The organism is Microcoleus sp. CAWBG58 (genome assembly GCF_020883045.1).
GTDB lineage: Bacteria > Cyanobacteriota > Cyanobacteriia > Cyanobacteriales > Microcoleaceae > Microcoleus.
Map to the genome: position 1 here is coordinate 57672 of NZ_JAHRFA010000019.1, position 44644 is coordinate 102315.

The window sequence follows — 44644 nt, forward strand, 5'->3', positions numbered from 1 at the left end:
AACCAACACCGACAAACAGTTCGACAAACTCCGAACCGGAGATGCTAAAAAACGGCACACCAGCTTCACCAGCCACTGCTTTGGCTAACAGCGTTTTGCCAGTTCCCGGCGGCCCGACTAACAGCACACCCTTCGGAATTCGCGCGCCAATTGCCGTAAATCTGTCGGGAGTTTTCAGGAACTCAACAACCTCAACTAATTCTGTTTTAGCCTCTTCTACTCCAGCGACATCAGCAAACGTAATTTTCGCCGAGTCTCCTTCCACGTAGACCTTAGCCTTGCTTTTGCCGATCGACAGCGCACCCTGCGGCCCGCCACCGCCCCGGTTCATGAAAAATTGAAAAATCGCCACAAAAATCAGCGGCGGCACTACCCAGCTTAAAACACTGCCAATCCAGCCATTTTTAGAAGGCGGAGTTGCCGCAAATTCAACGCCTTTTTCTTGCAAAAGTTTAGGCAGTTCCAGGTCAAAAATTGGCGTAGTTGACAAAACTTGTCCTGGTTTGTCGCCTTCGCCTTTGAGTTGGTAGCGAATTTCATTTTGACCTACCGAAGCTCTAACTACATCTTGTTCTTGGACTTGATGGACGAACAAACTGTAAGGCACTTGGGGAATTTGGGGGCCGAACAAATTGGGCAAAAAGATGTTTGCTAGCAGAAACAAGCTTGATAGCAATAACACGATATTGCTGATTTGCCGAAAACGAGGGGGTTGGGGCTGGTCTTTAATTGCCATTGATAACGTTCATCCTTTAATATTAAGCAGTTTAATTCATTTATTTTCTCATCAAATACGCAGGTCGTGTCAATCGGATTTCCTCACTCTGTCGGGTCGGTTAACCGGGTAGCATGGATTTGAGATTTAAAACGAACCGCTTTCGTCGCGAAGGGCGCAAAGGAAGATAAGAATAGAAGAACAGAGCAAGGCGCATCTCATTTTTGCAAATATATTCCTAGGGACTCTAGCATTGTGGCAGTAAATATGTGGTTGTTACTAATAAATTGTCTGCCGGAATGCGAGAACCATTGCAAAATACCAGATGCACTCGCAGAGCGTTATACTTGTGAATGGTTGGTTAATAGTTATTACTTCAACATCCCTTTAAAATTCTCTTCCTCTTTTCTTACTTCGCGCTCTTTGCGTCTTCGCGGTTCGTTATTTCCAAAATTCCCATGTTTCAAACTACTCGCCGCCGCCTTGCTATTTGGTACACTGCCGTTACTGCCGTGTTGTTACTTGTATTCGCCACAGGTTTCTATTTCTACGTTCGCAATACTTTGATCGATCGCATCGACGATACTCTCAATCACGTTGTAGAAATAGTAGAGCGAACTCTCGCGATCGAACCGATAACTTCTTCGAGTAGGGGTGCTAAAACTAAGTTGCAAGTTAATATTCAAAAGAGTTTTCGAGACAGCACGGATGCAGTAGAAGACGACCACATTGATTTAGAATGGTTCAGTCCTACGGGCGAGTTGCTGTGGTCTACTTTGTCGGAACCGCTGAATGTTCCGATTCGCGCTAATCGCACGGGCGAAACGGTTTGGATAATTAATAATAAGTTGCAGGATCAAAACTATTCTCTCAGACAAGTTACGCAGCGGGTGGAAATCGGCCGCCAAGTTTTGGGATATTTGCGAGTCAGCCATCCTTGGTTTGAAGTGACAAAACCGATCCGCCAATTAATTTTTGATTTGATTTTGGGCGCGAGTTTAACTTTAATTTGCGTGGCGGCTATTGGCTGGTTGCTGTCAGGATTGGCGATCGCACCTGTGCGAGAATCTTACAGTCGTCTCAAACAGTTTACCGCCGATGCTTCCCACGAACTCAGAAATCCGATCGCCACTATTCAAACAAATGTCCAAGTAGCCTTGGCCGAACCCGACATCGAACCGCAGCAACACCAACAGCTACAGGTTATCGAACGCCTGACGCGCCGTTTGGGGCGGTTGGTTGACGATTTGCTATTTTTAGCCAGACAAGACAGCGGAATCGTGCAGCAGCAGTGGGTTGATGTTCCTCTCGATGCTTTGTTGATGGAGGTAATTGAAGAACAACTCGCGATCGCCCTTACCCAAAATCTCTCTCTCTGTTTGGAAATAATCGATTCGCCCGACACAGAAAATAACTTTACAGTTTTAGGCGACTGGGATCAACTAGCGCGACTGTTTACCAATATTGTCAGCAACGCCGTACAGTACACGCCCTCTGGCGGGGAAATTGAAGTAGAATTGCAGTTGGCAGCTAAAAACAAAAGAAATTCGTCGCCAATCAATTCTGCACTGCAAATCAAAGTCACAGACACCGGAATGGGGATTTCCCCGGAAGCGCTACCGCATTTGTTCGATCGATTTTACCGCGCAGATCCCGCCCGCACCCACCGCAGCGCCGCCGGTTCCGGTTTAGGATTAGCCATAGCCAAAGCCATTGTCGAAAACCACCGCGGCCAAATCCGGATTGACAGCCAAGTCGATCGGGGAACCGCTGTTACCGTAACCATCCCCGCCCACAAATTAGAAACATCTCGCCCCTAAAACTTCCCCTCTTCCCCTGCGCCCTCTGCGCCCTCTGTGGTTAAAAAATCTCCCCCTCAAACCCTGATTAGAAACATCTCGCCCCTAAAACCTCCCTCTTCCCCTCTTCCTCTGCGCCCTCTGCGCCCTCTGCGGTTAAAAAAATCTCCCCCTCAAACCCTGATTATTTGTACCTCGGGCGCATAACCAGCTATTAAAATTCAATTCGGGCATAGACTAACATAAACTTTGTTGGAAATCTCGATCGAACTTGTGAGGAGTTATTTATGTTTCGCCACAATCAACCGTTGAACAAAATCAGCTTGCTAGCAGCCACCTGCGGCGGTTTACTCGTCAGTCTAGCCACACTTTCCCAAGCAGGCGGCCCCCCGCCCCAACAAGGAAAACCCGTTTCCCAACCGAGTCCCGCAGCCACTCCGGGAACAGGAAAGCCCGTTTCCGAACCGAGTCCCGCTGTAAGTCCCAGCCCCAACGGGATGCCCTCAAAACCTGCAACAACAGACGCGCCACCCCGCTTCCCGATGCCCGCTGCGCGAGTGACGCCGACATCCGGTATGGTAGTAATTAAACTGGTGAATACCACCAATGCAGTCATCAATTATCAAGTAGTGGGCCTTACCCCACCGCGCACTTTGGGCGAACAATCGGAAATTGTACTCACAAACATCAAAGTGCCAATCACCCTCACCTACCAACGTCCAGACGGCGGATTGATGCTGGTTCGCCCGCAAGCCACAGCGACGACAGGAATGTTGCAAGTAAATTTCGGCGCGACAACCGACTTGGGCATCGATACAAAATCGATGGAAATTCAAGAAGACGGGCGAGTATTCTTGAATTAGTCATTAGTTATTGGTTATTGGTTATTGGTTATTAGTTATTAGTGATTAGTCATTAGTCATTAGTGATTAGTCATTAGTTAGGTGCTAACAATAACTAATAACTAATATCAAATTAATTTTAGGGAAACGGCACTGCCGTGCCATGATTTCGGGTCATGGGCAAAATCAACCAAATTGGATGATGAAATTACCGTCGCAAGTGCGACATCTACAATCATCGACAACCTAGCAAGGCCCCAGACGGCAATGCCATTTCCCTACCCCGAAAGTAATCGATTGCACAGCAGCAATTTCAATCGCCGAGTGACAAAGGAGGTAACTTAGTAAATGGTAAATCCTCATTTACTGCATCAATTTCTTCCTGTTCTCTTTCGTTGATTTGACCGATATAAGACTTGAGAATTTGCGCTAGACGGTTGTTATAAAATCGGTGCAAACTATAATTTGGCGTTGCTGGAAAGCCGCGCCGTTTTTTGTGCCGCCCGCCGGCACCCGGATCGAAGGTTTTGATGCCGCGATCGATCGCCCATTCGATCGGTGTATAGTAACAAGCATCGAAGTGCAAGCAGTCAATTTCCTGCAAACTGCCCCAATAACGTCCGTACATTCGATCGCCCTTATACAGACAAAAAGACATTCCCATCGGCTGTCTCTCATCTTCCTTATCGTAGGCGGCGACAAACAAAACGCGATCGCGATAATTGTGGTGCAACTGTTCAAAAAACCGCTTAGTCAGATACTTGCTACCCCACCAACCAAACTTATCGCAAGTATTCTCATAAAAAGCATACATTTGCCCAAACATCGGTTGGGGAATTTCATCACCCGTCAGAGTTTTCAGCAACAAACCAGCTTTGTCAACAGCCTTGCGTTCGCGTTTGATATTGCGGCGCTGGTTGGCATTAAAAGCGCCTAAATAACCGTCAAAATTTTCATAGCCTTGATTTTGCCAAATATAACTGTGGTGCAGCCAAGCGCTGAAACCGTGTTTTTCCATGCGCTGCCGCCATTCTGGATCGACATACAGGAAATTGCAACCAGAGATATTGTGGCGATCGCAAAAATGGTCGATCGCACTTACCATTATCCCAGTTAACTCATCTTCATCTTCCCCATCCGCAATCAAAAATCGATAGCCTTCAGCGGGAGTAAACGGTGTCATTCCCATCAATTTCGGATAGTATTCAATACCCAAACGCTGAGCTAAATCGGCCCACTGATTGTCGAATACAAATTCGCCATAACTGTGACTTTTGACATAAAGCGGCGCGCAAGCAATCAACTGTTTGTCTCGCCAGACTGTCAAGTGATGCGGCAACCAACCATTGTTACCTGTGGCGCTACCGGAAGTTTCGAGATTATTCAGCCAATCCCATTCCATAAAAGGCGTTTTGAGTGGCATCGCCAAGGCATCCCACGATGCTTGGGGGATATCTGCTAGTTTGCTAATCCAGGCTACAGAATATTGAGGTTTCGGCTGTTTCAGCATAGGGAGATTTGAGCGTAGAGCGATCGAACTTTGTCAAGACTTACGCAGAGATCCCCCTAAATCCCCCTTAAGAAGGGGGACTTTGAGAATACTCTTGTCCCCCCCTTAAAAAGGGCGACTTTGAGAATACTCTTGTCTTCCGCTTAAAAAGGGCGACTTTGAATACTCTTGTCCCCCCCTTCTTAAGGGGGGTTAGGGGGGATCGAGTTTTGAGACTCTCAATGCGTAAGTCCTGTTCATTTAAGTTAATACAACTCCCCTATTTATGGGTATTTTGACTCTGCGCTCGATCGCACCGATAATGCAAAAACACCTCACCTCCCACCTGTTTTACCGCCAAAAGCTCTAATTTCGGCGCTAAATGCGCTAAAAAACCCTTTCCCTCCACAGGTGTCGGTGCATCCGCGCCGCCCAAAATTAGCGGGCACACCGTCAGCCAGAGCTCGTCTATCAAGCCCGCAGCCAGCACAGACGCGACGAGTTTTCCGCCTCCCAAAATTGCCAAACGTTTGATTCCGAGGGTTTCTAGCTGTTGAAAAGCATCGTTCCAATCGATTTCGCCATCGATAGTGTTGGCGGTTAAAGTGCGATCGAACAGAGATGTTGCACCACTGTCAAAAACTTGTAGGGGCGGGTTCACCAACAGCTTTAAAGCGTGCAGACAGGCTAAATAAACCCGCCCCCACCCACAAAAAAGCCCCCTGTCTTTTCCAGTTAGCAGCCAGCGGGGAACCGGTTGCTGGAAAAATCGCAAGTTTGGGTCAAATTGGCGCGATCGCGAACACACAATTTGCACGGGTTGTGGGGGCTTTCCTTGCAGTTTCCTTTGTTCTAGCAAATCGGGAGAAATTACTCTCAGAGTGGTTCCATAGGCGCGTAAAGTGCCGTTTCCGAAGAGAACTGCGTCACTGGCTGCGACTTGTTGTTCTAGGTGGGATTTGTCGTTAGCTGAACCGAATCTGGCGGCGGTGAGGGCGGTATCTGTAATTTTGCCATCGGCACTCATGGCGAGTATTACTGTTGTGTGGGGCATTCGATTTGGGATTTAGGGTTCGGGATTTTAGAATACAAAAAACCCAGCGGTTGAAATCGCCGAGTGTTTCTACCTCATTTACCTAATTCCCGAATAAACGATCGATCGCAACTGAAACATTTGGAAAAGCGAGGGGATTAATATTACCGTGAGTCAGAGTTTCTCTGAATTGATAGCCAGCATCGGTAGGATCTCGAAACACGATTAATTCCATAGTTCGCAAATTGACAACCCAATACTCGGCAATCCCGGCGGCGGCGTAAATTTTGTTCTTGATTCCCAAGTCTTTAGTCAGAGTAGAATTTGAGTATTCTATCAGCCAAAAGATATTTTCTGGATAGGGATGATGTTCTCGATAATTTTGTCCCAAACGTTGAATTACAGCGATATCTGGTTCGGGTTCGGAGTTGTTAAGTGGCAAGGTAATGGGCTTACCTTGTCGCACTTTAGCCCGATCGCCTAGCAAGTACATTAGGTACTCTCCAGCCTCATCGCTACAGTAAGCATGAGATTCTCCTTCGGGAGCCATTTCGATTATTTCTCCACCGATTAGTTCAACTTTTCGTCCTTCCAGAATGCCGGCTGCAATGATGCGGTGGTAGTCTGCAACCGTCCATTTTACAGTTGTGACGCTCACGGCGATTACTCCTGTGTTTTTATTGTTATTTTACAGTCGATCGCACATTTCTCCCAAATTCCATACTTTTTATTCCCATGAGGAAAGCGGATTGAAGATTCGATCGCTCTTTTTTAAGGCAAGTAACCCAAGGTAAATAATACGATATTTTCTAATTGTATCAGTATCTCTGGATTGACTTCACCAATTTTATTTCGCAATCTTGTTTTATCCAAAACTCGCAGTTGATGGCACAATGCAACAGAATCTTGAGTCAATCCTCCCTCACCGCCGGGAATCAAAACACAGGAAGGAAGGAAGGAAGAGATGCACGGCGCAGATTTGTGGTGAGAGGAATACTGATGACAGTAGTGGTGTATCTCGAAAGAGTATCGTTTTGAAAAATAATTGTGGGACGCACGCCTGCTTGTTCGGAACCTTGTGTGGGATCTAGGTTGGCAATCCAGATTTCACCTCGTCTGATTGGCATGATAAATCCTCATGTTTGAGGAGTTCTGAATATTCGCTGATTCCAAGTTCTGCAAGTTGTCGGTCTTCTTCGGCAAATTCGCTGTAGAGTGCAGCTAAGTTAGTTTCATCGATCGCAGGAATAGTCACTAATCTGGCACGGAATTTCAGGAAGGTAATAAATTCAAATACTTGTTGGAGTTGTTCTCGATCGAACTTTTCTAATTCTTGTTGGATTAACTCTCTCATGACAGTCATTTTTGTTGTCAAGTTTTCTGTATTATAGCCGATCGCCCATCCACAAAAAACCCGATCGCCCATCCACCCAAAAACCCGATCGCCCCCATCAACCAAAAACCCGATCGCCCCCATCAACCAAAAACCCGATCGCCCCCATCAACCAAAAACCCGATCGCCCATCCACCAAAAACCCGATCGCACATTTCTCTCAAATTCGATCGCTCATCCACAAAAAACCCGATCGCCCATCCACAAAAAACCCGGCCGTTGAAACCCAAAAACCCCGGCGGTTGAAACCGCGGCTACACAGACAAAACCCGCCTCCGCGGGTTGAAGATTTCACCCGATGATTTTGCATCTGGGAATACCCTCTTCGTCCGCGGAGGCGGACATCGTTTGTGTAGACGCGGTTTCTAACCGCCGGGATTTCAACCGCCTCCGATTTCAAATTCGATCGCACATTTCTCTCAAATTCGATCGCCCATCCACCCAAAAATGCGATCGCCCATCCACAAAAATGCGATCGCCCATCCACCCAAAAACCCGAACGCCCATCCACCCAAAAACCATAAACCCCGGCGGTTGAAACCGCGGCTACACAGACAAAACCCGCCTCCGCGGGTTGAAGATTTCACCCGATGATTTTGCATCTGGGAATACCCTCTTCGTCCGCGGAGGCGGACATTGTTTGTGTAGACGCGGTTTCCAACCGCCGGGGTTTCTTCTACAACCCACAGATGTGGACAAAAACCACGCTGTCAACTGTCAACTGTCAACTGTCAACTGTTTAACTCCCTCCAATCGCAGGAAATGCACCCGGCCCGATCGATCGCCCGCTACAACTGTCACTCCATCAGGGGCGATCGCACAGCAATTAAACTCAGCATCTCCGCTGAAACTAGCAACCTCTTTGCCACTAAGCAAATCCCAGATTTTCAGGGTTTTATCCAATGAAGCGGAAACTGCTATTTTGCCGTTAGGGGCGATCGCCACTGCATTTACCTCGCTAGTATGACTGGTCAGGGTTCTCAGTTCCATGCAGGTTTCGGTGTTCCAGATTTTCAGGGTTTTGTCCCCTGAAGCGGAAATCGCGGTTTTGCCGTCTGGTGCGATCGCCACTGCATTTACCTCGCTAGTATGACCGGTGAGGGTTCTCAGTTCCGTGCAAGTTTCTGTGTCCCAGATTTTCACGGTTTTATCCCCTGAGGCGGAAATCGCTGTCTTGCCGTCTGGTGCGATCGCGACTCCATTTATCCAGCCAGTATGAGCGGTGAGAATTCTCAGTTTTATATCACTGTCAGTTTCCCAGATTTTTAGGGTGTTATCCCATGAAGCCGAAATCACTGTGAAACCGTCGAGTGCGATCGCTAGTTCATTTACCGATGTGAAAGTTCTCATGTTGATGCCACTGTCAATGTCCCAAATTTTTATGGTTTTATCCCATGAAGCCGAAATGACTGTTTTGCCATCGGGTGCGATCGCGACTGCCATTACTCTGTCAGTATGACCGGTGAGAGTTTTGAGTTCTTTGCCACTGTCGATGTCCCAGACTTTTAGGGTTTTATCGGTTGAAGCAGAAATTGCTCGTTTGCCGTCAGGTGCGATCGCCACTGCATATACCTCGCCAGTATGACCGGTGAGAGTTTTCAGTTCTTGACCGCTGTCTATGTCCCAGATTTTCAGACTTTTATCATCGGAAGCGGAAATCGCTGTTTTGCCGTCAGGTGCGATCGCCACTCCTGCTACCCCAGAACTAAAATCGGTGAGAGTTTTCAGTTCTCGGCCGCTATCTGGGTCCCAGATTTTCACGGTACCATGCGAGGATGCGGAAATCGGTGTTTTTCCATTGGGTACGATCGCCACTGCATATACCGTGTCAGTATGACCAGTGAGAGTTTTCAGTTCTTGACCGCTGTCTATATCCCAGATTTTCAGGGTTTTATTCAAGGAAGCGGAAATCGCTGTTTTGCCGTCAGGTGCGATCGCCACTCCTGCTACCCCAGAACTAAAATCGGTGAGAGTTTTCAGTTCTCGGCCGCTATCTGGGTCCCAGATTTTCACGGTACCATCCGAGGAAGCGGAAATCGGTGTTTTTCCATCGGGTGCGATCTCCACTGCCCATACCCAGCCAGTATGACCGATAAGAGTTTTCAGTTCTTGACCGCTGTCTGTGTCCCAGATTTTCAGGCTTTTATCATCGGAAGCCGAAATCACTGTCTTGCCGTCAGGTGCGATCGCCACTGCATTTACCCCGCTAGTATGACCGGTGAGGGTTCTCAGTTGGGTACCGCTTTCTGTGTCCCAGATTTTTAGGGTATGATCGTCGGAAGCGGAAATCGCAGTTTTGCCGTCAGGTGCGATCGCCACTGCATATACCTCGTCAGTATGACCGGTAAGAGTTTTCAGTTCCTGACCGCTGTCTGTGTCCCAGATTTTCAGGCTTTTATCATCGGAAGCGGAAATCGCGGTTTTGCCGTCAGGTGCGATCGCCACTGCATTTACCCCGCGAGTATGACCCGTGAGGGTTCTAAGTTCGGCGCCTGTCTCGGTGTCCCAGATTTTCAGGGTTTTATCTTCTGAACCGGAAATCGCTGTTTTTCCGTCGGGTGCGATCGCCACTGCATATACCTCGTCAGTATGATCGATGAGGGTTAAAAGTATCCTGCCTCTGTCCGTATCCCAGATTTTGAGGGTTTTATCAGATGAAGCCGAAATCGCTGTCTTGCCGTCAGGTGCGATCGCCACTGCATTTACATAGCTAGTATGACCGATGAGAGTTCGCAGACATCCTTCACCCGATCTCTCTAAATTAGCCTTCAAAGGCCGCAACCAAACACTATCTTTCCACTGCTTTGCCTGTTCCAACATCCCCTGAATCTCAGGCAATTCAAAATCCAGCAATCTCCCCAATAAATGCCCTGCAAGCTGTGTTTTATCCTCCTCCAAAACGTGCGCCGACTTCCGAAGCGCCCCTTGAATCAACCGCAAAGTTTCAGTTTGCCCCTCCGACAGCAAAACATCAGAAACCCTCGCCAAATCGTAATCCTCAATTAACCCTTGAACTCCCACCGCATCCAACTTCGCCTCAATAAAATCAAAATCCGTCAACAACTGATGCAGCCGTTCCCCTTGAACACTCTCCGCCAAATGCCCCGGCAGAGTTTCCAAAGCATAAAGCCGCTTTTTCGGCGACAATTTCCCCAACCGTTCTTTAAACTTACTCATCGCCGTACAAATCCTCCCACAAATTATCAGAAATCGCCGTTTCAATATCCCGCAGCGAAACCCCAGCCTTCTGCACGACATCTATACGATGCAGAAATCTTTGGAAACTCGCGTGATAGATACTGTAATCGGGAGGACTATCACCGCTACGCCGCAGAAACTGTTCCCAATCATCCAGAACTTCCTGCACATCCAAAGCATCTTCCTCAGCAAAATCCGCCAAAATATCGCAGCAAACCGGCTTGCGAGTTTTCGTCAACAAATAAATCACCTTCAACTTCCGGCGGCGCAATTCCTTATCTTTAACCGCCATTTCCATCCGCGCCCAATGCTTGTCATAATATCCTTCCAACTCCCTCGGCAAATCTTGCAAATTCACATCGCTATACTTGCCGCTATCGATATCATTCAGCACGTAGCGCAGGTACATAAAATTATTCTGGCTTTTTTCCGCCACCGCCGCCACAAACTGTTCGCGCTGCAAATTTTGACGGTTAATCCAACTCTGAATAGACGCGCTGTTCCCCGTGCGTTTGTCAATATAAACCTTGACATCCGCCAAACTTTCTGCACTGTACTGCATCAAATCGAAAACCTGATGATTTGGCAAAGGCAGAGTTTTCGGCTGCTTCGAGACAATAAAATAAACGTTATCGGGCAAAGCATCGGGCAAATACAAAACATTGCTGCCGCGCCCCTGCAAACCCAGATCCACTTCATCCAGGGCATCGACGACAATAATCAACTTTTTGCCGCCCAATTTAGCGCTGACTTCCCCCAACAATCGACTCAGAAAGTTGCCATCTCTGGTTGCATTTTCCGGCAGTTGCGGGTAATTTAGTTGATAGCGTCGAATTAACTGAGTGCAGGCATTTTCCAGAAATTGTTCGGCGCGGACAATGCCTTGAGATTGCGAGTTAAAATGGGCAACGCAGCGCCGCTTCAGCAGCAGCACTAACTTCGCCATAATTGAACTTTTGCCGACACCCGGATCTGCTTCTAAAACAAAATAGCCTTTGCGATTGTTCTGCAAAAATTCGGCAATTGCTGCAAACACAAATCGGCGGCCGGTAAAGTCTTGAGTCCGGTCTTGAATAATCGTTTCGCACTCGTAGGGAAGCGGCAATCGGGGCGTACCAGTATCAACAAATCGTTCCAGCAAATTCTGAATCTGCGCCAAATCGTCCCGAATACCAATTTCGATCGCCTCCAATTTCACCATCACTTGACAAATCTGCTGCTGCGTCGCCACAGCCTCCAATTTGTGCAGAATCTCCCCATTTTGCAGCCCCAAATCTCTCAATTCTGCCAAAGCAATTTGGTGAAGATTCAACAGCATCGCCGCAAACTTTTCTCCTCCCTTCGCCGCATCCAGTTTCAGCACTTCCCGGTACGCTTTCGGGAAAGTTGCATACAGTTTGTCCGCCACAAATTCCACGATTTCCGCATCGAAGGATTTGCCCTCGCTGGCCGCGAATTCCCGCAGGAAACTTGCCCAATCTACTGGTGTCAATCCGGTAACGCGATCGAACTCCTCGACATCCGCAGAAAAAATCTTGGTTAGCTGGTCTTCGGAAATGTTTAAACCCCTTGACAAATCGACCGCTTTCGTGTTAATGTCCAGCCAATATTGGGGAGTTTTTTCGGCTAATTCATCTACAGCCTGTTTTGGGTAAGGCAGTTTTTTGGTTTCGGCGATCGCAATTAATTCATCCGACTTCGCCACCTCTCTCAAAATATAGCCGATCGCCTCCCCCGCCGCCTTAGTCAAATCGTGATTGTCCAGAATATTCGGATTTTTCCCCAGTTTTTCCGCCATCTGGTTTCCCAAGTCATTCGCCGCGATATTCCCCGCGACACCACCGAAGATCGCTGCTAAGATCGAAACTCCCCCAAGTGCGATCGGGCCACCAATCATCCCTGCTGCTGCTTGTGTTCCCGGATTGGCGATCGCATTTGAAATAACTTGCCCAACAGCCATCACCGCACTGCATCCAATTACCCGAACTTTAGTATTAGCTAAATCAACTAACGACATAATTTAAATATTTCCCATACTTTGCAATAGTTTAGCGCGGCCAGATAATTAAATACAACGTTAATTAATCCGATTAACAAAGGAGACTTTGAATACTCTTGTCCCCCCCGACTATCAGGGGGGGCTAGGGGGGATCTCCGGGTTTTCAACTGAAGACTGAAACCCTGTGTATCTCTCGTTTGTATCGAAGTCTAGATCCCCCTAAATCCCCCTTAAAAAGGGGGACTTTGAGAATGCTTCCATTCCCCCTTGTAGGGGCAGTGCCCCCGTGAGAGCCCTCTTGGTTGGGTGGATCTCCGGGTTCTCAACCCCCAGCAGCCCCCACTCTCCGATTTGTAAACTTTTTTATCAACCCGATCGCACAGCTTGCATTTAACGGATAATGTTCGTTTATTTATTTTTACCCTCCAGCGATCGCCCTCAAAACAAGTTTACTTTTCTTTACAAACCAACAACCAAAACACGGCGCCGAACACAATAATTTCGTTACAGACTTTAAATGCGTCGCGCGATCGACTAAAGTAAAAAAAATGGCTTTATCCGTTTATTCATCGCAAAGGAAACAAAGCTCATGGTTCAACGCGGTTCAACAGTCCGGATTCTCCGCAAAGAATCTTACTGGTATCAAGAAGTCGGCACCGTTGCTACGGTAGACCAAAGCGGCATTAAATACCCAGTTATCGTTCGCTTTAACACCGTAAATTATGCAGGCGTCAACACCAACAACTTCGCCCAAGGCGAATTAATCGAAGTCGCTGGCCCCAAAGCCAAAGCAGCAGCACCGGCCGCCGGAAAAGCACCAGCAGCAAAGGCAGCAGCCAAGCCAGCAGCCAAGCCACCAACTGACTCCTAAAGAAGGCTAACCAAATCAAGGAACAGAGCAACGCTAATTGTGCCAGAACTGCCAGAAGTTGAGACTATTTGCCGGGGTTTGAACCAACTTACCCTCGATCGCGAAATATTGGGCGGAGACGTGCTGTTAAATAGCTCGATCGCCCGCTCAATCTCTGCGACCGATTTTTTGACAAAACTCAAAGGAAAGTCGATCGCATCTTGGTACAGGCGCGGCAAATACCTCCTGGCAGAACTATCGCAATCGAAAGTGGGACAGGGAGAGAGTGGGAGAGGGGGAGAGGGGGAGAGTGGGAGAGTGGGAGAATTCTCACCTCAAACTTTCAGTTCTTCTGTTCAATCTTCTTCCTTCTCCCTTCTGCCCTCAAACGCTGGCTGGTTGGGCGTTCACCTGCGGATGACCGGACAATTGTTGTGGGTAAACCAATCCGAACCTTTGCCCAAACACACGCGAGTTAGGTTATTCCTTGAGGGAAACCAAGAATTGCGGTTTGTAGACCAACGCACCTTCGGTCAAATGTGGTACGTCCCCTCACAAACCGAGGTTTCCAGCGTCATCACCGGCCTGAAACTCCTAGGCCCGGAACCGTTTTCCGACGAATTTACCACAGAATATTTAGCCCGCAAGCTGCACCGACGGGCGCGACCAATTAAAACAGCTTTGCTAGACCAGTCACTGGTAGCGGGTTTGGGCAATATTTACGCAGACGAAACTTTGTTTGTGTCGGGAGTGATGCCGACAACTCTGTGCGCGGATTTGACAAGAGAGCAAATCGATCGCATTCATACAGCTATTATTCAAGTTTTACAGCAGGCGATCGCAAACGGCGGCACCACTTTTAGCAATTTTCTCAACGTCCAAGGCGTCAACGGTAACTACGGCGGCGTCGCTTGGGTGTACAATCGCGCCGGTCAAGCCTGCCGCACTTGCTCTACAACCATCGAAAAGATAAAATTAGCAGGGCGATCGACTCATTACTGCCCCGCCTGTCAAATATAGTCAGTAGTCATTAGTCATTAGTCAGTTTGTAGGGGCGGTGCCCCCGTGCCCGCCCTCTTAGCAGTCAGCAGTCAACAGTCAACAGTCAACAGAAAAAAGTCAACAGAAAAAAGTGTTTTCAAGACAAATCTAGATTAAAATTTGTATAGTTTTATAAACTAGATAGAGCAAGTCATGGCAATCAAAAAAGGCAGCATAGTCCGCGCTATCCGCGAAAAATTGGAAAATAGTTTGGAAGCCCAAGCCAGCGACCAACGCTTTTCTTCCTATTTATTTGAAAGCAAAGGCGAAGTGATGGATGTTCGCGGCGACTACGCCTTCGTTAAATTCGGCAAAGTCCCCACCCCGAATATTTGGTTGCGCGTAGACCAACTCGAAGATTTTAAGTAAACTTACGGGCACGGATGTAACTAAAACTATTTCTGATGGTTTTTAACTCTTAGGTACGTTGTTGCGCTTCAGCGCTCTTTCATCAAAAAAAATGGGTTTGAAACCCCGTTCTTTTAGGACGGCTTTACATTTTTTGCTACTACCGCCTTGGAACTGCAAGAGCTCGGTGTACTTTTGTATTGCACTTTCAACGGGACAGTTACCGTTTCAAATCTCGCAGTCCTGTACGCATAGTGTTTTGCTACCGAAGTAGCCTCCCTTGCGGGGTAATGTTAGCTTCGACCTGTTACAAGAGCTTGTTAGGCTAGCAGCACTGTCTCAGTGACCTTAAGACTGTTTAACTACTAGCGACAGAGCAGGGGACTAGCTTCGCATCCACAGGGTGTCGTGACCCAAGTAACGGCTACCTATTGCTAGGTGATCTGGTCAGAATGGCTTGAAGGATTTCTCTTTCAAGCCTCATGCCTTGATAGCTGAGGTTCCTGACATATAAAAGAGTGCTGGGCGTTGCTGCTGCAACGGTATGAACGACTTGATGTGAAAAAATCAAACAAGCCAGTCAGTCAATATAGCTGAATTTTCATGTTATCCAATTTCATGCGCTCATTAAGCAAGGCCTCCAAAGAGCGCTAAAGCGCAACTACGTACCTAATCCAAAGAGCGCTGAAGCGCAACTACGTACCTACTTAAAGGTAACGTAGATTACATACAGTGCACTCGATCGCAATTAAGCTCATTCTTAAAGTCTCAAAGTTAGCATCTAAAATCGCATGAATTCCCCATCAACCCGCGTCTCAATTATTGGTGCAGGCAAAGTTGGTAGCACCTTAGCCCAACGAATTGCCGAGAAAAATCTAGCAGATGTAGTATTGCTAGATATCGTCGAAGGTTGGCCGCAAGGCGTTGCTTTGGACTTGATGCAAGCCAGGGGAGTCGAACGGCACGATCGCCAAATTGTCGGTACAAATGATTATATAGATACAGCCAACTCAAATATCATCGTCATTGCCGCCGGAATTCCGCGCAAACCCGGTATCAATCGCGAAGATTTAATTAAAATCAATGCTCAAATTGTCACAGAAGCTGCCAAACAGGCGATCGCCCATTCCCCGCAAGCAATCTTAATTGTAGTCACAAATCCCCTAGATATTATGACATATCTAGCCTGGGAAGCTTCCGGTTTGCCAAAACACCGAGTTATGGGGATGGGCGGCATTCTCGACTCCGCCCGCTTTCAAACTTTTATTGCCATGGAATTGGGCGTTTCCATTGCAGAAGTGTGCGCCACAGTCATCGGTTCCCACGGCGATTTGATGGTTCCCTTGCCGCGCTATTCCACAGTCAACGGCATTCCCATCGCTCAACTGATGGATGCAGGGGCGATCGATCGCATCGTACAGCGGACTCGCCACGGTGGCGCCGAAATAGTAGGATTGATGAAGAATTCTAGCGCCTATTTTGCACCCGCATCTTCCGCCTGTTTGATGGTAGAATCAATTTTACTCAATCAGTCGCGACTCTTGCCTTGCTCAGTTTATTTGGACGGTCAATACGGCGTGCAAGATATATTTTTAGGCGCTCCCTGCCGCTTGGGATATCAGGGCATCGAACAGATACTGGAACTCGAACTCAGCGATGCAGAAAGAGCCGCTTTTCATGATTCTGGTAAACTTGTTTTGCAAAGTATTCAGGAAGCCAAAACCATACTGAAGAATGCTGGTTAAGCAAATCAGCAGAAAGTATCCACCTTGTGCACCCGAAAAAAATGTACAGCCTCAATATTTCGGGTGAGACAATTTCATCAATAGGACTTACCAGAAAGAATTGGTTGAAAGCCTCAATCCCGATCGGGAGAAATTAAAATCAGACTATTCATTACTCCAATCCTCTTGCTTCTAGGTAGAGGTCGCTCTCCCATGGTCAACTGTCAACTGTCAACTCTCAACTCTCAACTCTCAACTGTTGAAGCAGTCTCGACTCAAGAAGCCCGGTTGATTGTTCTAACCGCTCTTGCTTTCATCACTTAATTATGTTAAGAAACTGGGTTTCTGTCTCAGCACCGATTTAACCTAAAATCCCTTGACTTTAACCGAAAATGTGATATATATAGTTAAGTAAAATATTTTCATCAAAACAGTTAAAAATCACAACAAAAGCGATCGAAAATAAAAAAGTCTTAGATAGTCGGCTTTGTTTGTTTAATTTAAGCAGAGCCTAAAAAGAAAGCCAACTGCTTGACAAAAAAGTCAGCTTGAATGAGGTGGATTTCAATAAGTTTAATAAATAGAAGCGATATCATAAAATAATTTGAAGGCCCGGAAAATAATCGAAATGATTCCATAGCTCAAAAATCTGGATTAAATCGAATTTAAAACAGATAAGTTGAGAATTCGAGAAAACTAGAAAAAACTCAAGAAAAGCCGATCGCCTAAATTAAAATAAATCTTAATAGAGGTACTCCCAACAGGATATTCGATCGCCAAACTCAGGACAACATCGATCGAGTTTGCGATAATCAGAAAAAGGTGATAATTGCAACCACAGGCGATCGGAAAAAAATGTCAAGATTAGTTCAGGACTCTGGGCGCGCTTGCGCCGTGAAACCGGGTTTCTGCTTTTCACTTTCGGAGATTCCCTGATTTAATTACCTTAAGATACCGGGTTGATGAGTATAATTCTCAATTATTGACAATTTATGCACTAGCACATCACCTATCGCCCGTTTTTACAGTAAATATACCGAGTTAAGCTCCTGGTTCGACCTCCCAATCTAGAAAAAATACGGAAATGCAGCGCGAGTAGCTGCTAAGTGCTAGGAGAAGGAGGAGAATTTGCCCTCTGCTTTTAGATTTACAGCAACCGCGCCCGATGGTTAGGACGTTCTCGCATGGCACAAACCCTTGCGTTCGATTGTTTCTTCCTTCTGTTAACTGTTAACTGTCAACTGTCAACTGTCAACTGTCAACTGTCAACTGTTAACTGTCAACTGTCAACTGTCAACTGTCAACTGTCAACTGTCAACTGTCAACTGTCAACTGTCAATTGTCAACTGTCAACTGTCAACTGTCATGGGATGCTATGTACCTCGATACTAAACCGCAAAATAACTAAACAAATAACAATATGTTTCATGAATATTTGTATCAAGAAGTAACCGACTTGCGCCAAAAGCTAGCTCACCTAGAAAGAGAAATGCAGTCTCAAACCTGGTTCAAAAAGCTGCAAGCGCTGATGGGAGTGATTGGCAAAATTCGTCAATCCTTAGACTTAGAAACAATATTTAAAATTACAGCCACCGAAGTTCGGCAACTCCTAAATGCCGATCGAGTCGCCGTCTACCGCTTCATTCCCGAATCTGAGTGGAACGACGGCGAAGTAGTATCAGAAGACGTACTTCCCCAATTCAGCCCATCCCTGGGTGCAAAAGTTCACGATCACTGCTTCGGCGAACAATTTGCAGCCAACTATGCCAAAGGATACGTTCAAGCAGTCAGCGACATCTACAAAGCCCGGTTGAGCCCCTGTCACCTCAGAATCCTCAAGCGATTTCAAATTCGAGCTAACTTAGTCGTACCCCTGCTACAAGGGCAACATTTGTGGGGATTGCTGTGCATTCACTCCTGCGGCCAACCCCGCGATTGGCAAGAAGACGAAATCGAATTTGCCAAACAAGTAGGAGAACATTTAGCAGTTGCAATTTATCAGGCCGAATTGCACTCGCAAACCCAAAGACAATTAGCAGAAATCGAATCGACGCAGCAGAAACTCCGCGACAGCGAGCAAAAATATCACCAAATTCTTGACTCGATCGGCGATATGGTATTGGTCAAAGGCCCAGAATCGAAAATCGTCTGGGCAAATCAAGCATTCCGCAACTATTACGGCATGAGTCAAGAGGAACTCCAAGGCACGATAGACGCACCTTTCTCCAATCCAGACAATACTCTCCAGTACATCAAAGATGACGCTTTCGTATTTGAAACCGGACAGACTCTGCAAATTGCCGAAGAACCGGTGACGCGCTACGACTCAGAAGTGCGACTGTTTAGCACAGTCAAAACACCCATCCGCAACGAAGACGGCCAAATCACAATGACTGTCGGCGTCTCCCGCGACATGACGGAACGCAAAGCAGCAGAAGAAGCCGTCAAAGCCAGCGAAGCCCAATACCGTCGTTTGGTAGAAACCTCCCAAGACATGATTTGGTCGGTGAATGCGGAGGGGCGATACACCTTCGTCAACCCAGCAGTTAGATATATCTACGGTTATGAACCAGCAGAAATGCTCGATCGACCCTTCTCGGACTTTATGACACCAGAACAAAGCCAGAAAGATTTAGCAGTTTTCGCCCGCCTGCTTGCAGGAGAATCAGTTTTTCAGTACGAAACCACCCAAATCGCCAAAGACGGCAGCATCAAACATTTGATGTTCAACGCGATCGCCCTGTACGATGAAACCGGAAACGTCGTGGGCACCACCGGTACAGCCACCGACATTACCGATCGCAAACGGGCAGAAGCAGCATTGCAGCGTGCCAATGCAGAACTAGAAATGAGAGTAGAAGCCCGTACCGCCGAACTGCAACAGACTTTTGCCGCCCTCAGTGTCAGCGAAGGCAAGTTCCGGACGATCGCGGCCACCATCCCCGGAGCTCTGTTTCAATTTTGCAGCCGCGATGGAGTGTGGAGAGTTGACTATATGAGCGATCGCATCGCAGATATAGCCGGCATCACCGCAGCAGAAATGATGGGAAACATCGCCTCTTTCATTTCCTGCGTCCACCCCGAAGACCTCGAAAGCTTCATCGCTTCCATCAACGAAGCCGTTGAAAATACCTACCTGTGGCACTACGAAGGGCGGTTAGTCAAGCCCGGTGGCGAGATTCGCTGGTGGCAAGGCGACTCAATTCCCACCCGCAGCGAAACCGGCGAAATCGTATTTTCCGGTGTATTGCTCGACATCAACGATCGCAAAGTTGCCGAAACCGCCATCCGAGAAAGCCAGCGACAGCTACAAGAAGCCCAAAGACTAGCCCACGTCGGCAATTGGGAACTCGATGCGACAACCGGAACCGTCACTTGGTCAGAGGAACTCTTCCGCATCCACGGACTCGAACCAGCGGCCACAGCACCCAGCCGAGAAGAGCAAATCGCTCTGATCCATCCAGAAGATTTAGAATTTTGGCATACAGAAGTACAGCGGGGAGTTGACTTCGGCATCCCCTTTGATTTTGACTTCCGCATTTGCCGTCCCGACGGCACCCTGCGTCACCTCAACGCCCTGGGCCGCTCCGAAACCGATGCCAGTGGCAAGGTACTAAAATTGTTCGGCACGGCGATCGACATTACCGATCGCTTCCTTGCAGAAGAAGCCCTGAGACAAGCAGCAGCCGAGTTGGAAGACAGAGTGAGCGATCGCACTGCCGAACTTTCCCAAGCAGTCACTCAGTTAGAACAAGAAATTGGCGATCGAAAACTTGCAGAAGCAGCGCTGCAAGTTTCCGAACAAAACCTGCGAACCATCTTTAACAATGTCTACGATGCTATCTTCATTCACGATGTAGAAGGAAACATTCTTGATGTCAACAATCGAATGTTAGAAATGTACGGAGTGAGCCAGGAACAAGCAACCAAATTATCACTTATCAACGACTATTCAAGCGGCGATAATCCCAGAGAACAAACGGCAGAACTTTGGGCTAGAGTATTAGTCGGCGAAACAGGTCGCATGGAATGGAAAGCGAGGCGTCCCAACGACGGTTCAACTTTTGATGCAGAAATTGCCCTGTCCAAAATCAATCTTAACGGCAATGTTAACATCATTGCCAATGTACGAGATATTAGCGATCGAAAACAGGCAGAATTAGAACTGCAACGCGCTCAACAATTTATGGAATCAGTCCTCAAAACCATACCCGTAGGAGTAGTTGCCAAGGAGGCCAAAGAGTTGCGATTTGTACTGTGGAACCCCGCCGCCGAAACTTTGCTCGGTTTCAGTGCAGCAGAAGTTATGGGCAAAAATGATTACGACTTTTTCCCCACAGAACAAGCCGATCTTTTCACCGCCAAAGACCGGGAAGTGCTCGACAGCAGGCAGATGGTAGAAATCGCCGAAGAAGATATTCAAACAGGCCAAGGAGAATCGCGGATATTTCATACCAAGAAAACATCCATACTCGATGCTGATGGCACACCGCAATATCTATTAGCTATTACCGAAGATATTACCGATCGCAAACGAGCAGAAATTGCCTTGAGGCGATCGTCAGCCCAACTCAAGCAGCAAGCCGAGCGAGAAAAATTGCTCAACAGTCTCACCGCTCAAATCCGCAATTCCCTGGACTTCGACAGCATTGTTACAGTCGCCGTTAAGGAAATTCGTGCTTTCCTGAAGATCGATCGGTGCAACTTTGCCTGGTATCGCGAAGACGGGGAGGAGCCTTTCTGGGAAATTATTAAAGAATCTCGCCGTACCCAACTTCCCGATTTAAGAGGTCGCTATCTGGCTTGCGACTTAGGCCCTGTGGCCGAACAACTCTTGCATATGGAAATGCTGCGGGTGGATGATGTCGAAACAGTCGCAGATCCTGCTTGGAAACAAACCATTCAAGCGATGGGCTACCAGTCTGTATTAGCCATCCCCATGCAGGCACTTTCCGGGGTAATGAGCGCAATTACCTGCTGCAACAGCAATGTTGTGCGGCCCTGGAGCGATAGCGAAGTCGAATTGTTGCAAGCGATTACAGTTCAATTGGCGATCGCCCTCAACCAAGCCGAACTTTACGCCCAAACTCGCAATAAAGCTCGCGAATTAGAGCAAACCTTGCTGCAATTAACCAGCGCTCAATCGCAGTTAATTCAAAGCGAAAAAATGTCATCTCTCGGTCAACTCGTCGCAGGAGTTGCCCACGAAATTAACAATCCAGTTAACTTTATTTACGGCAATCTCAGCCACGCTAACGAATATACTCAAGACTTGCTGCACCTGATCGAACTTTACCAAAACTACTATCCCGATCCAGTGCCGGAAATTCAACAAGAAGTCGAAGCAATTGAACTCGAATTTCTAATGGATGACTTACCGAAACTGCTTTCCTCAATGAAAGTTGGTGCAGACAGAATTCAGCTCATCGTTGCATCTCTACGCACATTCTCCCGCATGGACGAAGCAGAAATGAAAGCCGTCAACATCCACGACGGTATAGATAGCACTCTGATGATTTTGCAGCACCGGGTCAAAGCAAAACCGAATTCTCCCGAAATAGAGGTGATCAAAGAATACGGTCAATTGCCGTTAGTGGAATGTTATGCCGGACAGCTAAATCAAGTGTTTATGAATATCTTGAGCAATGCTTTAGATGCTTTGGAAGAAAGAGATGCGCGGCTTTCTGTCGAGCAAATGCGGGAAAATCCCAGCTCGATCCGCATCTGGACTGAAATGCCAAAACCCGATCGAATATTAGTTCGGATTGCTGACAACGGCCCGGGCATGACAGAGACTGTCCGCAATCAACTTTTTAACCCATTTTTCACCACTAAACCTGTGGGGAAAGGCACTGGGATGGGCTTGTCAATTAGCTATCAAATTGTTACAGACAGACACAACGGCTCGTTGAAATGCACTTCTGCGCCGGGAGAGGGTGCCCAATTTGCGATCGAGATTCCGCTCAAAGCTAATCGCTAATCCTAGGTACGTTGTTGCGCTTAAGCGCTCTCGATCTATGAAAGAGCGCTTAAGCGCAACAACATACCTAAAAGTTAATTTCTAGGTATCTCATTCCTAACCGCTTCTAACAACCTATCTAAATCTACTCATGAACAGCTTTCACTAGAGTCAGTCCAAGTCTGCGGTGTAACTTCCTCAATGTAAAAAGTAGCGCATCACTGCTTGCTTACTGCTCGGCTTGGGCTCAACAGTAGGCTTGACCACAATTCCCCCGACGCGAGGAAAGCGACTTTGAGGTAAAAATATTGAATTGTAGTTAATGATTCATTCGTGCCTGGTGTTTGTTCGGTTGTCACACCAACTAAGCCGGGAGCAACTCGCATGAATCAAGCGCAAATGAATTATACAGCTATTGTCACCAGTTTTCAAATTCTGGGTAAATGAGTAAATTTAGGTAGAAATAGACAGATTTCTTGAAACAGATGTTAACCCGACTTCATATTGCCCAAATTTATCAGCATTTCTGTCACTGCGCCGCTGTCCAAAGGTTTAGAAAACAAATATCCCTGAGCTAATTCGCAGTCGAGTGCCCGAAGCTGGGCTAACTGTTCGGCTGTCTCCACACCTTCGGCGATCGCATTTAATCCCAAATTGTGAGCCAAAGTTACGATCGCCCGCACAATCTGCAAAGGCTGACCCCCACCGTTGCCGTTTTCGAGCGCCCCCAAGCGACTCACAAAAGATCGATCGATCTTCAGCGTATCCAGCGGAAAGCGGTGCAAGTAACTCAAAGACGAATAGCCCGTACCAAAATCGTCGATCGACAATCGAATATTTCTACCTTTTAATTGGGCAAGTACAATATTAGCTTTAGCCACATTTTCTACGATCGCGCTTTCAGTGATTTCCAATTTTAAACAATTCGGAGCGCAGCCAGTTTCTGCCAATATTTCATCTATATGTTCGATTAAATTCGCCATTCCTAACTGCTTTGGAGAAATATTGACACTCATTGTTAATTGTGAAGGCTCAACAATTGGAAATTGGGCATGGGGTATTGGGCATCGGGCATCGGGCATTGGGCATTGGGCATCGGGCATCGGGCATCGACCAAACAGGGCATCGGGCATCGGGCATTGCCGAACTTCCTGCTTCCTTGTATTAGTTAAATCCGTTACATCCGTTACATCCGCTACAAAATCCGCTGCCGAACTTCCTTCTTCCATCAACATTTCTTGCCAAACGCGCAATTGTCGGCAAGCTTCGCGCAGCACCCAGGCTCCCAGAGGCACGATCAAGCCTGTTTCTTCAGCTACAGGAATAAAAGTAGACGGCGGCACTAGACCCCGAATCGGGTGCTGCCAGCGCACCAAAGCCTCAAAACCTTCGATCGCACCGCTGGCGAGGGAAAAAATTGGTTGGTAGTGCACAATAAAGTGCGAACATTCATCCTTACTTTTCCCTAATTCCTCCTTACCAAAAATAGCTAACCGCAGGTCTGTTTCTAACTGCAAGAGGGAGATAGTTTGGTCGTGCATCGCCAAATTAAACACCTCGTGGCGGGCTTTACCCAAAGCTTTAGCACGGTACATAGCAATATCAGCATCGCGCAGGAATTCTTCGGGATGGCTGTATAAAGCACTCTGCTGGCCGTTCAACTCGTCACTTTCTACTATTCCTAACTCACCTCGACTGAAAACAATCCCAATGCTAGCGGTGGTAAATACTTCATGCCCTTCGAGGTTAAACGGAATCTTCAGTTCTGTTTGTATCCTGTTAGCTGCTAGGGTGGCGTCGCTGAAGCTCTGAATGCGATCTAGCAGAATGGTAAATTCGTCTCCCCCCAACCGGGCGACTGTATCGGAAACGCGCACGCAATCCTGAAGCCGCTGCCCTAGGGCAATTAGCAGTTTATCCCCAAGAATGTGTCCTAAAGAATCATTAACTATTTTGAAGCGGTCTAAATCTAGGAACAAAACGGCAAATTTGTAATCTGGGGAATGTTTGGAACGGCGGATCGCTTGTCCTAGCCTGTCGATGAACAAAAGGCGGTTAGGTAAACCCGTCAGCGAATCGTGAAAGGCGCCGTGCAGTAGTTGCTGTTCTACTCGCTTGCGCTCGGTGACATCTCTGATAATAATTTGGGCGGCGGCTGAGCCTTGATAAATAGCGGGGATGCCGGCAACTTCAACGTCTATGATTTCTCCGTCAAGCCGCATCAATTTTTCTTCGGCAAGCTCTATCGGCTGATTTTCTTCCTCGACTTGTCTCATCCGTTCTCTGGCTTTTTCGACATAGTTTGGATGAACCATATTCAATACCGGAAAGCCGATGAGCTCTGCCGGAGATCTGGCGCCGAGGAGTTTAGCGCCGGCGGCATTGATGTAGACGATTTTTCCTTGACTGTGAACGGCGATCGCTTCGGGAGATAGTTCTACTAAACGACGATAGCGTTCTTCACTTTCTTGGAGAGATACTATCAGCTCGCAGCGCTCTTTTTCGGCTCGCTGGCGTTCGACTTCCATTCTGTGAACTGCCAGAAATTTACCGATGCTTTGAGCCATCAGTTCTATGATTTCTCTGGTCTGCGATTCAAAATTTTTATGTCGGGCTTCTTGCGAACAAAAGCTCAAAGTACCATAAATTTTATCGTTGACAAATATCGGTGTGCCAATGTATGATTCTATGTTCAAATCTTGATAAACTTGATGGTCGCCAGTTTTCAGTATTTCTTTGATGTGAGAACACGCCATGGTTTTTTTGGATTTGATTACTGCTGCACAGTAAGTATCGCTAAGATTTAATTTTAATCCTTTGTTAAAATATTTGATATTGCTTTTGACGGAGCGAATCAGAAAAGATTGACTTTCAACTTGAGCAATAATACCAATAGAGAGTCCAAAAATCAAACAGCCTGCTATCAGATAATCATCAACCAGTTCTTGAAAGTTTTGATAGTGATAAGTTGTAATCCGGTGCAAGTGTTTGAGGTTGGCACTGAATGTGGCTAAATCTTGAGACTTTAAAAATAATTCTTCTTCCGAGCGCTGGCGGTCTGTAACATCGGTTTGAACTGCAATAAAGTGAGTTAAGTGTCGCCGAGAGTTGTATACTGGAGCAATAGAAAGTTCGTTCCAAAAAGGTGTTCCATCTTTCCGAAAATTACGCAAGATAACTTGGCATTCTTTCCCTTCTTGAATGGCAGTTTGCAGCTCTTTTGCCGCAGGGCAATTGATGTTTTTCCCCTGTAAAAATCGGCAATTTTGACCAATTAATTCTTCTCTGCTATAACCTGTGATCCGCTCAAAACTGGGATTGATATAAATAATTGGATTATCTGCAACTGTGGCGTCGGCGATCGCAATGCCGTTGCTGGTACTCTCGATCGCCCGTTCCATCATTTGCAAGCGCTCTTGCGATCGAATGCGATCGATCGCCGCAGCTAACAGATTGGCGATCGCTTCTACAAAATAAACGTCATCCTGGTTAAAAACCCGCTCTTGCTTGCTGTGTACCCCCAAAATGCCCCAGACAGCCGACTCAGCAGTCTTCCCAGGTTCTGCTTGTCCCCAGTTCTTTTTCGCCTGTCCCCGATTTCCGGGAACGATCGCAGTGACGCCGCTGACAGCCTGGTGGTTGTGCAGCAGTGGCGACTCGCTAAAGCGGGTTTCTACTCGCAAATCTGCGACGATTATCGGTTCACCAACTAGCAATGTGTAACCTGCTTGCGATCGACTAGAAGCGGTAACAGTAGCGTTACCGACAAGTCCGGGCTGCCAGCCAATCCCCGCTCGCAACAGAAAAGCATGGCCAGAAGGCAACAGTTCCAGAAACTGGCAATACTCAACATCTAGGGTTTGGGCAATTAACACCGCAGCTTTTTCCATCAGTGCGGACAAATCTGTTTCTACCAGAGCCTGCTGCCCCAAGTAAGCGACGGCCGCTTGCTGGCGGGCCCGCAAGTGGATTGACGCGAGCAATTCCTGCTCTTTGGCGGTGGCTAGCTTGCGCTCGGTAATGTCGCAAAACACCGACAGTACCGTTTTTTCCGACAGTAATGTCAAATACCGCATGGATACAGTGGCCCAAAACAGGGTACCGTCAGCTTTTTTGAGGCGGACTTCTGTCTCGCGGACGTATCCATTGCGAGCGAGATCCTCCAGTAGTTGCTGGCGTTCTGCGGGATTGTTGTAGAGGATGGAGGCTGGCTGGCGGTCGATCGACACAAATGCTCTCAGACCGAAAGCCTGACGGCATAAATCGTTACTATAAAGAATTGTCCCGTCAGGCAGACTGCTAACGATCATGGGCATCGGCATCGAATTGGCGATCGTCAGCAGCAATTCTTTGGTTTCTTGCAATTCTTCGTACAAGTCTGGCTTGGCGGCACAGCCCTGACAGTCTTCACCGTTTTCAGGGATAAAACTTTCCATTTTTCAATTGTTCCATTGAGCAGGTAACTTTTTTTACACTTGTGGTGACTGATGATTGCATATGTAGAGGACGATCGACAGTACCTCACTACATTAATCTTAACTAGAACTCCTGCAAGTCAACTCGTCAAAACTCGATCTGAGGAGTTTTGGGTGAACTCCCAGTAGAGATCGCATCTGTCTCTGGTAAGAAAATGTAGAGTTTGTGAACTTGCGTTAAATTTTCATGTATAGCGGGGTACTTTGCCAAATATGCAGCGCCAGCCCCTAATCTAAAAAGTAATGCCATCTGCTAACAACTATCCAAAACTATCCGAAGAGAGAGAGAAAATGCTTGAATCTTACCGCCTTCACGCTGCCGAAAGAGCCGCATTGGGAATTCCACCGCTGCCGCTTGACGCCCAGCAAACGTCGGAACTCTGCGAATTGCTGAAAAATCCGCCACCGGGAGAAGAAGAAGCCTTAATCGAATTATTGCGCGATCGCGTACCTCCAGGCGTAGACAGCGCCGCCTACGTCAAAGCTGGTTTTTTAACCGGCATCGCCAAAGGTGAAATCCACAGCCCCCTAATTGCTCCCAAATGGGCAGTTTACCTGCTGGGGACAATGATGGGCGGTTACAACGTCCAATCTTTAATCGATTTGCTCAATCCTACTGCCGAAATCGCTATCCCCGCCACCGCAGCCCGGGCTTTGAGCAAAACGCTGTTAGTATTTGACGCCTTCCACGACATTCTCGCCCTGTCGGATACTAATCCCTACGCGAAGCAGGTAGTCGATTCCTGGGCTGATGCCGAGTGGTTTACCGGCCGCCCCGAACTGGCCGAAGCCATTACTGTGACAGTCTTCAAAGTGCCAGGAGAAACCAATACCGATGACTTGTCTCCCGCACCTCAGGCTACCACGCGGCCGGACATTCCCCTGCACGCTTTGGCGATGCTCGAAAGCAAGATGCCAGGGGCTTTAGAAACGATCGCCCAATTAAAGGAAAAAGGCCATCCCGTAGCCTACGTCGGCGATGTTGTCGGCACCGGTTCCTCGCGGAAATCGGCGATTAACTCGGTGTTGTGGCACATTGGTAACGATATTCCGTTTGTACCAAACAAGCGCAACGGCGGATATATTCTAGGAAGTGCGATCGCCCCGATTTTCTTCAATACCGCTGAAGATTCCGGTGCACTGCCGATCGAATGCGATGTCGCCAAAATGGAAACCGGCATGGTAATCACCATCCATCCCTACAAAGGCGAAATCACCAACGAAGCCGGAGAAATCATCTCCACCTTCACCCTCAAACCCGACACCATCCTCGACGAAGTGCGCGCCGGCGGTCGAATTCCCCTATTAATTGGACGCACCTTAACCGACAAAGTTCGCGAAGCTTTAGGACTAGGAATCAGCTCTATTTTCACCCGTCCAACTATCCCCGCCGATACCGGAAAAGGCTTCACCTTAGCTCAAAAAATGGTAGGGAAAGCTTGCGGTTTGTCCGGCGTTCGTCCCGGCACATCTTGCGAACCAGTGATGACCACCGTCGGTTCCCAAGATACCACAGGCCCAATGACACGAGACGAGTTAAAAGAACTTGCTTGTTTGGGATTTAGTTCCGATTTGGTAATTCAAAGTTTCTGTCACACCGCTGCCTATCCGAAACCAGTTGATGTCAAAACTCACCACGAATTGCCCGATTTCATGGCACAGCGGGCCGGCATCGCTTTACGTCCCGGAGACGGCATTATTCACTCTTGGCTGAACCGGATGTTATTACCGGATACAGTAGGAACTGGCGGCGATTCTCACACTCGTTTTCCTTTAGGAATTTCTTTCCCTGCGGGTTCGGGATTAGTTGCTTTTGCTGCTGCTTTGGGCGTGATGCCTTTGGATATGCCAGAATCAGTTCTAGTCCGGTTCAAAGGTGAATTGCAACCGGGAGTAACGCTGCGAGATGTTGTGAATGCAATTCCCTACGTAGCAATTCAAAAAGGTTTGCTGACAGTCTCCAAACAGAATAAGAAAAACATCTTTTCTGGGCGGATTATGGAGATTGAAGGTTTGCCAGATTTGAAGGTCGAGCAGGCTTTTGAATTGACCGATGCCTCGGCCGAGCGTTCTTGCGCCGGATGCACGATTAAATTGAGTTCTGAGACGGTCTCTGAGTACATTCGTTCTAACGTCGCGCTGCTGAAAAACATGGTGGCGCGGGGCTATCAAGATGCGCGGACGATGATGCGCCGGGTGGCGAAGATGGAGGAATGGCTGGCGAATCCGGTGCTCCTAGAAGCGGATGCTGATGCCGAGTACGTGGAAATTATCGAAATCGATCTCAACGAGATTACCGAACCGATTGTAGCTGCGCCGAATGACCCGGATAATGTGAAACTGTTGAGTGAGGTTGCGGGCGATCGGGTAGACGAAGTATTTGTCGGTTCCTGCATGACAAATATCGGTCACTACCGCGCCACTGCCAAGGTATTGGAAGGTTCAGGAGAAGTGAAAACTCGCCTGTGGATTTGTCCGCCCACTCGCATGGACGAACAGCAACTGAAAGAAGAAGGTTATTACAGTATTTTTGGAGCCGCTGGAGCGCGGACGGAAATGCCGGGATGCAGTCTTTGTATGGGCAATCAAGCGCGGGTTAAAGATGCCACAACGGTGTTTTCAACTTCGACTCGCAACTTCAACAACCGCATGGGTAAAGATGCACAAGTTTATCTCGGTTCTGCGGAATTGGCGGCAGTTTGTTCGCTGTTGGGTCGCATTCCCACAGTCGAAGAATACCACGAGATTGTGGCGAAGAAAATCAATCCTTTTGCTGGTGATTTGTATCGATATTTGAATTTCGATCAGATAGCTGGTTTTGAGGATGAAGGGCGAGTGATTGCTTTGGAAGATATGCCTCGGATTGAGGATATTTTGGGGATTCCTGAGGGTGTTTTGAGCAATTAATATAGCGGATAGAGCGAAAGATAAGGTACGTTGTTGGGATGCGAGCCCTCTTGGTTTAAGGGTTATATAAGCTGTCAATCATACCTCATTTTTTCGAGAAAGGCTATATCGTCGAAGCTGACTGAGATGGTTATTTTGAACCGCAGATAAACGCAGGTGTACGCAGATGAATGAATTTTATCTGCGTACATCTGTGTTCATCCGCCGACATCTGCGGTTAAAGAAATTCCCATTGTTTACAATATAAGTAGAGACGACTTCGATCGCCAATTTCTAATTCCCATCCAAAATATCGATCGACCCGCTGATTTAAATACGACAAAGGAGAAAAGTGATTATGTCTGAACAAGCTTTAATTGGTGAAAGTCCAGCGACAGCAACCTCAGCACCAGAAACTCGCATTGGCAATGAAATGGTAGAGTTTCTCAGTGTAATTCAGCAAACTCCGAGAGAATATTGGCCGAATTTGCTTAAAATGATGAGGTTATTTCTGGAAACCGTGAGAGTTAAGCCCGGATTACCGGAACCCGCCGAGACACCTGAAAACGTAGATTTTACGAAACTGTCGAAGGATAGAAATATCACAAGAAATCAAGCTATGAGCAAAATGCTGCTAGCGGGGCGAAAGGAAGGAAATGAGGATAACGAAAAACCAGAAACTATCGATCCTGTACAGCAGCACGAAGCTCTGAGCAAGTTGTTACAGTCTTGGGTAGATGATGGAGATGAACAGGAACAAACAGAAACCGCTGAAGTGCTTCGCAAAGCACTAGAAGAAAACCAGGTGCATATATAGTCGATGAGCAGAATAGTTTTGTTAGATTCTGGGCCTTTAGGAATTGTTACAAATCCCAAAGCCGCCTCTCCTTTATATCAAGAGGGTAAACTCTGGCTGCAATTTTTGCCACTAAAAGGTTATATTGTAATGCTCCCTGAAATTGCTGACTATGAGGTGAGGCGCGAATTAATTCGTGCAGGTAAGGCGGCAGGTATTAGACGACTCGATGAACTTAAATCGCAAATTCCCTACTGTCCTTTGACTACGGAGGTAATGCTTTCAGCGGCTCAGTTGTGGGCGGATGCACGAAAGAGAGGAAAGCCAACGGCACACCCCGATGCACTTGATGGGGATGTGATTCTGGCTGCTCAAGCAATATTGGAAGTAAATGGTATGAATGAAGTGGTGATTGCTACCACAAATGTGGGGCATTTGTCTCAGTTTGTCGATGCTCGCGAATGGCGATCGATCTCTTAAAGCTAGATTCTACGATAAACACTCAAGAATGAGCCGTTAACAAAACTTGCAAAAGCCGATCGCACGCAACGCACCTTCCCCGACTTACCCAGTGCCTGATATACTTTCCACTATAGATATTTTTACACATACCATTAGCGAGATAAACAAGATGGTGGAAACAGTGGACACAATCGAAAAAACGGACGATCGCACGCAAACCCGGTTTTGGGGTAAAGTTACAGTCATAGACGCGGGCGATCGCTACAAGATCAATCGCATCGAAGTCAAACCGGGACACCACATCCGCACCCAAATGCACTATCACCGCAGCGAGCACTGGGTTGTCGTCTCCGGTACCGCTAAAGTTATCTGCGATGACAAAGAGACCATTCTCATGCAGAAACAGTCAACCTACGTTCCCATGAATACCGCTCACCGCGTGGAAAACCCCGGCGTTATTCCCTTGGTGATGATTGAAATCCAAAATGGCGAATATCTAGGAGATGATGACATTATCCGTTTTCCCCAAGATGCCGCTGACGAAGATTGATCTCAAATCAAGTTAAATAACTCTCAGGTTTGTAGTGAGGACTTCAGTCCTCTCTCATCTCAGACTTAACGGAAAATTAAAATTACCAGAAAGAATGGGTTTAAAGCCCCAAGCCCGGGAGAAATTAAAATCAGGCTCTTCGTTACTCCAATCCTGTTCCTTCTTTTGTCAACTGTCAACGAAGAGGGCGGGCCCGCACCATCCACCGCCCCTACAAACTGTCAACTGATTGAAGGAAATTAAAATTATAGGGGCAATTTCAGAAATTGCCCCTACAGGATTATATTAAGGTTATTAAACACGATAGTCTGATATAGCAATTGGCGATCGTCCTACGGCAAAGCAGCGTTTTTCAAATCTACATTTGCCATATTGGCATCCTGTAAATTAGCGCCAGTCAAATCTGAACCGTTCAAGTTAGCACCGGTCAAATTAGCACCAGTCAAATTAGCATCCCGCAAGTTGACCCCCAGCACATCTATTCCCGCCAAACTACCGCCCCGGAGGGTGATATTTCCCAGATTCGCGACAGACTGACGGGCATTTCTCAGGTTCGCCCCAGCCAAATTAGCACTTTCTAAATTCGCCCCGACCAAATTAGCACTGGTGAGGTTGGTATTTTTCAAACTGGCAATTACTAAACCAGCCAAACTCAGGTTAGCCCGAGTCAAATCAGCACCCTCCAAATTTGCCCCGTGCATTTTAGCCCCAATCAAGCTCGCACTTTGCAATTTAGCTTGTGTCAGATTTACTCCGTTTAATTTGGCTTCGTTCAAATTTGTACCCCTCAAATTTGCACCGCTCAAATTTGCACCGCTCAAATTTGCACCGCTGAGATCCATACCAGAAAGCTGCGCTCCTGTCAAGTCACATTTGCTGCAATTTTTAGTTTCTAATAGTTGCTTGACATCTGATACGTTTTCTGCTTTGACTCCAGAAGCAAAACCGATCGCAATTAGCAGCCCTGTTGTTGTTAAAATTCCAAATTTCATATACTCACCCTCAGCGATAGCTCTCTCTACTAATAATATCCAACATTTTTAGAGAGAGTGGGGTGATCGGTCTCTTCGATAAACTGTGACAATCATCACCCTATTGTGCACAAAATATGATAGGATGATGAACGTTTCAAGTCTTAACAATTATTGTAAACAATTATTGCTTTTTCAGGAACCAAAAGGGAAAGGATTGCGTCGGTTCGAGACGGACACCCGTGATGCTGTTCTGAGCAAAAGTATAGTCCTTATCCTGCCATAGGGGGATGAAAGGTACATCTTGACCTAGTATGTCCTGAATTTCGGCAAACAAAGCTTTGCGGGTTTGAGGGTTTGCTTCTTTTCGCTGGTTGGCGATCAGTTGATTTACCCGATCGCTATAATAAAACGAACCCTGCCCCTGACTCGCACCCTTCTCGCACCCGCGGGCCGCCGAACCCGTCGCACAATCCAAAAACGGCTGAATGTAATTGTCAGCGTCGAAAAAGTCAGCGTACCAATCCACTAACACCGCAGGATAAATCCCCTTCTCGATATTCTGAAACAAAGTCGGAGATTCAACGCTATTAATTTCCACCTGCATGATCCCGTCCATTTTGAGTTGGGCTAAAGCTTTAATCGTACTCGCCACTAAACCTCGTTTTGTGGAACCACTAGGATGCCAAATTTGAAAAATAAACGGATTGGTGGCCGAATATCCCGCTTTTGTTAACAATTCCTTGGCTTTTGTCATGTTGGCGTCGCCGTACATTTCTTTAAACACTGGCTTGTTAACGTCGAAGGTTGTGGGAATCAGGCTGTACAGAGGCTGGGCTTGTCCTCGGAGGACGCGATCGTTAATAAGCGGCCGATCCATCGCCGCTGCGATCGCCTGTCTCACCTCTAACTTATCCAGCGGTTTAGAATTGAGATTCAGCGTCATATAACTAACTGTACTGCTCTCCCCCACGATTTCCTGCCATTTCCCTTTTTTTGCTCCCTCGTCCAAGCTGCGAACTTGATCCGCATCCAGGGATAAATAAGCTACATCGATCGCACCAGTCCTAAAAGTATTGAACAAATTTGAAGAACTCGAAAGCAGCAAAATGTCAATACCTTTATTAACGGGTTTTTCTCCCCAATACTTATCAAAGGCGTCAAACTTCAGAGAATCGCTACCGTACTTCGCCAGTTTGTAGCGTCCGGTTCCTACAAAAGTATCGGGTTTAAATTTACCGTCTCCAATCTCATAAGCTTTCGGAGAAATCGGACAAAGGCCGGCAAATGTCAGCAGGGAAGGAAAAGCAGCAAAAGGCTTTTTGAGTTGAAAAGTTAATTCGTATTCGCCCGTCGCTTTCACCGATTCTACTGCATCGCCCAACAAGAAAGCCGGACGACCGCCATTTTTGATAAATCGCTGCAACGAAAATTCCATTGCTGCGGCGTTAAACGGTGTGTCGTCATGAAAAATCACGCCTTGACGCAAGGGAATTGTATATGTCAATCCGTCTTTGCTCACTTTTGGCATTGCTGTCGCCAAGTGGGGGATTAACTTTGTCGTTCCCGACTCGTAGGTGTAGAGAGTATCGCCCAAATTTCGCAGCAGTTGTCCTGAGATGGTTTCGTAAGCGTCGGCGGGGTCGATCGTCCGCAATTTCAAGGTTGTGCCAATTGTCACGCGATCGTTGTTCGGCGAATTGGGCGAATTGGGCGATCGACTGGCACTCTGTCCGCAGCTTGCAACTAACAAGCAGCAGAGGCAGAACAGAGCTATAACTTTAATCACTGAAGGTTTTATAGATATTCTCGACTGCCGCTTGTTGATTTCCATCGTCTTTTATTGACACTCCAAATTACTAATCATATTATCAAGACTTACGCACTTATAAATCAGAAACCCGGTTTCTTAGTAGATGCAATGTCGCGAAACCTCTAAAACTGACTGCGGAAGCATCTCAATGAATGCAAAAAAGCAATTGCTTTACAGTGCGAGCGTCCCCGCTCGCGATCTATAATCGCGAGCGGGGACGCTCGCACTATAAAATCAAAACATCAAAACTGAGATGCTCCCACTGACTGCTGTCAACTGTCAACTGTCAACTGTCAACTGCTTTCCTGCCAACTGACTAAAATTCCCTGAGGAGCGATCGCCAATCCCGACAGCGTTTCAGGTAAATGCGAGCTACCCGATCGCTCGGATTTGCCCGCAAACACTCTTCAAACAATTTTCCTGCCAATCGGTACTCATGGCGATCGCAAAGTAACATCGCTTCAGTATATACCGCCAAATTTGCTAGCTTAGCCGAGAGAATTTCCGGCGGATCGGCATCGAAGACCTCATATATTGTGACATATTGTAATTTTCCTTTTACCTGTACTTTATCCACAATCCGAATCTTATAATCAGCCGGATTTCGCAACCGTTCCAATGTCTGCTGAGAAATTAACAGAGGAACGCCATAATCTTTCGTCAACCCTTCAATCCGAGACGCCAAATTAACAGCATCACTAATCACCGTGCTATCCATTCTGCTTTTGCCACCAACTGTCCCCAGCATCAAAGAACCAGAATTGATCCCAATCCCAATTTGAATCGGAATGTAGCCCACACTTAAACGGTATCTGTTGTAATCGTTCAGGATATTTAGCATCGCAATACCAGCTTTCACTGCATCATCTGCACAGTCGCTAAACAAAGCCATAATCGCATCGCCGATATATTTGTCAATAAACCCATGATTGCTAGTAATAGCAGGCTCCATGCGCGACAGGTAAGCATTTATAAAATTAAAATTTTCTTGAGGAGTCATAGTTTCGGAAAGCGTCGTGAAATCGCGGATGTCCGCAAACAGCACCGACATTTCCTGCTGCACTTGATCGCCTAAACTGACATTAATAATACTTTCATATCCCAACAAATTTAGAAATTGATGTGGCACAAATCGCCCGTAGGCATCAGTTAATTCCGATTCAGCATCCAGAGATTTTTCTAAGCTTTTATTGACTTCAAATAATTCCTTAATAAATGTTTGGCGGTCGGCTTCAGCTTGTTTGCGTTCCGTGACATCTTGAAAAACTGCGATCGCAAAAGCAACTTTGCCACAGTCAAAAATTGGCGTCCCCCAAGTCTCAAGGGGGATTTTATTGTCGGATTGATGAATTTCCAAATCGTCAGCCGTCGAACTTTCTCCCTTCAGCGCTCGGACAATCGGCAAATTATCGGCAGGGTAAATAATATCAGTTCCCGCGATATAAAATTTATAACTTTTTGACAAATCATCAACAGCATTTAACGGCAACACCCCTTGGCCGAGTAACTGCTGTCCGGCACGATTGACGTAGTAAGGTTTACCTTGAGCATCGAGCACGGCCACGCCTACGGGAATCGCTTCGAGAAATTGAGCTAGCTTAACTTCACCTTCCCGCACCGCCTCCAATGCCCGATAGCGCAACTCAGATTCAACCGTATCGGAATGTTCAGCAGTATTTTCCAGCAAGATTTCCAGATCCGCTTTTTCCTCCTTCAAGTCTTCCACTTGCTGGCGCAATCTTTCTATCTCTAAAAGTAGCTGTTCTCTAGATGGTTGTTCTTCCAGCATAACCCGAGAATTTGCGCCTCGACTAACAGAAACTTCCTCAACAGTCCATACCCTAAAAGTCATCATACGTCTATAGTAATTCAAACTGCAAACTCGGCATTAGGCGCTGGAAATTCTTCACAGATTTACCTTGCCAAGCTATACATTGAGAACCTTGTACCGCCATTTGCACCCGAGCTTTTTTGCGTACTGCGATAATAAACTTCGACAGCATATTTATGCCTGAACTGTTCAAAAATTCTAACTGTTGCAAATTGAGGGTAATTTTTGCCGGTGCCAAATCGGCTACCTCCTCCAGTAACTGCACTATCGGCGCGTACTCTTGGGGCCTGCTCAACCTTAGAGATCCTATAAAACTCACGGTTGCCGTTGATGGATCGTAACAGATCCCGTAATCTTCTGTTTTAATTTCCATTGCCGCAAAAAAAGTCCCTTAGACATTATCGATCGCCAGCGATACTTATACTCTTAATTGCACCATAGTTGTCACCGTAATTACTTCCGGGTCTTTTTGCACCGTCTGGAACTTCCAACCTATTTGGGTGGTATAATCGCTGAGCATGGTTAGCAGGCCCAATCCTGAATTAGTAGAAGTTTCGTCAGCAGCATTTTTTTCCAACTGCTCAATGTACAGCTCGCTCGGATCCGACTCCAGCAACTGCTGAATGTAAGCCTGAAACTTCCCCACACCTTGCGGAGAGATGCTGTTAGCAACTGAGAAAATCAGTCCGTCGCTCTTTAATTGCAGTTTAATGTTGATCGGGTGTTCCGATGTCTCATCATTAAACTTCATCGCATTCTCTAATAACTCATTAGCAATGTAGCTAACAGCACTTTTAATTTCAGCTTGTCTGTCAATTGTCGAGGGATCATCCTCGTTTCCAGGGAAAAAAGTCGTCAAGTAGTCAGCCAGAAAATCCGCCGACAAACCATTGTTCCGCCACCGCTGCTTGAGGGGGATCGAACTCGGGGAAAATCCAATTATTAAATATTCGTGGCTGGGAGTAGGCTCGATGAAATCCCCGAAAGTCTGAATCATGTTAGTTGTTGGTTGACAGTTGACAGTTGACTGTTGTTATTTGTTAATCGTTATTTGTTATTTGTTATTTGTTATTTGTTGACTCTTGTTATTTGTTAATTGTTAATTGTTATTTGCTACCAATGCGCTGTTTGCCCAATGCCCTGTTTGCCCAATGCCCTGTTTGCCCAATGCCCCATTCCCCATTCCCCATTCCCCATTACTTATTTTTGTTTAAGAATCAGCAATGTGATGTCATCAAAAACTTTTTGTTCGCCGATGTGCGATCGCACGTCGTCAATTACAGCGTGCCTGATCTCTGTAGCCGTTCGCTGCCAATTAATCTGTATTACCTTAATTAACCTATCTAAACCATAAAGCACTTTATTCATATTTTTAGCCTCCGTAATCCCATCAGTGTACAGCACTACCACATCTCCTGAATGCAACTGGACAAGGGTTTGGGCCACAAAATCAGCAATATCTTCATCCAGCCCGATCGGGAAACCCAAATCGATTGTATCAAACCGCTCGACCGAACCGTTACACCGCACGACAATCATTTCCTCGTGCTGGCCGCTCAACTTCAGCATTCCCTCGTGATAGTCTAGCAAAGCAAGGCTAGCGTTCTTATCGCATTTCATCCGCTGCATATTATCGTAAATTACAGTGTTAATAGCGGTTAAAAATCTTACCGGATCGGCTTCGTTGTAGGTGAGCAAAGTTCGCACTGCTGTTTGAAGCATAATCATTAAAACACCGCTCTCCAATCCGTGTCCCGTCACGTCGCCAATACCAATTTTTACTTTACCTTCGTGCTGGAGTACATCGTAATAGTCGCCGCCTACTTCATCAGCAGGTTCCATAAATCCTGCAATATCTAAGCCAATAACTTCCTTCAATTCTCGGTCTTTCGGCAGCAGCATCTGCTGAATTTTGCGAGTGACATCTAGTTCGGCACTCATCCGCATATTTTCGGATTTTAGGCGATCGTTAAGAACAGTAATTTCTTGATTCGCACCAACCAAAGCCTCGGCAATCTTGTTAAATGCACCCACAACTTGCCCGAGTTCATCTTTGTTATCCAAAATAATTTTGTGGTCAATATTGCCACTTGCCATATTTTTTGACGCTTCCTCAAGCACAAATACAGTTTGCATGACTGCCAGGTAAAAAGATACAAATAAATAAACAACTATTGTTAAGATAATTAGAATAAAAACATAAATCAAGTGTTTTCTAGCAACTAAAGCATCTATACGTTTTTGCAGGATAAAGTCTAATTCATTGACACTTTTGTCCCACAGTTCAAAACTCGAATTCAGAACTCGGTCGCTGCCATCGAGATAGGTATAATATTCGACTGCGGCTGTGGGATAAATTAGTTTATCTAGTTGGGCAGTTAGTTGCTCTACTACTGAGTTAAAATTTATCAAATCTTGGCTTAATTTCGGTCGCAGATTCCCGTGAGGATTGTTGCTAAATCCTACCTCCATATTGATTGCTAAATCCTGATTGAGTTCTCTCAATTTGCCCGCAAAAGTAACCAATTTCGCTCTTTCTTCAGGTGTGGCATCGGAACGCAGGCTACTTTTTTGAGAAAATAGCCTAATTTCTGACAATAATTTTTGCATTTCTGGGATTTTCAACAAAGTTGCATCCATCAAATAATAGGTATCTAAATCTGGGTCTAATATGAGATTGGAAGTATCGCCGACGCGAGCGCTCAATTTATTAATATCAGATGCTATTTTTTGATATACAACATCGTAAGTTTCTAAACTCCACTGGCTGCGATGAAGTTTAAATTTTTGCCAATTTTGATAAATGGCATTAAATTGCTCGCGGGAAACTAAAACTATTCCTAACTGGCGGTCTGTATTTGCCAGGGATTGAAAGTCCGCGTCTATCTTAGCTTCAAAATTATCCCAGGACTCGTGCTGGCTTAAATTTGGATTTAAACCCTGATAATTTAACAGGTGAAATTTCGGTATGTATTCCCTCAACTGGCGCAGCGGACGCAGGTATTGATTGCCGTAGATTTCTTTTTGGGCAAAATCAACTCTGGTGTTAATTTCGGAAATCAGCAGGTACATCATCAAGACTAACGGCATCGCAAATAGAAAACCGATCAAGATGAATTTTTGAGGATAGCTGATCCGATTCATTAAATGGATTCCTAGGGATTTTCTGTTCATAATCGATATATTTCAACAAGATGTTACTAAAAAAGTAGCGATCGCTACTAAGTTATTTTCGGGGACGATCGCTCTTTAAAACCTAAATCCTCTAATTAATCAGCGATAGCTTGCTTAATTTATCATGCGTTCCCGTCCTGTTGCTGCAGATTGTACGGCATCCCTTGGCTCTCACTGGCTCAGTTCGCCTCCCCTTGTCTACAAAACCTTCAGAAGTTTGGGCACGATGAATAGTCATTTATACTGAGATGTTCCGCCAAAATCAATTTTTTTTCAGCAGATTTACCTAGCGATAAATTTTGCTCAATACTATACTAAAAGTAAAAATTAAGTAATAACTGGTAGTGCAAGTTTCCTGAAACAGAAGTGGCAGCAGGGAGTATAAGATACTTGTGCCGCACGACTCTGTTAAGTCGGTTCTGCACCAAGGAACAAACAGCACCAGCAGCAGTGTCTATATCAGTATCTGCATTTGAGTGCTCCGGAGCGATCGCGCAAGAGTGTAAAGTGAGGCAGAGAGCGTACTATGAAACCAATCTCCGAAAATAACTCTCAAAACAATCAAAACCGAGGTGAAAAGCAGCCTAATCCTTTAATCTTGGCTTTGGTGCTGACGGGAATTCTGGCATGGGAAATATATCCGGCGCTAATCCACACCGCTGCGGCTAACGCGGGCGCCATCAAACAGTCCCTCGTTCAGGTGGAAAACCAAGATGAGCAAACAGCGCAGCAATTTCCCGCTGTCGGGGATCAAAAAAAAATCAGCTATTCGGGATTGGTACTAAATAGTCTAATTTCCGAACCGGGCAATTTGGCTGAGGGTGCGCGCCAAAATCCTCCGAACCAATTTCCCGCAACCGTCGCAGCCGCAGTTCGCCAAGAGTTGTCGCAATTGACTGGGATTGCTGCTGACAAGTTCAAAGTCACTGAATCGAGCCGGCAAAGTTGGCCGAATACTTGTTTGGGACTCGCGAAATCTGATGAAATTTGCGGCCAAATGATTGTTGAAGGTTGGCGGGTTGTGGTTTCCGATGGCCGCCAAACTTGGGTTTACCGCACCAATGCTAGGGGGAATGTGTTGCGTTTGGAAAAGAAAGTTAGTTAAGAGAATTTCACCCTGTCAAATGAACAACAATTTTAATTGTGGAACAGGTAATACCAATTTTTTATGAGGCTGCTCCCGAATCTGATCCCCCCTAACCCCCCTTAATAAGCAGGGCGGTTTTATTGTCGTCAGACAAATTAGGTACGTAGTTGCGCTTGGGCGCTCTTTCTTAATCCTATAAAGAGCGCTTTCATCGCAACTACGTACCTTGGCCGATCGCGCGAGCCGACCTTTGAGCGATACTTTTGGTAGTTTTATATCTCCTATCCTGACAATTAATCCACCCTGCTAACCCCCCTTAATAAGGGGGGGACTGGAATCTTCTCAAAGTCCCCCGACTATCATGGGGATGCGAGGGGGATCGGAATATGTGCAACTTCACATTAAATTGGTATAAGATGCCTGTTCCACAAAGAGTAAATTTTATGGTGGAAGGTTTCTTGGAACAGGCTTTCCGGCCTGTTCCACAAAGAGAAAGAGTACATTTATATGGTGGTAGATTTCTTGTGGGGTGGGGACGGGAGCCAGCCCCTAACATCAATTTGGGAGTTTTTTTCTTTCAATAATCCCGCCGCCTAAGAGCACATCTCCGTCATACCAAACTGCGGCTTGTCCGGGGGTAATGCTCAACTGCGGTTCGTCAAAAATCACCTTGACTCTTGTACCGCTGGCTTTTTCGTCTGCTTCGGATGATTCTACGGGAATAATTGTAGCGGGGACGGGTTGCGATCGATAGCGAATCTGCACGGAAGCTCGAATTGGAGCGATCGGTCGATCGACAGAAACCCAATTTACTTTCTGGACATTACAGTCAGATTCTACCGCCAACTGGCGATCGCCCACAATTACCCGATTAGCACCAGCATCAAGTTCAATCACATACAGCGGTTCCGGTGCGGCAATCCCCAGGCCCTTCCGCTGGCCGATAGTGTAGTGGTGTACGCCGTCGTGCTGTCCGAGTACGCGGCCGGACTTGTCTACAATGTCACCCTTTTGCGGCGCAATGTACTTGTCGAGAAAAGCCCGCATCGAACCGTTACTTTCCACCAAACACAAATCCTGACTTTCCGGCTTATCAGCGGTTGTCAAGCCAAATTCGGCTGCAATTCTGCGAGTTTCAGTCTTGGTGATTTCCCCCAAAGGAAACTCCGTACCCGCCAGCAAATCCTGTGTTAAATCGTACAAGAAATAAGACTGATCTTTCGCAGGGTCGATCGCCCGCAGCAACTGATAGCGATCCGTAGCAGTATCATAGGTAATGCGAGCGTAGTGCCCGGTAGCAATCTTTTCAATACCCAACTCTTCGCGAGCGTACTTGAGCATCGGCCCGAACTTCACAGTTTTATTGCACTGCGAACAGGGCAGAGGTGTAACTCCTGCACTGTAACCGTTCACCAAAAAATCGACAATACTTGCCTGAAAGACTTCGCGGCTGTCAACAATGTGGTGGGGAACGCCCAAATCTTCGCAAATTTTAGCGGCATCAACCATTCCCTCAGAGCAGCATTGACCTTTGCCTTTCATCAACCACAGCGTTAAACCCACCACTTCATAGCCCTGATGGTGTAAAATTGCGGCTGCTGCGGAACTATCGACCCCGCCGGAGAGGCCTACGACAATCTTGTTCATAAAAAAGTTCGGTAAATGGGAAACGAGCGTGGCGTTGACTCCCGCTCGTGGGAAACTCCAAGAGCGGTTTCAACCGCCTTGAATCCCCTTGCGGGGTTGGAGGGGTATGGTTGCCCCTCCGGTGAGGTATAGTTGCCTCGATCTCTCTTGCGAGAGTAATGTTCGCCTCGCCAATGTTATAAAAGCTTTTTAGGCTAGCAGCACTGTCTCAGTGACTTTAAGACTGTTTAACCACTAGCGACAGAGCGGAAAACTGGCGTCGCATTCTCCGGTGTCGTGACTCAAATAACGTAGTCAGTTAAGACTTAGGCCCGTCAGTACAGCTCGCGAGAGATTTCTCTTACAAGCTCAGTCCCTTTAAGGCTGAGTTACTGACGGTTCGGAAATAAATTGCTATTCTACTGTTTTACTGTTACGCAAGTTCGATCGATCTAATTAATTATACCACAAAAATACTACAACCGTCCCGGACGCAACTGGTACATTAAAAAAGGTACGTTGTTGCGCTTTAGCGCTAAATCTGGCGCAAAGAGCGCAACAACGTACCTAAAAACTCTTTTAAGTATTGTCAGAATTGCGATCGCGAACTGTTCAAGCTGGTACTGCTGCTGTTAGCTGAAATTTTATCACTAATTATGACTGTTCAAAAATTTGTTGTCACTGCCGACCAAATGCGGCAAATAGAAACCAGAATTTTTGCTGCTGGAATGCCTGTAGCAGCTTTAATGGAAAAAGTCGCGCACCTGATTGCTAGACGCATTCAGGTGCTGTTGGGGGAAGAGGAAAGTTCAGCAACGGATTTTGAAACGGATGTAACGTATAGAAGGAAAAGCGGCGAAGGGAAAAAGATTGTTAATTCTCAATTCCCAGCTATTGGGGTGTTGGTTGGGCCGGGACATAACGGCGGCGATGCTTTGGTTGTGGCCCGCGAATTGCACTTTAAAGGATTCCCAGTAATTATTTACTGTCCGTTTTCTAAACTCAAAGAACTTACCAAAAGTCACGCTGATTATGCGCGTCATTTAGATATTGCATTTGTTGATAAAATCGAACCGCTGAAAAAATGCGACTTTCTCGTAGATGGTTTATTTGGTTTTGGGTTGGAACGAGAAATCGCTAACCCCACAGCCGCCGCGATTGATGAAATAAATAATTTAAACATCCCGATTTTTAGTATAGATATTCCGTCGGGAATTCATACAGATACTGGAGCAGTTTTAGGTGCGGCATTCCGGGCAAAACATACATTGTGTTTGGGGTTGTGGAAAAGAGCATTTCTGCAAGACCAAGCATTAGAATATATTGGGACTTGTGAATTAATTGATTTTGATATTCCGGTTGCAGATATTGCAGCGATCTTGGGCGATGTTCCAGCAATACAACGCATTACTAAAGCATCGGCAATTCAGCATTTACCATTACCCCGATCGCCAATTTCGCACAAATACACCAACGGTCACTTACTAATTGTTGCAGGTTCGGGCCGTTACAGCGGAGCCGCAATTTTAGCCGCATTGGGAGCAAGAGCCAGCGGAGTCGGAATGCTGTCAATTGCCGTCCCTCAGTCGATTAAACCGATGTTGAGCAGTCATTTACCAGAGGCATTAGTTATAGGATGTCCCGAAACCCCAAGCGGTGGCATTAAGGAGTTGCCGGTAGCAATTGATTTGAACTCCTACGATGCGATCGCCACAGGCCCAGGTCTGACATTGGAAGCCGCCATCGCTGTAGAATCTGTACTGGAGTGCGATCGACCTCTGGTGTTAGATGCCGACGGTTTAAATATCCTCGCTCAACTCGGCACAATACCCATTTTATCGGAACGCCGATCGCAAACAATTATCACCCCTCACCCGGGCGAATTTAAGCGTTTGTTTCCCGAATTAGCTGGCGAAATGGGCGATCGAATTGCCGCAACTCAAGCAGCGGCAGAGCTTTGCGGTGCAACAGTATTGCTCAAAGGAGCCAGAGTTTGCATAAGTTGGAAGGAGGATGACGGCGATTCCCTAGGGGATAGTTACGCTTCACGTACCGTTACCTATCTCAATCCCGAAAGCACCCCAGCCCTCGCCAGAGGCGGCAGCGGCGACGTTCTCACAGGCTTATTAGCGGGATTGTTAGCAAGTGCGATCGCCCGTAAATCCCCCCCCCAAGAAGTGGCAGCAACAGCAGCGTGGTGGCACGCTAGAGCCGGAATCGCAGCAGCCAAAGAACGGACAGAATTAGGTGTAGATGCCTTTACTTTGACACAGTATTTAATTCCTACCTTGCGAGAATTACAGTAAGGGCGATCGGGGCGCTACTACAAACCTCTTAATTTGGTTTGTAGTAAGGACTTCAGTCCTCTGATTTTGATAAGGACTGAAGTCCTCACTACAAACCTCTTGATTTGGTTTGTAGTAAGGACTTCAGTCCTCTGATTTTGATAAGGACTGAAGTCGAATGGCACTGAAAAAGGCTTAATCACCTTCGTAGTTTAGCTTTCAAGACAGAGCGAGGTTCTTGCATTCGAGGATACGGTTTCGGCCTTCGTTTTAAAACTCTGGGTTCAGAACGCCCAGG

General features: G+C 46.7%; 37 protein-coding genes (1 of these 37 running past the window's edge). 17 read left to right on the plus strand and 20 right to left on the minus strand.

Annotation, left to right across the window (positions count from 1 at the left end):
* A protein-coding gene (ftsH4, locus tag QZ918_RS11060; protein ID WP_293334627.1) for an ATP-dependent zinc metalloprotease FtsH4 crosses the window boundary here: on the minus strand, positions 1-736 show its beginning. The gene continues 1133 nt to the left of window position 1, outside the view; 736 of the gene's 1869 nt are visible here — the first part of the coding sequence; its start codon is at positions 734-736; the stop codon falls past the left edge of the window.
* Between the two features lie 437 nt (positions 737-1173).
* Between ftsH4 and QZ918_RS11065 the strand changes: the two genes are divergently transcribed.
* A complete protein-coding gene (locus QZ918_RS11065; RefSeq protein WP_293334630.1) occupies positions 1174-2535 on the plus strand; it encodes a sensor histidine kinase in 1362 nt (453 codons plus the stop codon).
* A gap of 266 nt (positions 2536-2801) precedes the next feature.
* Positions 2802-3377 carry a hypothetical protein gene (locus QZ918_RS11070; RefSeq protein ID WP_293334633.1) on the plus strand — a complete coding sequence of 192 codons (576 nt, stop codon included), beginning with the start codon at positions 2802-2804 and terminating at the stop codon, positions 3375-3377.
* Positions 3378-3669: 292 nt separating this feature from the next.
* Here the strand turns inward: QZ918_RS11070 and QZ918_RS11075 are convergent, their stop codons facing one another.
* From QZ918_RS11075 to QZ918_RS11110, 8 genes are all read right to left on the minus strand, one after another.
* A complete protein-coding gene (locus QZ918_RS11075) occupies positions 3670-4866 on the minus strand; it encodes a GNAT family N-acetyltransferase (RefSeq protein ID WP_293334636.1) in 1197 nt (398 codons plus the stop codon).
* A gap of 259 nt (positions 4867-5125) precedes the next feature.
* Positions 5126-5899, minus strand: coding sequence for a RibD family protein (locus QZ918_RS11080; RefSeq protein ID WP_293334640.1), 774 nt, complete (start codon positions 5897-5899; stop codon positions 5126-5128).
* A gap of 82 nt (positions 5900-5981) precedes the next feature.
* Positions 5982-6536, minus strand: a complete 555-nt coding sequence (locus QZ918_RS11085; RefSeq protein WP_293145803.1) for a Uma2 family endonuclease — start codon at positions 6534-6536, stop codon at positions 5982-5984.
* A gap of 113 nt (positions 6537-6649) precedes the next feature.
* A complete protein-coding gene (locus QZ918_RS11090) occupies positions 6650-6817 on the minus strand; it encodes a type II toxin-antitoxin system PemK/MazF family toxin (RefSeq protein WP_367275312.1) in 168 nt (55 codons plus the stop codon).
* Complete coding sequence (locus QZ918_RS11095) at positions 6814-7005, minus strand: type II toxin-antitoxin system PemK/MazF family toxin (RefSeq protein WP_293334643.1); 192 nt, start codon at positions 7003-7005, stop codon at positions 6814-6816. Before QZ918_RS11095 ends, QZ918_RS11090 begins: the two co-directional genes overlap by 4 nt.
* Positions 6966-7355, minus strand: coding sequence for a hypothetical protein (locus tag QZ918_RS11100; protein ID WP_293334646.1), 390 nt, complete (start codon positions 7353-7355; stop codon positions 6966-6968). Before QZ918_RS11100 ends, QZ918_RS11095 begins: the two co-directional genes overlap by 40 nt.
* Positions 7355-7501, minus strand: a complete 147-nt coding sequence (locus QZ918_RS11105; protein ID WP_293334649.1) for a hypothetical protein — start codon at positions 7499-7501, stop codon at positions 7355-7357. The genes QZ918_RS11100 and QZ918_RS11105 overlap by 1 nt, the downstream gene beginning before the upstream one ends.
* A gap of 166 nt (positions 7502-7667) precedes the next feature.
* Positions 7668-7793: a hypothetical protein gene (locus QZ918_RS11110; protein WP_293334652.1), complete on the minus strand. Its 126-nt coding sequence runs from the start codon at positions 7791-7793 to the stop codon at positions 7668-7670.
* A gap of 68 nt (positions 7794-7861) precedes the next feature.
* Here QZ918_RS11110 and QZ918_RS11115 point away from each other — a divergent pair, with 68 nt between their 5' ends.
* Positions 7862-8014 carry a hypothetical protein gene (locus QZ918_RS11115; RefSeq protein WP_293334655.1) on the plus strand — a complete coding sequence of 51 codons (153 nt, stop codon included), beginning with the start codon at positions 7862-7864 and terminating at the stop codon, positions 8012-8014.
* Here the strand turns inward: QZ918_RS11115 and QZ918_RS11120 are convergent.
* The gene (locus QZ918_RS11120; RefSeq protein WP_293334658.1) at positions 7989-10448 is read right to left on the minus strand and encodes a hypothetical protein; all 2460 of its coding nucleotides are present in this window, start codon (positions 10446-10448) and stop codon (positions 7989-7991) included. The genes QZ918_RS11115 and QZ918_RS11120 overlap by 26 nt on opposite strands.
* A complete protein-coding gene (locus QZ918_RS11125) occupies positions 10441-12486 on the minus strand; it encodes a P-loop domain-containing protein (RefSeq protein ID WP_293334661.1) in 2046 nt (681 codons plus the stop codon). Before QZ918_RS11125 ends, QZ918_RS11120 begins: the two co-directional genes overlap by 8 nt.
* Positions 12487-13057: 571 nt before the next feature.
* Here QZ918_RS11125 and QZ918_RS11130 point away from each other — a divergent pair.
* The 5 genes from QZ918_RS11130 (at position 13058) to QZ918_RS11150 (ending at position 16755) form a co-directional block, all read left to right on the plus strand.
* Positions 13058-13339, plus strand: coding sequence for a photosystem I reaction center subunit IV (locus QZ918_RS11130; RefSeq protein WP_293334664.1), 282 nt, complete (start codon positions 13058-13060; stop codon positions 13337-13339).
* A gap of 39 nt (positions 13340-13378) precedes the next feature.
* Positions 13379-14338, plus strand: coding sequence for a DNA-formamidopyrimidine glycosylase (locus QZ918_RS11135; RefSeq protein WP_293334667.1), 960 nt, complete (start codon positions 13379-13381; stop codon positions 14336-14338).
* A 174-nt stretch (positions 14339-14512) separates the two neighbouring features.
* Entirely contained in the window at positions 14513-14728 is a 216-nt protein-coding gene (locus tag QZ918_RS11140) for an NAD(P)H-quinone oxidoreductase subunit O (protein WP_293334670.1), read from the plus strand.
* Between the two features lie 770 nt (positions 14729-15498).
* Positions 15499-16452, plus strand: coding sequence for a malate dehydrogenase (mdh, locus tag QZ918_RS11145; RefSeq protein ID WP_293334673.1), 954 nt, complete (start codon positions 15499-15501; stop codon positions 16450-16452).
* Positions 16453-16617: 165 nt separating this feature from the next.
* Positions 16618-16755: a hypothetical protein gene (locus QZ918_RS11150; protein WP_293145762.1), complete on the plus strand. Its 138-nt coding sequence runs from the start codon at positions 16618-16620 to the stop codon at positions 16753-16755.
* A 418-nt stretch (positions 16756-17173) separates the two neighbouring features.
* Here the strand turns inward: QZ918_RS11150 and QZ918_RS11155 are convergent, their stop codons facing one another.
* The gene (locus tag QZ918_RS11155) at positions 17174-17350 is read right to left on the minus strand and encodes a hypothetical protein (protein WP_293334676.1); all 177 of its coding nucleotides are present in this window, start codon (positions 17348-17350) and stop codon (positions 17174-17176) included.
* Between the two features lie 265 nt (positions 17351-17615).
* Here QZ918_RS11155 and QZ918_RS11160 point away from each other — a divergent pair, with 265 nt between their 5' ends.
* Complete coding sequence (locus QZ918_RS11160; protein WP_293334679.1) at positions 17616-17882, plus strand: hypothetical protein; 267 nt, start codon at positions 17616-17618, stop codon at positions 17880-17882.
* Positions 17852-22411: a PAS domain S-box protein gene (locus tag QZ918_RS11165; RefSeq protein ID WP_293334682.1), complete on the plus strand. Its 4560-nt coding sequence runs from the start codon at positions 17852-17854 to the stop codon at positions 22409-22411. The genes QZ918_RS11160 and QZ918_RS11165 overlap by 31 nt, the downstream gene beginning before the upstream one ends.
* A gap of 467 nt (positions 22412-22878) precedes the next feature.
* Here the strand turns inward: QZ918_RS11165 and QZ918_RS11170 are convergent, their stop codons facing one another.
* Complete coding sequence (locus tag QZ918_RS11170) at positions 22879-26826, minus strand: EAL domain-containing protein (protein WP_293334685.1); 3948 nt, start codon at positions 26824-26826, stop codon at positions 22879-22881.
* A 330-nt stretch (positions 26827-27156) separates the two neighbouring features.
* On the opposite strand from QZ918_RS11170, the gene acnB reads away from it, so the two are divergent.
* The 5 genes from acnB (at position 27157) to QZ918_RS11195 (ending at position 31788) form a co-directional block, all read left to right on the plus strand.
* Positions 27157-29772, plus strand: a complete 2616-nt coding sequence (acnB, locus tag QZ918_RS11175) for a bifunctional aconitate hydratase 2/2-methylisocitrate dehydratase (RefSeq protein ID WP_293334727.1) — start codon at positions 27157-27159, stop codon at positions 29770-29772.
* A gap of 337 nt (positions 29773-30109) precedes the next feature.
* A complete protein-coding gene (locus QZ918_RS11180) occupies positions 30110-30568 on the plus strand; it encodes a hypothetical protein (RefSeq protein WP_293334688.1) in 459 nt (152 codons plus the stop codon).
* 3 nt (positions 30569-30571) lie between these two features.
* A complete protein-coding gene (locus QZ918_RS11185; RefSeq protein ID WP_293334691.1) occupies positions 30572-31027 on the plus strand; it encodes a type II toxin-antitoxin system VapC family toxin in 456 nt (151 codons plus the stop codon).
* A gap of 151 nt (positions 31028-31178) precedes the next feature.
* Positions 31179-31559: a cupin domain-containing protein gene (locus tag QZ918_RS11190; RefSeq protein WP_442921422.1), complete on the plus strand. Its 381-nt coding sequence runs from the start codon at positions 31179-31181 to the stop codon at positions 31557-31559.
* A 34-nt stretch (positions 31560-31593) separates the two neighbouring features.
* Positions 31594-31788, plus strand: coding sequence for a hypothetical protein (locus tag QZ918_RS11195; RefSeq protein WP_293334694.1), 195 nt, complete (start codon positions 31594-31596; stop codon positions 31786-31788).
* Between the two features lie 103 nt (positions 31789-31891).
* On the opposite strand, the gene QZ918_RS11200 is transcribed toward QZ918_RS11195, so the two are convergent.
* The 6 genes from QZ918_RS11200 to QZ918_RS11225 form a co-directional block, all read right to left on the minus strand.
* The gene (locus QZ918_RS11200) at positions 31892-32551 is read right to left on the minus strand and encodes a pentapeptide repeat-containing protein (protein ID WP_293334697.1); all 660 of its coding nucleotides are present in this window, start codon (positions 32549-32551) and stop codon (positions 31892-31894) included.
* Between the two features lie 163 nt (positions 32552-32714).
* Entirely contained in the window at positions 32715-34364 is a 1650-nt protein-coding gene (locus tag QZ918_RS11205; RefSeq protein WP_293334700.1) for an ABC transporter substrate-binding protein, read from the minus strand.
* A 295-nt stretch (positions 34365-34659) separates the two neighbouring features.
* Complete coding sequence (locus QZ918_RS11210; protein WP_293334737.1) at positions 34660-36132, minus strand: adenylate/guanylate cyclase domain-containing protein; 1473 nt, start codon at positions 36130-36132, stop codon at positions 34660-34662.
* 70 nt (positions 36133-36202) lie between these two features.
* A complete protein-coding gene (locus tag QZ918_RS11215; RefSeq protein ID WP_293334703.1) occupies positions 36203-36547 on the minus strand; it encodes a slr1659 superfamily regulator in 345 nt (114 codons plus the stop codon).
* Positions 36548-36592: 45 nt separating this feature from the next.
* A complete protein-coding gene (locus QZ918_RS11220) occupies positions 36593-37171 on the minus strand; it encodes a slr1658 family protein (RefSeq protein WP_293334706.1) in 579 nt (192 codons plus the stop codon).
* 203 nt (positions 37172-37374) lie between these two features.
* Complete coding sequence (locus tag QZ918_RS11225; RefSeq protein WP_293145722.1) at positions 37375-39318, minus strand: PP2C family protein-serine/threonine phosphatase; 1944 nt, start codon at positions 39316-39318, stop codon at positions 37375-37377.
* A gap of 556 nt (positions 39319-39874) precedes the next feature.
* Between QZ918_RS11225 and QZ918_RS11230 the strand changes: the two genes are divergently transcribed.
* Positions 39875-40453, plus strand: a complete 579-nt coding sequence (locus QZ918_RS11230) for a DUF8738 domain-containing protein (RefSeq protein WP_293334709.1) — start codon at positions 39875-39877, stop codon at positions 40451-40453.
* A 537-nt stretch (positions 40454-40990) separates the two neighbouring features.
* Here the strand turns inward: QZ918_RS11230 and mnmA are convergent.
* Entirely contained in the window at positions 40991-42082 is a 1092-nt protein-coding gene (gene mnmA, locus QZ918_RS11235) for a tRNA 2-thiouridine(34) synthase MnmA (protein WP_293334712.1), read from the minus strand.
* Positions 42083-42717: 635 nt separating this feature from the next.
* Here mnmA and QZ918_RS11240 point away from each other — a divergent pair.
* On the plus strand, positions 42718-44367 hold the full coding sequence (locus tag QZ918_RS11240; protein WP_293334715.1) for an NAD(P)H-hydrate dehydratase: 1650 nt from the start codon (positions 42718-42720) through the stop codon (positions 44365-44367).
* Positions 44368-44644: the final 277 nt, after the last annotated feature.

Coding starts and splice junctions, on each gene's coding strand:
- QZ918_RS11065 (WP_293334630.1), top strand. CDS start 1,174: ATGTTTCAAACTACTCGCCGCCGCCTTGCTATTTGGTACACTGCCGTT.
- QZ918_RS11070 (WP_293334633.1), top strand. CDS start 2,802: ATGTTTCGCCACAATCAACCGTTGAACAAAATCAGCTTGCTAGCAGCC.
- QZ918_RS11075 (WP_293334636.1), bottom strand. CDS start 4,866: ATGCTGAAACAGCCGAAACCTCAATATTCTGTAGCCTGGATTAGCAAA.
- QZ918_RS11080 (WP_293334640.1), bottom strand. CDS start 5,899: ATGCCCCACACAACAGTAATACTCGCCATGAGTGCCGATGGCAAAATT.
- QZ918_RS11095 (WP_293334643.1), bottom strand. CDS start 7,005: ATGCCAATCAGACGAGGTGAAATCTGGATTGCCAACCTAGATCCCACA.
- QZ918_RS11100 (WP_293334646.1), bottom strand. CDS start 7,355: ATGGGGGCGATCGGGTTTTTGGTTGATGGGGGCGATCGGGTTTTTGGG.
- QZ918_RS11110 (WP_293334652.1), bottom strand. CDS start 7,793: ATGGTTTTTGGGTGGATGGGCGTTCGGGTTTTTGGGTGGATGGGCGAT.
- QZ918_RS11115 (WP_293334655.1), top strand. CDS start 7,862: ATGATTTTGCATCTGGGAATACCCTCTTCGTCCGCGGAGGCGGACATT.
- QZ918_RS11120 (WP_293334658.1), bottom strand. CDS start 10,448: ATGAGTAAGTTTAAAGAACGGTTGGGGAAATTGTCGCCGAAAAAGCGG.
- QZ918_RS11125 (WP_293334661.1), bottom strand. CDS start 12,486: ATGTCGTTAGTTGATTTAGCTAATACTAAAGTTCGGGTAATTGGATGC.
- QZ918_RS11130 (WP_293334664.1), top strand. CDS start 13,058: ATGGTTCAACGCGGTTCAACAGTCCGGATTCTCCGCAAAGAATCTTAC.
- QZ918_RS11140 (WP_293334670.1), top strand. CDS start 14,513: ATGGCAATCAAAAAAGGCAGCATAGTCCGCGCTATCCGCGAAAAATTG.
- mdh (WP_293334673.1), top strand. CDS start 15,499: ATGAATTCCCCATCAACCCGCGTCTCAATTATTGGTGCAGGCAAAGTT.
- QZ918_RS11160 (WP_293334679.1), top strand. CDS start 17,616: ATGGCACAAACCCTTGCGTTCGATTGTTTCTTCCTTCTGTTAACTGTT.
- QZ918_RS11165 (WP_293334682.1), top strand. CDS start 17,852: ATGTTTCATGAATATTTGTATCAAGAAGTAACCGACTTGCGCCAAAAG.
- QZ918_RS11170 (WP_293334685.1), bottom strand. CDS start 26,826: ATGGAAAGTTTTATCCCTGAAAACGGTGAAGACTGTCAGGGCTGTGCC.
- acnB (WP_293334727.1), top strand. CDS start 27,157: ATGCTTGAATCTTACCGCCTTCACGCTGCCGAAAGAGCCGCATTGGGA.
- QZ918_RS11180 (WP_293334688.1), top strand. CDS start 30,110: ATGTCTGAACAAGCTTTAATTGGTGAAAGTCCAGCGACAGCAACCTCA.
- QZ918_RS11185 (WP_293334691.1), top strand. CDS start 30,572: ATGAGCAGAATAGTTTTGTTAGATTCTGGGCCTTTAGGAATTGTTACA.
- QZ918_RS11190 (WP_442921422.1), top strand. CDS start 31,179: ATGGTGGAAACAGTGGACACAATCGAAAAAACGGACGATCGCACGCAA.
- QZ918_RS11200 (WP_293334697.1), bottom strand. CDS start 32,551: ATGAAATTTGGAATTTTAACAACAACAGGGCTGCTAATTGCGATCGGT.
- QZ918_RS11205 (WP_293334700.1), bottom strand. CDS start 34,364: ATGGAAATCAACAAGCGGCAGTCGAGAATATCTATAAAACCTTCAGTG.
- QZ918_RS11210 (WP_293334737.1), bottom strand. CDS start 36,132: ATGCTGGAAGAACAACCATCTAGAGAACAGCTACTTTTAGAGATAGAA.
- QZ918_RS11215 (WP_293334703.1), bottom strand. CDS start 36,547: ATGGAAATTAAAACAGAAGATTACGGGATCTGTTACGATCCATCAACG.
- QZ918_RS11220 (WP_293334706.1), bottom strand. CDS start 37,171: ATGATTCAGACTTTCGGGGATTTCATCGAGCCTACTCCCAGCCACGAA.
- QZ918_RS11225 (WP_293145722.1), bottom strand. CDS start 39,318: ATGAATCGGATCAGCTATCCTCAAAAATTCATCTTGATCGGTTTTCTA.
- QZ918_RS11230 (WP_293334709.1), top strand. CDS start 39,875: ATGAAACCAATCTCCGAAAATAACTCTCAAAACAATCAAAACCGAGGT.
- mnmA (WP_293334712.1), bottom strand. CDS start 42,082: ATGAACAAGATTGTCGTAGGCCTCTCCGGCGGGGTCGATAGTTCCGCA.
- QZ918_RS11240 (WP_293334715.1), top strand. CDS start 42,718: ATGACTGTTCAAAAATTTGTTGTCACTGCCGACCAAATGCGGCAAATA.